This window comes from Asticcacaulis benevestitus DSM 16100 = ATCC BAA-896 (assembly GCF_000376105.1).
GTDB lineage: Bacteria > Pseudomonadota > Alphaproteobacteria > Caulobacterales > Caulobacteraceae > Asticcacaulis > Asticcacaulis benevestitus.
The window spans coordinates 398,427-451,660 of record NZ_AQWM01000002.1 but is presented as its reverse complement, the minus strand read 5'-3'; the positions used below and the strand labels follow the sequence as shown (position 1 = coordinate 451,660).

The following is a 53,234-nucleotide window of genomic DNA, read 5'->3' as shown; positions in this document are numbered from 1 at the left end:
CATGGACAATCTGCCGGCTCACAAGGTTGCAGGGGTCAGGGATATCATAGAGGCAATTGGCGCAAAGGTACTCTATCTTCCCCCTTATTCCCCAGACTTCAATCCTATTGAGCAAGTCTTTGCCAAACTCAAAACCTTGTTGAGAAAAGCTGCCGAAAGAACCGTAGACGGACTGTTTAAGCGGATTGGGGAAATCCTCAAACTTTTCGAGAGCCCGGAATGTACCAACTACCTCAAAAACTCTGGCTACCAGTCAATGTGATCGGAAAATGCTCTAGCGCCCGGACAATGGCCGCGCCACCAGATCAATGCTTTTGAGAAAATCGAACGCTTCTGAACTTGCCATCCGCCCGTTCGCGTCTCATATGACGGACAGCATAAAGGAACACCCCATGAGCCTGCGCGTCGCCGTCCAGATGGACCCCATCGAGAACATCAATATCGGTGGCGACACCACCTTCCTGCTGATGATGGCAGCGCAACGTCGCGGTCACACGCTCTGGGTCTATCAACCCGAACATTTGAGCTACGAGGACGGCAAACCCTTCGCCCGCGCCCGCAAGGTCACTTTGCGCGATGTCAAGGGCGATCACGTTACCCTGGGTGATTATGAAAAGCTTGACCTGGCCGATGATCTCGACGTCATCCTGATGCGCCAGGACCCGCCCTTCGATATCGCCTACATCACCGCCACCTATTTGCTGGAAACCGTCCATCCGCAGACCCTGGTGGTCAATAACCCGACCAGCGTGCGCGATGCGCCGGAGAAGCTGCTGGCGACGCGTTTTCCCGGCCTGCAACCACCAACCCTCATCTCCTCCGATCCGGTGGCGCTGAATGATTTCTTTGCCCGTCATGGCGATTGCATCCTCAAGCCGCTGCATGGCGCTGCCGGCAACGGCATCATCAAGCTCAAGGCCGGTGACCGCAATCTTGACGCCCTGATCGAGATTTTCGGCGGCATAAGCCGCGAGCCGCTCGTCCTGCAAAAGTTCATCCCCGCCGTCAGCGCCGGCGACAAGCGCATCATCCTGATCGATGGCGAGATCATAGGCGGCATCAACCGCGTGCCGGAAGATGGCGCCGTACGTTCCAACCTGCGCGTCGGCGGCACTGCCGAACCGCTGGTGCTCACAAAACGTGATCGCGAGATCTGCGAGATCCTCAAGCCGGTGCTCAAGGAAAAAGGTCTTATGTTTGTGGGTATTGACGTGATCGGTGATTATCTGACCGAAATCAACGTCACCTCGCCCACCGGCGCCGTACAGTTAAAGGCCTTCGAGGGGGTTGATGCCGGTGAGATTTTGTGGGATCGGATAGCCGAGACGCTGCAAAATCGCGCCTGACGGCCGCGCCTGATAACGAGGCCGGTTTTCGTCCAAAAACAGTGAACATACCGCGACTTGATCCGGCTTCTCACATAGAAGCGGCAAATATTTCCTTTTTGTTCCATTTTTGTTCTTGATTTGTATTTATTAACGCCGTAGGCTGTGGATAGATTCAGTATCCCAGTACCAGCTTGCGCGCGAAACAATAACGACGAATGGGGGCAAGGCATATGCCGGCACGGATCACCACCATTGCCTTCGAAGGGGCCGAAGCGCGACGCGTCGAGGCCGAGGTTGTTTTCACCAATGGTCAGGTCGGTTTTCAGCTCGTCGGTCTGGGGGACAAGGCCGTGGCGGAAAGCCGCGAACGGGTGCGTGGTGCCTTCGCCGGCATGGGCCTGAGCCTGCCCGGCAAACGCATTGTGGCGGCGCTTTCTCCCGCCGATCTGCCCAAGGAAGGCTCACATTTCGACCTTCCAATCGCATTGGCCGTCATGACCGCCATGGGCGTTATTCCTGAAGACGCCTTGTCAGGCTATGTCTGCGTCGGTGAATTGCGGCTCGATGGCCGCATCGCCCCGATCAGTGGCGCCCTGCCCGCCGCCATCGCGGCTTCGAGCTACGGCATGGGGCTGATCTGCCCCGCAGATAACGGCGCCGAAGGGCCTGGGCCGGCGATGTCAATATTCTGGCGCCGGCCTCGCTGATCGCCTTGATCAACCATTTCAAGGGCCACAGCGTGCTGTCACCGCCCGTCGCCGGCGAGATGAAGGCCTCAGCCAAACCGCTCGATCTCAATGAGGTCAAGGGGCAGGAAGTGCCCAAGCGCGCCCTGGAGATCGCGGCCGCCGGCGGCCATAACCTGCTGTTCGTTGGCCCGCCGGGTTCGGGCAAGTCGATGCTGGCACAGCGCCTGCCGGGCATATTGCCACCGCTGACCTCGCGCGAACTGTTGGAAACCTCGCAGGTATGGTCAATGGCCGGTCTGATCGCCAAGGGCGAACTGACACGCGAACGGCCTTTCAGAGCACCGCATCACTCGGCCTCTATGGCGGCCCTGACCGGCGGCGGTATTCGCTTCGCGGGCTTCACTCAAAGACAAGTCAGTTTGCTCTATGGTTCTGAGAAGAGCAAACAGGCCGAAACTGCCAACTCCAAGCTGGAGTATGCCCAATACGCCCGCTATAGCAGCCCACAAAACCATGTTTTCTTGCGCATTAAGGTCTTTATCGGCCTTTGTCTTTTGGTCTCTGGAATCTACTACATTGGCCGTGCATTTAATTGCGACCTCGGTACGCAGTTTGAGACAGGACTCAAGTATTTGTCGTTGGGTCTCGCTTTGGGCGTTTTGAGCGCGTTCACTATCGCGTTCTCTTTGTATGGCTAAGTGTGATCCGATGAAATAAGCGAGCAAAACTAGCCCAAAAATCGCAAGTAAACAGAAACACGCCGCTATAGATTTATATTGCTTATCCACGCCTCTGTGATCTGGCGTGACGTGACCGGCGCTGTCGCTGTCCTGAGATAATCCAGTACGAACTTGCCTACAGTGCCTTTCTTTGCTCTGTGCTTCGTCACATAGCGGGTGATGGCTCTTGGCGTCTGTGAGGCGTCAAAAAGGCTTATAGCTGCGTCCAAGTGATCAATGTCACAAGTGAGCTTGTGTATCTCGCTTTCAAGCGCCTTGCGCAGCTTGTGAAGCTCGTCTCGTTTGGCGATTAAACCAGCCACGGTGTTAGGGCGTTCCATGTCTCGAATTTAGCGATAAAAGCCGCAAAAAGCGTGACAAACGTAGGTGTATTTGCTACATAATACCGGAATTTTCACCGCAGGCGCTGGATTCGCTGCGTCAGCCACTCGAAACCAATGACATCATCGTGGCGCGGGCCAATCACCACGTCAAATATCCGGCACGCGTGCAACTGGTCGCCGCCATGAATCCCTGCCGCTGCGGCTATGGCGGCGTTGGCAAGGGCGCGTGTGGCAAGGCGCCGCGCTGCCTGAAGGATTACCAGGGACGGGTTTCCGGGCCGCTGATGGACCGGATCGATCTGCAAATCGACGTGCCGCCGGTGACGGCCATGGACATGTCCCTGCCGGCGCCCGCCGAAGGCTCAAAAGAGGTGGCAGCGCGGGTGCTGGCCGCGCGTGATCTCCAGATCGAACGCGCCAAGCGGCTCGATTTAGCGCACGACAATGGCCTCAACGCGACCGCCTATGGTTCCGGTCTGGAACAGATCTGCGCGCTGGATGACAAGGCCAAGGCCTTGCTGACTCAGGCGGCGCAACAGACAGGCTTGAGCGCGCGCGGCTGGACACGCACCCTGCGACTGGCGCGCACCATCGCCGATCTGGAACAATCCGGCCCCACCTTACGCCGCCATGTCGCCGAGGCGCTGATCTATCGCCGCACCGCCTCCGCCGATGAACAGGTGGAGAAGCGCATGCAAGCACATACCGCATCTTTCGCTGCGTCATCGGGTGATTAAACGCTATATCTGCGCGATCTTTGAGTGAATTTAACCTTTTCAGCTTAAGCTCACCACATCAGAAGATAACTGCGGAAAAATCCGAATGCATATTTCCTTGACCGGCCATGAGTCAGACGATCGGCTAACACCCGAGGAGCGCCTGAAGGCCCGCGAAGATTTTTTCCGCCTGATGAGTCATGAAATCCGCACGCCGCTCAATGGCGTGATGGGCATGTTGTCGCTGCTGACCCGCACGCCTTTGAGCCCTGATCAGGCCTCCTATATCCAGACGGCCCGCGAATCCGGCGACCATCTGTTGACCCTGGTCAATGATCTGCTTGATTATGCCCGCATTGATGCCGGGCGTATTGAACTGGAAACCAGCGAGGTCCATCTCGAACCCCTGTTGCAAGGTGTCGCCGAGCTTTTATCGCCGCGCGCCCACGGCAATGGCATCGAGGTGGTGTGGTCGCTTGATCCGCGCCTTGATTACATCCATGCCGACGAAGGCCGCCTGCGTCAAATCCTGTTCAATCTCGCCGGCAACGCCATCAAGTTCACCACAAAGGGCGGCGTGCTGATCCATGTCGGCTTAAGCGACTCTGGCCTGATCCGTTTCAGCGTCCGCGACACCGGCCCCGGCATCCCCGAAGAAGCGCGGGTGCGCATTTTCGAGGAATATGGTCAGGTCGAAGCCAGCCACGCCACCCGCTATGGCGGCGCAGGTCTGGGCCTCGTTGTGGTCAAGAAGCTGGTCGAGGTTATGCAAGGCACACTGACGCTCGATAGCGAGGTCGGCAAGGGCTCGCTGTTCACCGTCGAATTTCGTGCCCCCTATGGCCTGCGTCATCAGCCCGTTCATGAGCTTTATCCCCATGCCGTCAATTTCGTCAGCGACAATAGCGTCCTGATCGAAGGCGCCACCTGCCATCTGGCGGCCGGCGATTGCCGACTGCGCCCCGCCGCCCGTCTTGATGAGTGCCTTGATGCGCAAGGCATTATCCTGGCTGATCGCGCCATGTTCGCCGAGGGCCCGGTCGCTGCACCTTCACCCAAGAGCCTGATCCTGCTCTCGCCGGAACAGCGCGATGAAATCACCGCCTGGCGCGAAAAGGGCTGGGCCGGCTATCTGATCAAGCCCTTGCGCCGCTCATCTGTGCTGGAACGTGTCGAAGCCCTGCACGATCAGGCCGACACCAAGCCTGCCAGAACCCACAATGACGATGAACGCATCGCCTCGGAATGCGCGCCGGATAAGGCGGTTTTGCTGGTCGAGGACAATCCGGTCAATGCCCTGCTGGCGCAGATCCTGCTCCAGCGCGAAGGCTGCCGCGTCGAACGCGCCGCATCGGGCGAGGAAGCGCTGGACATCCTCAAAGTCCGCCAGTTCGATATCATCTTCATGGACTTGGGCCTGCCCGGTATCGATGGCCTCGGCGCCGTGCGTGAAATACGCAGTATGGGCATCCGCACACCGGTCATCGCCCTGACCGCCAACGCTTACGAAGAAGACCGCCGCGCCAGTTTGAACGCAGGTATGAACGACTTCCTGACCAAACCGATTGAGCTGGTGGCGCTGAAAAACCGCCTGCAAACCTGGACCGGTGAACAGCGGCAAGCCAAAAGCGCTTAGAGCTTATTCCGATCGGATTCCACGGATCGGAACACGCTCTAATGTTCTGCTTTTACGCGCTTTTTGATCCGAAAAGTGCGTCACACTTTTCGGAAAGCGCTTAAACCCCCTTCACAGTTCGGCAAACTGCTTTAGGCTGTCCCGATTGTCCGGAGACCGCCTATGACCACATCACCCGCGCCCGCTGCGCCTGAAAAGAAATCGCTTAAGCAGAGCCTCAAGCCTTTTCTGTCCCGGCCAGCCCTGGTGATGATCCTGCTCGGATTCTCTTCCGGCCTGCCGCTGTCGCTGATCTTCGATACGCTTCAGGTCTGGCTGCGTGACGTCAATCTGTCGCTCACCACCATCGGCTATTTCTCACTGGTCACCTTTGTCTACAGCCTGAAATTCGTCTGGGCGCCGGTGCTTGATCGTGTCGGCCTGCCAGCGCTCACCAAAATGCTTGGGCACCGCCGAAGCTGGATTCTGCTGAGCCAGATCGTCATTATGGCGGGGCTCTTCACGATCTCTGGCCTCAATCCGCAGGCCCATCTCGGCTGGATGGCGCTCGTGGCGGTGATCATCGGGTTTGCCGGTGCGACGCAGGATATCGTCATTGACGCCTGGCGGATCGAAACGGCCGGTGACTCCACCCAGCATCAGGCCGTCATGGCCACCGCCGCAGCCTGGGGCACCCGCATAGCGCCTTTCGTTTCCGGCATCGTGCCGCTGGCCCTGGCTGATACGCTGGGCTGGGGATTTGCCTATGCCCTGATGGCGGCCCTTATGGGCCTCGGCATAATCGGTGTGTTGCTGGTGCCGAAAGAGGCTGTGCACAATGTGCGCCCCATAGATTATGGTGATGCGCCGGCCAAGCCCGCGCTGGAACTGGTGGAGTGGCTGGGCCGGCTTATTCTGATGTTCTTCGCCATCTGCCTGATGGGCGCGGGCCTGACCGCCAATATCGATCTGTTCAAATTCCTGTTCCCGACCGATGCAGCTTTTGAGGCGGTGAAGGCCTTATGGACCAGCAAGAGCTACGGCATCCTGCTGCAATTCCTGTCGGTCATTCCAGTCGGGCTGGGCCTGCTGATGCTGAGCTGTCTGCCGATCCGTAATCTGGTGACGCGTCCCGGCGCCTATCTGCGTCAGACCTTCGTGGTGCCGATCGTCGCCTTTTTCCAGCGTTACGATAATCTCGCCTGGTTGATTTTGGCCACGATATGCCTCTACCGGATTTCGGACTTCGTGCTGAACGTCAACGGCGCCTTTTATCTTGATCTCGGCTTTGATAAGCTGGCCATCGCCGAGGTGCGCAAGATCTTCGGCGTGGTCATGACCATGCTGGGCGTGGGGATGGGCGGCTTTGTCATGACCCGGTTCGGCATGAAGAAGAGCCTGGTCTTTGGCGCGATCGTCTGTGGCTTTTCCAACCTGGCCTATGCGTGGCTGGCGACGCAGGGCAACAGCCTGACCGCATTTTCCATCGCCCTGGCGGCCGATAATATATCCGCGGGCGTGGCCGGCACCGTCCTGATCGCCTATATGTCATCGCTGATTTCAAAGGGCTATGCGGCGCAGCAGTACGCGCTATTCACCTCGCTCTACGCCCTGCCCGGCAAGCTTCTGGCGTCACAATCCGGCCGTTTGATCGAAACCACCGCGAAAAGCGCCGATAGCGGCGGCTGGTCCTCCATTTTCAAAGGATGGTTCGGTAATTTGCCGGCCATATCCTATGAAAAACCGGCGGCTATTCTCAAGGTCAGCCGCGAGGCGCTCGGCACGGGCTATGTCGTCTTCTTCAGTTACACGGCGGCCATCGGCATCGTAGCCATAGTGCTTTGTCTGTGGCTGGTCCGTGTGCAGAAGTTCAAGGACGACGCTGTCGAGTAATGGGGTCGAGGGGGCCGGCCGCCCTCGCCTTACCTTGAAAAGAAAAAGGGCCGCCCCTGAATGAGGCAGCCCTTTTTCTTTATGAGATCAAGCATAAGGGGACACAGGCCCCTTCACCCCAAAACGCAACAGCGTCAGATCTTCGCCGATGCCCGGATATCGTAAGCCGCGAAGGTCGCCATGGTCAGGATCTTCGACACAGAATCCGACAACTGGCAGATCTGCACCGGCTTGGAGAGACCCAGCAGCAGTGGGCCGACCACCGTGGCGCCGCCCAGCGCTTCGATCATCTTGGTCGAGATCGAGGCCGAGTGGATGGCCGGCATGATCAGCACATTGGCTGGCGCGGTCAGGCGTTGGAACGGATAGTTAGCCCAGGTGGCAGAATCGAGCGCCACGTCAGGCGCCATTTCGCCTTCAAATTCAAAGTCGACGCCGCGCTCTTCGAGCAGACGCACCGCTTCCTTGACGCGATCCGAACGTTCGCCCGACGGATTGCCGAAGGTCGAATAGCTCATGAAGGCGACGCGCGGGGTGTGGCCCATGCTGCGCACGGCCATGGCGGCTTCGATGGCGATATCGCCCAGTTCTTCCGGCGTCGGCAGTTCGGCCACAGTGGTATCGGCCACGAAAATTGTCCGCCCCTTGGCCAGCACGATCGACAGGCCCATGATGCGGCCGCCCGGCGCCGGATCGACCACACGCAGCACATCATCAAGCGACTTGTCGAACGAACGCGTCACACCGGTGACCATGCCATCGGCGTGACCGGAAATGACCATGGCGGCGGCAAACGAGTTGCGGTCGAGATTGATCAGGCGATCGACGTCGCGCTTGAGGAAGCCCTGACGCTGCAGACGCGAATAGAGAAGCTGCGAATAGGCGGCGTTGCGATGGCTCAGGCGGGCATTGACGATCTCGATGCCCTCCTCGGCCGGATCGATACCGGCGGCGCGCATATTGGCCTCGACCAGGTTTTCGCGGCCGCACAGGATCGGTGTGCCAAGGCCCTGCAGCTTAAAGGCGTGGGCGGCGCGAATGACCGAAATATCCTCGCCCTCGGCGAAGACGATGCGGCGGCTGGGGCGCGAACGCACCGACGAGGTGATGGTTTGCAGGAAGCCGGCTGAGGGATCGAGGCGTTGTTCGAGCGACTTGCGATAGGCATCCATGTCGGTGATCGGCTTGCGCGCCACACCGGTTTCCATCGCGGCCTGCGCCACGAAGGGCGGCACGTACCAGATCAGGCGCGGATCGAACGGCGACGGGATGATGTAGTCGCGACCGAATTTCAGGTGACGGCCCTGATAGGCGGCGGCCACCTCATCGGGCACGTCCTCGCGCGCCAGCATGGCCAGCGCCTTGGCGGCGGCCAGCTTCATCTCGTGGTTGACGCGGCGGGCGCGGACATCGAGCGCGCCGCGGAAGATGTAGGGGAAACCCAGCACGTTGTTGACTTGGTTCGGATAGTCCGAACGGCCGGTGGCGACAATGGCGTCAGCGCGCACCTTGGCGACGTCTTCCGGTGTGATTTCCGGATCGGGATTGGCCATAGCGAAGATGATCGGGTTGGCGGCCATGGTGGCCACCATATCCGACGTCAGCACGCCCTTGGCGGAGAGACCCAGGAAGATATCAGCGCCGACCAGGGCTTCCGCCAGGGTGCGCTTCTTGGTTTCGGTGGCGTGGACCGATTTCCACTGGTCCATATCGACCGTGCGGCCCTTATAGACGACGCCGTGGATGTCGACGACCGTGGTGTTCTCGTGCTTGACGCCCAGCGCCTTGATCAGCGACAGCGACGACAGGCCGGCGGCGCCCGCGCCGCAAAGCACGACCTTGACGTCTTCCATCTTCTTGCCGGTAATTTCCAGCGCGTTGATCAGGCCGGCGGCGGCGATGATGGCCGTGCCGTGCTGATCATCGTGGAAGACGGGGATATCGGCCAGATCCTGCAGGGCGCTTTCGATGATGAAGCACTCAGGGCTCTTGATGTCTTCGAGATTGATGCCGCCGAAGCTCGCCGTGATGTTCTTCACCACCGTGATGAATTCGTCGGGGTCTTGCGTATTCACCTCGATATCGAACGAGTCGATGTCGCCAAAGCGCTTGAAGAGAACCGCCTTGCCTTCCATGACCGGCTTCGAGGCCAGGGCGCCGAGATTGCCGAGCCCCAAAACCGCCGTGCCGTTCGAGATCACCGCCACCATATTGCCCTTGGCCGTATAGTCGTAGGCCGCGTCGGGGTTTTCAGCGATGCGCAGACACGGCACCGCCACGCCCGGCGAATAGGCCAGCGCCAGATCGCGCTGCGTTGCCATCGGCTTGGTGGGCAGGAGTGCGATCTTGCCCGGCTGCGGATACTGGTGCAGGTGAAGGGCTTCGTCGTCGCTGAAGGTCTGTTTTTCGGTGGGCATATGAAACTCTAAACGTTTGGCAATTGTATTATTATTATTTTCGTTGTGAGACCAACTCATATAACAAGATCAATGGGTTATAAAGGTCGAACTCGGACGTAAGGTCACTTTTCTTTATTGTCTGACAAATAAATCGGCAAGCTGTTGTTTTTATGGGACTGTTTTCAACGCCCGCGCGAACGGTCGGCGGAGATTGTGCACACTTTCCGTGACCTTCCCCCTTCTCATGACTCTTAACAATGGTTAACTTCCCCTCCATGAACGCTACCCCAGCCCTTACCCCGCAAGACGCAAGCCCCAATGTCGAGGGCGCCACGCCCGTCATGGCGCAATATATCCAGATCAAGGCGCAGTATCCTGACGCCATCCTCTTGATGCGCATGGGGGATTTCTACGAGATCTTCTTCGAGGACGCCGTCATCGCCTCGCAGGCCCTGTCACTGGCCCTGACCAAGCGCGGTCAGTTCCAGGGCAAGGATATCCCGCTGGCCGGCGTGCCCGCCCATGCCGCTGACGCCTATATCGCCAAGCTGATCCGGCTGGGCCACCGCGTCGCGGTGTGTGATCAGCTCGAAGACCCGGCCGAGGCCAAGAAACGCGGCTCGAAAGCCATCGTCAAACGCGGCATCACCCGCGTCGTTACCCCCGGCACCCTGACCGAGGACACCCTGCTGGAGGAGCGTGGCGCCAACCGGCTGGTGGCGCTGTCGTCGCGCGGCGGCGTACTAGCTTTAGCGGCGGTCGAACTGTCGACCGGCGATGTCGAAGTGCTGGAGGTTGAGCCGGCGCAACTGGGCGCGCAGCTTTCGGCGCTTCGTCCTTCGGAAAGTCTCGTGGCCGATCGTCTGATGCAGGACGAAACCATCTATCCGCTGCTGAAAATGTACGGCGGAGTTATCCAGCCGCAACCCTCATCCCTGACCGATCCGGCCAGCGGCGAAGCCCGCCTGCTCAAGCTTTACGGCGTCTCGACCCTCGATGGTTTCGGCACATTCAGCCCCGCCGAGATTTCGGCGCTCGGCCTGCTGGCGGCCTATATCGACCTGACCCAGGCCGGCAAAATTCCGGTGCTGAAACCACCGTCGCGCGTCATTTCACAGAACTATCTGAGCATCGATGCCGCCACCCGCAATTCGCTCGAAATCGACCGCACGCAACAGGGCAAGCGCGAGGGCAGCCTGATTGCCGCCATCGACCAGACCGTAACCTCCGGCGGTTCGCGCCTGCTGCTCAGCCGTCTGTCGCGCCCGCTCTATCAACCGGCCGCTATCAATGCCCGCCTCGATACGGTCGAATGGCTGTTGCCGCGCCGCGATCTGCGTGACGCCCTGCGCCACGCGATGCGGTCTTTGAGCGATCAGGCACGCGCCTTGTCGCGGCTGTCGCTTAATCGTGGCGGCGCCCGTGACCTGTGCATCATCGCGCAAGCCCTGCATATCGGCGAAGGCCTCGCCAACGCTCTGAACGATGCACGTTACGAGACCCCCGTCGATCTGGCCGGCAATCCCGTCACCGCGCCGCAGGAGATTGACGGCATCATCGCGGCGCTCGTGCCCTCCCTGCCCCTGAGCCAGTTGCGCGGCAAGCTGGAGCAGGCGCTGGTCGAGGAGCCGCCGCTGAAGCTGAGCGATGGTGGCTTTATCCGTACCGGCTTCAACGCCGATCTCGACGAAGCGCGCTCGCTGCGTGACGACAGCCGTCAGGTTATTCTGGCGCTGGAGCAACGCCTGGCCGCCGAAACCGGCATCGCCATCCGCATCAAGTTCAACAATGTGCTGGGCTATTTCATCGAGCTTAGTCAGAAACTGGCCGAACAACTCCAGGCGCAGGACAGCGAAAAGCAGTTCATCCACCGCCAGAGCCTAGCCAATCAGGTCCGCTTCGTCACCACCGAACTGATCGAACTCGACGGCCGCATCCAGCGTGCTGCCCAGCAGGGTCTGGCGCTGGAAATGGAGCTGTTCGAACAGCTTCGCGACGAGGTGCGCCTTGCCGCCGCCGAAATACAAACCGGTCACGACGCCATCTGCGCGCTTGATGTCTCGGTCGCCAATGCGGTGCTGGCCGAAGACTGGGGCGCGGCGCGTCCCGTCATCGACGATTCAACCCGGCTGGAAATCTGCCGTGGCCGCCATCCGGTCGTGGCCGCGGCCCTGAAAGCGCAAGGCAAGCCGTTTACGCCCAATGATGTCGATCTCGATGCTTCCGGTGCGGAATCGGCCCGCCTGTCGCTGGTCACCGGCCCCAACATGGCTGGTAAATCGACCTACCTGCGCCAGAACGCCCTGCTGATCATCATGGCGCAGGCCGGCATGTTCGTTCCGGCGAAATCCATGCACCTGGGCGTGGTTGACCGCCTGTTCTCGCGCGTCGGCGCCGGTGACGATCTGGCGCAGGGCCGCTCGACCTTCATGATGGAAATGGTCGAAACCGCCGCCATCCTGACGCAGGCTTCCGAACGTTCCTTCATCATCCTCGATGAAATCGGTCGTGGCACCGCCACCTATGATGGCCTCGCCATCGCCTGGGCTTGCGCTGAAAACCTGCACGATGTCATCCACGCCCGCACGCTGTTCGCCACCCACTATCACGAACTGTCGAAGCTCGAAGGCCGGCTGAAATTCGTCAACAATCTCAGCCTGACCGCGCGTGAGCATAATGGTGAACTGATCTTCCTGCACGAGGCCAAGAAGGGCTCGGCCGATCGTTCCTATGGCGTGCAGGTAGCCCGTCTGGCCGGTATGCCGACCGCCGTGGTGGGCCGCGCCCGCGATATCCTGACCCGCCTCGAAGAAGACAACCAGACCCAGCTTCGGCTCGATGACCTGCCACTGTTTTCCGCCACGCGACCGCCAGAACCGGCGACAAAAACGCCCTCAAAGCTGGAAACCACGCTCAAGGGGATAAATCCTGACGATTTAAGCCCTAAAGAAGCCTTGGAAGTTATCTATAATTTACACAAATTGCTTAAAGAGTAAGGCCTTCCGCCTTTATGAGTGAATCGCCTCCCATGCTAACCGTCACGCATCCCCTGGCTCCTGCCTATCGCATCGACGGCGCACAATTGCGGGCGGCGCTGACGGAGGCCTATGAGAACTCAAGCGGCGACACGCTCGACCTGCGCCGCCGCGCCGTGACCATCCTCAAGGAAGCCCTCGACCTTAGCCGCGCCACCGTGCTCGACCGCATGAGTGAGAACAAGGGCGGCTACGCCACCGCCAAGGCGCTGGCCAAATGCACCGACGAGGTCATCTCGGCCCTGTGGGACTTCACCCTCACCCACGTCTATCGCGCCCGCAACCCCACCGAAGGCGAACGCCTCAGCCTGCTGGCCGTGGGCGGCTACGGCCGTGGCGAACTGGCGCCCTATTCCGATCTCGACCTTCTCTTTCTGCGTGCCTGGAAAGAGACCTCGCACTCGGAATCGGTCATCGAATTCATCCTCTACACGCTGTGGGATCTTGGCCTGAAGGTCGGCCACGCGTCGCGCACGGTCGAGGAAACCATCAAATACGCCAAGGGCGACCATACCATCATGACGGCGGTGCTGGAGCATCGCCTGATCGCCGGCGACAAGGACCTGGCGAAGGATCTCGACGAGCGCCTGACCCATGACGGCCTGAAATCGCATGCCTTCGACTTCGTCGCCGCCAAGCTGGAAGAACGCGACGCCCGCCACATCAAGGCCGGCACCACGCGCTTCGTGGTCGAGCCCAACATCAAGGAAGGCAAGGGGGGCTTGCGCGACCTGCACACCCTCTACTGGATCGCCCAATATCTCGCCGGTGGCGCCGGCAAGGATTCGACCGTCCTCAACGCCATCCTGACCGACAAGGAACGCGGCATTTTCATGCGCGCCTTCGATTTCCTGTGGAAGGTCCGCATCCTGATGCACACCGCCGCCGGTCGCGGTGAAGAGCGCCTGTCGTTTGATCTCCAGCCGGAAATCGCCCGCCGCATGGGCTTTATCGACCGTGAGGGCGAGCCCAATGTCGAGCGCTTCATGCGCCGCTATTTCGTGACGGCCAAGGAGGTGGGCGCGCTCACCCGCACCTTCTGCACCAAGCTGGAAACCCAGCAGGCCAAGCCGCTGACCCGCCTGTCGAACCTGATCCAGTCCGGCATCATGAACCTGACCAAGGGCGATCATCCGGGCTTCGTGGTCACCAATGGTCGCCTCAGCGTCAACAGCGCCGACATCTTCCAGAAGTCGCCGGTGGCGATGTTCATGCTGTTCAAGATGGCCGATCGCCTCGATCTCGACCTGCATCCCGACGCCTTCACCGCCGTGGCGCGTAATCTCGATCTGGTGACGCCGACCCTGCGCCGTAACCCGGAAGCCGCCAAGCTGTTCCTCGATCTTCTGGTACGCGGCAAGAACCCCTACCGCACCCTGTCGCTGATGTCGGAAACCGGCTTGCTCGGTCGCTATATCCCTGAATTCGGCCGCATCGTCGCGCAAACCCAGTTCAACATGTATCACGCCTATACGGTCGATGAGCACACCCTGCGCGCCGTCGATATCATCCACGGCATCGATACCGGCCGCTTCAAGGACGAGCATCCGCTATCCAGCGTGATCATGCCGCAGATCACCGACAAGGAAAGCCTCTACCTCGCCATGCTGCTGCACGACACCGGCAAGGGCAACGAACTGGGGCAGGAAATCGGCGGCGAGATCGCGGCGCGCAAGGCCTGCGAACGGCTGGGGCTCGAACAGTGGAAGATCGATCAGGTCGCCTGGCTCGTGCGTCACCATCTCGTGCTGTCGGACTATGCGCAAAAACGCGATGTCTCCGATCCACAGACCGTGGCGTCGTTCGCCCATATCGTCGAGACGCCGGAACGCCTGCGCCTGCTTCTGGTGCTGACCGTAGCTGATATCCGCGCGGTCGGGCCGGGCGTGTGGAACGCCTGGAAAGGCCAGTTGATGCGCGATCTCGTCTCGGCCACCGAGTCGGCCTTCCGGGGCGGACGCGGCGGCGACACTGTGGCGCGCGTCCGTCAGGATCTGGCCGAGCGCGCCGATGAACGCCGTATCGCGCTCAGCGAAAACAATGCCGACATGGCCGCCTGGCTGAAAACCATGGACGAGTCCTATCTGTTTTCCTTCTCGCCGGAAGAGATCAACAACCACGCCGCCCTTGTCCGGAGCGCCACCGATGCCGCGCCGGCGGTGCGGGCGCGTATCGACACCTTGCGCCACGCCACGGCCTTCTCGGTCTCGGCCGAAGACCGCACAGGCCTGTTCGCCGATCTGTCGCGCGCCTTCGCCAATCTTGGCGGCAACGTCGTCGGCGCGCAGGTCTTCACCTCATCGGACGGCAAGGCGCTCGACGTCTTCTATGTGCAGGATTCGACCGGCATGCCATTCGCCCACGATGACGCACCACGCCAGAAACACGCCGAAACCGCCTTGCAGGCTGCCGCGCGCGGTCAGTTGCCCGAAGCCCTGACGTGGAAATCGGCCATGCCGTCGCGCACCGCCGCCTTCGCCATCGCGCCCACCGTGTCCTTCGATGAGGACAGCAACGCCAATGTCACCATTGTCGAGGTGTCGGGACGTGACCGTCCCGGTTTGCTGGCCGATCTCGTCGAGGTCATGGCCAGGGCGCATATCGATATCGCCTCCGCCCACATTGATTGTTACGGCGAGCGCGCGGTCGATGCCTTCTATGTCGCTGACCACTATCGCAAGTCCCAGCTTAGCGGCGGTCTGAAACAGACGCTGAAAAAGCAGTTGCTGACCGTGCTCGATAAACCGTCGCAAGCGCCCAACAAGCGCAATCTGGCGCGGGCCAAGGCGTCTCTGGCGCGCTGACCATAAGCCTCCGTGATCAGAAATCGACGGCGATGCCCTTGCGTTCCCAATCGCCATAGCGCGTGGGCTCAGGGCCGTTGGGGCCGCCCTCCTCGATGGCGCGGGCGATCTCGGCCTCTTCCTGCGCGCGACGCTCTGCGGCCTCAGCCAGGGCGCGCTTGGCGGCGGGCGTCAGCACCTTCTTCGTTTCGAGCGCGCTGAGATCGTTCAGTTTCTCGACCGGGGGCGTTAGTGGGGTCGGGGGCGTTAGTGGGGTCGGGGGCGTTTCAGATGACATTTTCGTAACCGTCTTGCGTGTAAGGGCGCGGATTTCCATATCTTAAGCTCCAATTCGCTTATTCTCAAGGAGCCACACGTAAATGAACCCGTTCAAGACCTATCTTCTGCTGGCCGCGCTGACAGCGCTGTTCGGCGTGATCGGCCTGATGCTCGGCGGCCCCACCGGCATGCTGATCGCGCTTGCGCTCGCCGTGGCGATGAACCTGTTCGCCTACTGGAATTCCGACAAGGCCGTGCTGCGCATGTATGGCGCGCAAGCCGTTGATCCCCGCACCACCAATGGCCTGCTGCGCGCCTATTACGATGACGTGGCGGACTTAAGCCGTCGCGCTGGCCTGCCCACGCCGGCGGTCTATATCATGCAGAGCGACCAGCCGAACGCCTTTGCCACCGGCCGCGATCCGGAGCACGCCGCCGTCGCCGCCACCACCGGCCTGTTGCAGATGCTGGAGCACGATGAGATTCGCGGCGTCATGGCGCACGAACTGGCACACGTCAAAAACCGCGACACCCTGACCATGACGATCACCGCCACGCTGGCCGGCGCCATCTCGTCACTGGCCAATTTCGCCATGTTCTTCGGTGGTTCGCGCGATGACGAGGATGGCCACAACAACATCATCGTCGTGATCCTGATGGCGGTGCTGGCGCCCTTCGCCGCCATGGTGGTGCAGATGGCGATTTCGCGCACCCGTGAATATGCCGCCGATCGCATGGGTGGTGAAATTTCCGGAGACCCGGAAGCTTTGGCGCGGGCGTTGAAAAAGATCGAATCCTATGCGCGCGGCACGGTCAATCACGGTGCCGAACGCAATCCGGCCTCGGCCCATATGTTCATCATCAACCCGTTAAGCGGTCGCGGCATGGACAATCTGTTCTCGACCCACCCGGCGACGGACAACCGCGTCAAGGCGCTGATCGCCCTGGGTATGGATATGAAGCGCCGGAGTACGTCTTACGGCCAGACGAGTGTGCCGACAGTTCGGTAAAGGGTTTTTAAAGATAGTCTGAATTGCTTATCCCGAAAAGGAAGTACCGCTATGACGATAAAGCTATGGCCGTCTTGCGAATAGCCTGATCAATGCAGATAATGGCGAAATGACAAGCCAGCCATATATACATCCCTCTTTTCCGCAGCCTGAAGATTCATCACAAATCATCTGGCGATATATGGACGCGGAAAAATTCCGTTGGTTGTTGGAGCACGAGCGCTTATTCATGCCCACAGCGGACACCTTGGGCGACCCCCTTGAAGGCTCAACACCGCCCGGAGAAATTGATTGGTGGCAACGTGAAGCAGAAAACGCAACGAGCGAAGAAGCACGTGCAACCGTCGCGCATAATCGGGCATTTTTCGCGCATTTTTCTGAGAAATTGCGTAGCCACTACTATGTATCTTGTTGGCATATGAATGCGCATGAGAACTATTCAATGTGGCAGTGTTATACAAAGGTGAATGAAGCTGTAGCAATCAAAACAACGTATGCTGCTTTGAGAGAGGTGCTTCCAAGTCTGGCATTGATGGGGATCATTCGATACATTGACTATGCGTCTGACCGACTCCCTTACGGTAATATGTTTGAACACATCATGCATAAGGACGCCTATTATCGATATGAAGCGGAAGCGCGAGCAATAGTTGTTCCTCCGCCCACTACGGAACTGGGCTTAAATGAATTTTTAGTCGACCACTTCCGTCGGACTGAGGAAGAGAGTTTTCGCGTTTATGCTCCGCGAATTGATATTTGCAAGCTAATCCAAGGTATCGTTTTGCATCCCAAGGTGCCAGATGCTTTTGCGGCGGAAGTACGTGATATCTGCTCAACGAAAGGGTTGCCGGAACCAGAGTTGTCACGAGGAACGAAGAAGGCCGTTTACTAGCTCTGCGTCCCAACATCCTGCAGCATAAATTCAAGGCAGAACTACAAGCGCGAAAAATGTAGGTGGCCATCTGTGGATACCCCTTAACCTTTCAAAGGTTGACGCACACCCCTTCGGAGCCATATAGGACGCAACCTTCCCAAGCATCTTAGAAAGCGCGCCCCTTATGGCCCCGAACAGACCTCCCGCCGGCAAACCCACCTTCCAGCGCAAGCTCGTCAAACGCCCGCCGTCGAAAGGCATGGCCGCCAAGATCGCCGCCAAGCAAGCGCCGATCCAGCATCCCGAACCGACCGTGAATACCGACGACGACGGCGATATCGGCATGAACGCCCGCATCGCCGCCATGAGCCTGATCGATGCGGCCCTGACCAAGCGCTCCGGTTTCGACGAGGCCGTGACGCGCGCCGAATTTCTTTCCTTGAGCGAAGGCGAACGCGCCTTTGCCCGCGCCATGGCCCTGCTGGTGCTGCGCCGTCTGGGTCAGCTCGATCACATCATCGAGAAGAAGACCAAGAAACTGCCGTCCGCCGCCGTCTGCGATCTGTTGCGCGTTGGTCTGGTGCAGATCGGCTTTATGAACGTGCCCGATTTTGCCGCCGTCTCCACCACGGTCAAACTGGCCGAGCGCGCCTCCAACACCCGCCCGTTCAAGGGCCTGATCAATGCCATTCTGCGCGGCGTTATCCGCGAAGGCGGCCTGCCGCCGGTGATCGCGTCGCGTCTGGCGCCCGACTGGCTCTATGCCCGCTGGAAGGCGGCTTACGGCGAGGACAACGCCAACGGCATCGCCTACATGCTGACCGAGGAACCCGCCACCGATCTCAGCTTCAAGACCTCAGAGGATATGGCCGCCCACAAGGACGCGCTCGAAGGCACCGATCTCGGCGGCCTCACCCTGCGCAGCGCCCTGCGCGGCGATGTGCGCGAATGGTCCGGCTATGACGATGGCGTCTGGTGGGTGCAGGATGCCGCCGCGGTGGCCGCCGTCAATATTCTCGGCGACATCAAGGGCAGGACGGCCATTGATCTGTGCGCCGCGCCCGGCGGCAAGACCATGCAGATGCTGAGCCGCGGCGCGTCCGTGGTGGCGCTCGATCGCTCGAAGAACCGCCTCAAGCGCGTCGAGGAAAATCTCGAACGCACGAAGCTTTCCGCCGAAATCCAGATGGCCGACGCCGAAAGCTTCGAGGACAATCGCAAGTTTGACATCGTGCTGCTCGATGCGCCGTGTTCGGCCACCGGCACCCTGCGCCGCCAGCCGGATGTGCTGTGGGGCACCAAGCCGGCCGATATCGCCAAGCTGGCCGATGTGCAGCATCGCCTGCTCGATTCCGCCGCGAAGCGCGTCAAGACCGGCGGCGATCTGGTCTATTGCACCTGTTCGCTGGAACGCGAAGAGGGCGAGACCCAGGTCCTGGCCTTCCTGCGCCGCAATAAAGATTTCGTGCTGAACATGGTTTCGCCGGAAAGTGCTGCTGAACTCGGCATTCCGGCGGACTCGGTACGTGAAGAAGGCTGGCTGCGCCTGTTACCGCACCAGCGCCCCGGTGGTCAGGACGGTTTCTTTATCGCCCGCCTCAGCCGCCAACCCGGCCAATAAGAGTTGACCACCTCCACACAAGCGCTTTAAGCACTGAAGAGCGCTTTTTGGCTCAAAATCCGCGAGTATCCCGATCATGACCACGCCCCTGATTTGCCCGTCCATCCTGGCCTCCGACTTCTCCAAGCTTGGCGAAGAAGTGCGGGCCATCACCGAAGCGGGCGCCGACTGGGTCCATATCGATGTCATGGACGGCCATTTCGTGCCCAATATCACCATCGGGCCGGACGTGGTGAAGGCCCTGCGGCCACACTCGAACCTGCCGTTCGATTGCCACCTGATGATCTCGCCGGTCGATAGTTTCCTTGAGGCCTTCCGCAATGCCGGTGCTGACTATATCAGCCTGCATCCGGAAGCCGGCCCGCACCTGCATCGCTCCTTGAAATATATCCGCCAGTTGGGCGCCAAGGCCGGCGTTGTGCTCAATCCGGCCACGCCGGTTGAGATCCTTGACTGGGTGATGGACGATATCGATCTGGTGCTGGTGATGAGCGTCAATCCGGGTTTCGGTGGCCAGAGCTTTATCGATGGCCAGTTGAAGAAGATCGAGGTCATCCGCAAGAAGCTCGATGCCGTCGGGCACCACGCTATTCTGCAGGTCGATGGCGGCGTCAATGCGGCCAATGCTCACCTCTGCGTCGAGGCCGGCGCCACGGCCATGGTCGCCGGAACCGCGGTCTTCAAGGGCGGGCCTTCGGCTTACGCGGCTAACATCAAGCAGCTTAAAGGACTTTGAGCTCAGATGCAGGCCTATGAGTCGACCCCGCTTGCCGATGTGATCAAAGCCGCGACGCCCTGGCAAAAGGTCGTTGGGGCGTGGTTGCGCAAGCAGGCCGGGGCCGAACTTTTCGGGATGCCGGGCTATCGCCTGACGCTGAAAGGCCGCGTGCCCGATGGTTTTCTGGCCGCGCCGCACGATGGCCGACCCGCCAACGCCCTGGCCGGCAAGGCCATTCTCTCCGGCCGTTTTGCGCTGGCCAATGCGCGCATGAGCGTGCAGGGCTCCGGCGATCCGTGGAACCGTCCGTCACCGACCCGCGCCTTCGCCCTCGAACTGCACCGCTTCTCGTGGCTCTCCGACCTGATGACGCAGGGCGATGACGGCGCACGCGAGGCCATGCGCCTGTTCCTGTTGTGGCAGAGCACCTTCCGGAGCTGGACGCCCTTTACCTGGGGCGAGGAAGTCCTGCCGCGCCGCCTGATCAACCTCGCCATCCATACCCGCCGCATGGCCGCCGTGTCGCGCCCGGAAGAGGTGCATCTCCTGTCGCAATCTCTGGCCGAACAGGGTCGCCACCTGCTGCGCCTGCACCAGAACGCCGCCCATCAGGCCAGCCGCGCCGTGGCGCTGGTGGCAGTCGGCTGCGTATTGTCGGGCGGGGTCGGCGATGCCTTCCGCAAGAAGGGTCTGAAACGCCTGCCGCGCGCCTTGCGCAAGGCCATGCTGAGCGATGGCAGCCATGCCTCACGCAGTCCGCAGCAGGGGCTGGAACTGCTGTACGACCTGCTGCTGCTGATCGATGGCCTGAGCCAGCGCAGCCAGGCGGTGCCCGATTACATCGAGCAGCATATCGACCGCCTTTCGCGTTTTGTCCGCACGCTTAGCCACCCGGATGGCAGTCTGGTCGCTTTCCAGGGTTCGGAATCGCTGCTGGAAGACCAGATCGCGCCGGCCATGATCCAGACCGAAGCCAGCGCCTCCAATTTGCCGACTGTGCTCGAACAGGGCCGCTATCACTGTATGCTCGGCCGGTCTTTAAGCGTCTATGTCGATACCGGCGAGGCCAAGGCCGGCGATTTCGGCTTTGCCGCCTGTGACTATCCGATGAGCTTCGAGGTCTCTGGCGGGCGTGACAAGCTGATCGTGTTGCCCGGCTGGTCACCGGCGCAGTCCGATCGTGAGGCCTTTCGTGTGATTGGCGGGGCCAATACCTTAAGCATCGGCGATGAAGTCATCCTCAAGCCGCTGTCGGGCAAGTTCGGCGAACTGCTGCACTTCACGCTGGAGGGTCTGCGTTACAAGGTGCGCAGCCGCCGCGTCGAGGCCGAGGAATCCGGCACCCTGCTGGAGATGGAGCACGAGGGCTGGCGGCCGAAGTTTGGCGTCAAGCACGAGCGCCGCCTCTATGTCGATGCCCTGCGTGACGAACTGCGCGGCGAAGAACGCCTTACGCCGATCGCCAGCAAGAACAAGAACCTGCCGCTCAACGCCAACTACACGGTGCGCTTCCTGCTCCATCCGGAGGTTCAGGCCTCAATGGCGCGCGACAAGAAAAGCATCCTGCTGCGCGGTCCCGGTGGCCGTGGTTGGTGGCTGCGCCATGACGCCCGTGATGTGACGCTCGATGAGGGCATGGTGTTTGAAAAGGGCACGGCGCGCAAGACCACCCTGATCACCCTGCATGGCGCCGCCCGCTTAGATACGGTGACGCGCCTGCGCTGGAAGCTGTCTCCGGCCGAGGCGTGACGCCACGTCTTTACGGGATGACACTATTCTCCTGACTGCATCCTTATATCGCAAAACGGATACTCGCGTCTAAATCCGCACGCTGCTAGGTGCGTACCTAAGGAGTATTGTCATGTCACGCTTTCTGAAAACTACCGCCGCCGCCCTGGTTACTCTGGGCCTTGTCGCCGGCACCGCCGCGATCCCTTCGGTCTCGCAGGCCTATCCGCAATATCGCTGCAAGTATGAGCAAAAGCAGTCCGGCCAGAAGGGCGCGGTCGTCGGCGCCATCGCAGGCGGCCTGATCGGCAGCCAGATCTCCAAGAATGAGCGCGGCCTCGGCACGGTCGGCGGCGCGGTGGCCGGCGGCCTGATTGGCAACAAGGTCGGCAAGAACAGCGCCAAGAAGCGTTGCGTCGATGAAGAGGCTTATCGCACGCGCACGGTCTACGAGACCGACAAGCATGGTCGCCGCCACAAGGTCGTTTATCGCTACGTTCGCTAAAATAATTTTAGACGACCCTATAGAAAAAGGCCTCGCTGATCTCAGTGGGGCCTTTTTCCGTAAGGATGACAGCCCTGTCTAAGCGCTTCAAAAATAAATGCTTTCCTGAACAGGCATGAACGAAGCCGTCAAATCCCGTTCAGGTTCAGGGGGCTATAACTGTCCTCATGAACGGCACATCGGATCAACCGGTCGCCACAGACACGAAGGACTAAAGTTATGAGCAAGATCATCACATCGACTATGAAAACTTTTGGGGCCGCCATCGTTTCGACCGGCCTGATCATCGGTTCCACCGCGGCTGTCATGGCCCCGACCTCGGCTTCGGCCCGCACCACCTATCAGTGCGAGGTCACCAAGTCGAACAGCGCCAAGACCGGCGCCATCCTCGGCGCTCTGGCCGGCGGTTTGCTGGGCAGCCAGGTGGCCAAGAATGAAAAGGGTCTGGGCGCAGTCGGCGGTGCTGTTGTCGGTGGCCTGCTGGGCAACAAGCTCGGCAAGGACCAGGGCAAGGACACCTGTAACAAGGCCGAAGCCGCCATGGAACGCCAGCGTTATGAGGACCGCAACTACGGTTACCGCAGCCAGCCGGTTCGCTACAACAGCTACAAGCACTACAGCAATGGTGATCGCTACGGGTCTCGCTACTAAATACCCCCGGTAGTTTGAGATCGCGATGACCAGCGAGGCCTCCGCCGTGCTCACCCACGGCGGAGGTTTTGTTATGAGTCTTTGGGCCGCGCTCACCCACGGCGGGGGTTTTGTCATATGTGTTCGCAGCTTGTTATCCCGCTGGCCTAGGCAAATGTGACGGGTTCGTGTACATGCGGGGCAAATTTCCTCCCCCCACATACGGATAGCCCATGCCCGCCGCTCCTCATTTTCCACCCGCCGCCGATCTCGTCACCCCGAAACGCGCCCTGATCTCGCTCTCCGACAAGACCGGCCTGATCGAAGCCGCCCAAGCGCTCGTCGCGGCCGGCGTTGAACTGCTCTCGACCGGCGGCACCAAGGCAGCCCTGCAAAAGGCCAATATCGCCGTCAAGGACGTGGCCGACGTTACCGGCTTTCCGGAAATGATGGATGGTCGCGTCAAGACGCTTCATCCTAAAGTGCACGGCGCGCTACTCGCCTATCGTGATGCCCCCGAACACGCGCAGGCGCTGAAAGACCACGACATCCAGCCGATCGATATCGTCTGGATCGACCTCTATCCGTTCGAGGCCACCATCGCCGCCGGCGGTACGTTTGAAGCCGCTATCGAAAACGTCGACATCGGCGGTCCGGCCATGATCCGCTCATCGGCTAAGAACCACCCCTATGTCAGCGTGTGCGTCGACAAGGCCGGCATGGATGATGTGCTGGCCGCCCTCAAGGACACCGGCACCACGTCGCTGGCCTTGCGCAAATCCCTGGCTGCCCGCGCCTTCGCCCGCACCGCCTCTTACGATGCCGCCGTCTCGACCTGGTTCGCCGGTCAGTTGGGCGACGCCTATCCGGAGCGCAAAACCATCGGCGCCACCCGCCTGCAAACCATGCGCTATGGTGAAAACCCGCACCAGTCCGCCGCCTTCTACAAGACCGGCGAAGATCGCCCCGGCGTCGCCACTGCCAAGCAATTGCAGGGCAAGGAACTGAGCTACAACAATGTCGCCGATACCGATGCCGCCATCGAACTGGCGTCGGAATTCGATCCCGCCGCCTCGGCCGCCTGCGTCATCGTCAAGCACGCCAATCCGTGCGGCGTCGCCACCGGCCCCGATCTTTTAACCGCCTATAAGCGCGCGCTCGAATGCGATCCGGTGTCGGCGTTTGGCGGCATCGTGGCGCTCAACCGCAAGCTCGACAAGGCGACCGCCGAAAAGATCGTCGAGGTCTTCACCGAGGTGGTGGTAGCGCCGGACGTCGATGAAGACGCCATCGCCGTGTTCGCCGCCAAGAAGAACCTGCGCCTCTTGATCACCGGCTCCCTGCCCGATCCGCTGGCCGGCGGTCAGGTGTTCCGTTCGGTGGCCGGCGGCATGCTGGTCCAGTCGCGCGACACCGCCCGCATTACCGCGGCAGATCTGAAAGTGGTCACCAAGCGCCAGCCGACCCCGGCCGAGATTGAGGACATGCTGTTCGCCTTCACCATCGCCAAGCACGTCAAGTCGAACGCCATCGTCTACGCCAAGGATGGCCGCACGGCGGGTATCGGCGCCGGTCAGATGAACCGCCGCGATTCCGCCCGCATCGCCCGCCTGCGCGCTCAGGAAGCCGCGGAAGGTCTGGGCCTGACCGAGTCGCTGGCCAAGGGTTCGGCCTGCGCCTCGGAAGCCTTCTTCCCGTTCCCCGATGGCCTGCTGGAAGCCGCTGCTGCCGGCGCCACCGCCATCATCCAGCCGGGCGGTTCGATGGGCGATCAGGCGGTGATCGACGCCGCCGACGCCGCAGGACTGGCGATGGTCTTCACCGGCGTTAGAGTTTTCAGACACTAATTCAAGTAAGATACCCCACCGCCACGCCTCAAGTGAGGCGCTTCTTGTACCTCCCTGAAAATCTTTGATTTTTGGGGAGGAGGACCATGAGCGTAGCGAAATGGTGGTGGGTTTCTTACTTCAAGCTCAACAAAAAGCCCCCTGAAGTTAAACTTCAGGGGGCTTTCTTATGGGGCGTACCTTAAAGCTTAAACCGGCGCTTTGAGGTCACCGGTGAACTTGCCCTTGAAGGCCATATCCGACAGGGCCTGACGCTGCGAAGGCGCCTCACGCGGCTGAAGGAAATCGGCCAGGGTGCTGACATCGCCCTGATAGCCAATGGCGACAGCGGCCTCGACCTTGAGGTTTTCCGGCAGTTCGAGCACGATCGGCGCCTTGTCATACTCGATGCCCGCCATGCCGTGCGCCACGAGGCCGAGCGCATGGGCTTGCAGGCTCAGCGACATAAAGGCCGAACCGGCGTCAAAGCTGTTGGTGATGTTCTGGCGCTCGCCATCAAAGGTTTTTACCGAGGTGACGAAGATCAGCGCGCCGGCATTCTTCGCCCAGCCTTCGTTGAAGGGGATCAGCAGCGATAGCAAGGTGTCGAATTCCGGCTGACCCTTCACGCCATAAAAGAAACGCCACGGCTGGAGATTGGAGGCCGACGGCGCCCAGCGCGCGGCTTCGAGAACGGTCAAAACCTGCTCTTCGGTCACCGGCTTGTCGGCGAAGGCGCGGGGTGACCAGCGCTCGGTAAACTGCGGCAGGATAGGGTAGTTCGGGGCGCGCGAAGGGGTCGTCATGGGGAAGAACTCGCTGGCTAAATATATTAAACACTGGCTTTTAGGGCCGATTTCTGATTCACCAGAGGCTGATCCTGCGGCGCACCATCAATCCGTAACTATATGTGTGACAGTTCAGGCGTTTTGCAAGGGATAAAGTGATTGCTCGATACAATTCAGCACCGATTTTCCATCCTTGAACCCTACATCACCGCCTACGGCCCCAGCGACAAGACGCCGCGCCCGACCGTTCTGCTTTTTCACGCCTGTAATGGCGTGCGCGACCATATCCACGCCTATGCCCGTCAGGCCGAGGCGCTCGGCTATCGCGCCTATGTCATCGATTCCTTCCTGCCGCGCGGCTGGGATCACCATGCCGCGATGAGTCTGGTCTGCACCGGCCTCGCCCTGCATGGCTACGAACGTTCAGGCGATGTGCTGGCGGCGATCTGGGGCCTTGGCCAGCGTCCGGAGGTCGATGCCGACCAGATCATGCTGGCCGGCTGGAGCCACGGCGGCTGGGCCATTATGGACCTGATGACCGAAAAGCTGACCCGTGACGGCGAAGCGCGCCTGAAAAACCCGACGCCAGAGCCGATGGCGGGCGTCAAGGGCGTGTTCCTCGTCTATCCGTATGTCAATTTTCCGGCGCGTTCCAATACGCATGGCTGGGAATATAATCCCAAGACACTGGCCGTTCTGGCCAAACAGGATTTTCTGACCGCGCACAGCCATGCCGATCATATCTTCAATCATTTGAAAAGCGAGGGCGTGCCGATCGAACGGCTCGATCTTGATTGCACCCATTGCTTCGATGAAGACAGCAGTCTTCATTTTGGTCCGCTAATGGCCTATGATCAGCGCAGCCATGAAAAAACAGTGGCGGCGTTCGAGGGTTTCCTGAAGGATACCTTTATCTAGGATTTCAGCGCTCAAGGGGGTTGAGCTACAAGAATGGGGGACTTACATGGATACGATGGCGCAGCGCTATGCTCTGCTGGAACCGCATATCACGGTGTACGGGCCGCAGGATGAGGTGGTCCGACCGGCGGTCGTTCTGTTTCATGGTTGCGGCGGCATGCGGCCCCACATTCACCTTTATGCGCAGGCCGTGGCCCTGACCGGTGCGCGCGCCTATGTCGTCGATAGTTTCACACCGCGTGGCTGGGATCGCAACTTTGCCGTCTCATTAATCTGCACCGGCGCGGTGTTGCAGGGCTATGAGCGTGCCGGTGATGTGCTGTCGGTGCTGTGGGGGCTTAAGCAAAGCGGCCGCGTCGATATGGATAAGGTGATCCTCACCGGTTTCAGCCATGGCGGCTGGTCGATCATGGACCTGATGACCTCACCGCTCAGCACGTCTGGCAACGTCAAGATCGCCGATCCCGATCCGGCTCTGGTCGCGCGCGTGAAGGGCCTTTTCCTCATCTATGCCTATATCAATTTTCCCGCCCGCACCAATTCGGTGCCCTGGCAGTTCAAACCCAGAACCTTTGCCGTGCTGGCGAAGAAAGATCATCTGACACCGATCAAGCATGCCGAAAAAACCCTCCTGAAATTGCAGGCGCAAGGCGTCGATGTCACCACGCTGCAACTCGACGCCACGCATGCCTTCGATGAGGAAGACAATAAGGGCATGGTGATGAGGTATGACGCCGATATCATGCAGGCCTCGCTCGAAGCCCTTCTGAGTTTCACCACCGGGCTTTTCGACCTGCCGCAAGCTTCCGAACGCGCCGCCGGTTAAAGACCATGGCGCTTGATACGCTGCACCAGCGCTTTGAGAGACTGGCGCCCCATATTCTGACCTATGGCCCGGGCGATGATCTGCCGCGCCCGGCGATTCTCCTGTTTCATGGCTGTGGCGGCATTGCCGAAAACCTGCTGATCTATTGCCAGATGGCGGCGCGAGCCGGCATCCGCGCCTATATCATCGATAGTTTCGCACCCCGCGGGTGGTCGCGCAAACACGCCTCGAACTGGGTGTGCAAGGGGCTGAAACTGCGCGGCTATGAACGTTCCGGCGATGTGCTGGCGGCGCTTTATGGTGTGTCGCAACGGCCAGATGTCGATAGGTCGCGCCTTATGCTGGCCGGCTGGAGCCACGGCGCCTGGGCCATTATGGACCTGATGACCCAAAAGCTCGACAAGCCCGGTGATGCCCGCCTCAGCGATCCGGCGGCGTCATGGCTGGATGGCGTGACGGGGCTGTTCCTCGTCTACCCCTATATCAATATCATGGCGCGCTCGGTGACGCGGCCGTGGGCGCACAAGCCGAAGACGATGGCGGTGCTGACGCTGAAGGATCACCTCGCCAGCTATCGTCATTCGCTGAAACTGGTGCGGAGTTTGCGCAAACAGGGCGTAGCGGTCGAGACCCTGACCTTCAACGCCACCCATGCCTTTGACGAAGAGGGCATCGATAAGACACGGATCATGGCCTATGACCAGGCGGCGCTGGCCTCAACCCTGGAAGCGTTTCAGGACTTCATGGCAGAAACCCTGAAAAGCTGACTTACATCTTCATGTCGCCGTGATCCATGTTACCGGACGTGCCGGTCTTGGCCAGAGGCGTGTTGGAGACGGGCATGGACAGGGTAATCGGGCCGGCCTTTTCAAATACCAGCGTGACATCGACCTTATCGCCTGCCTTGGGGCGTTCCGTCAGGCCTTCCAGCATGATGTGATTGCCGCCGGGGGCCAAGGTCAGGGTGTCGCCGGAAAGAATCTCGAAGCCGTCCTTGGCCTCGGCCATTTCCATCACTGTGCCATTCATTTTCATGGTGTGCAGGGTGCTGGTGGTGGCGCAGGTGCAGGAGGCGGAGAGCAGGCGATCGGCGGTGCTGCCCTTGTTGGCGATGGTGACGTAGGCGGCGGTGTTCGGATTGTTGCCCAGGGCCGCGCGCATGGCGTAGTCGGTCATGTTGAGGCTGGCCTTGACCACCTCGCCGCTGGCATCGCTGGTAGACGAGACCGTGGTGGTCTCCTTAGCTTTGTCGCAAGCGGTGAGTGCGAGGGCCGCGCCCACGAAAACCAATGCCAGTTTCTTCATGTCCGTTCCCTTTATGTAACGGGGTGGAGGGGTCTTGACCCCTGCAACTACCCCCATAATCCGATAATCTTCTTCACGTCCTTCACAACCGGATCGGCCACGGCACTGGCGCGCTCGGCGCCCTTGGCCAGAACGCGGTCGATTTCCGCCGGATCAGCGATCAACTGACGCAACTTGACCGAAATCGGTGACATTTTTTCGACCACGACCTCGGCCAAGGCCGGTTTGAAGGCGCCAAAGCCCTTCCCGCCGAAATCTCTCAGCACGTCGGCAACCGTTACGCCGGCCAGCGCCGCATAGATGCCGACAAGGTTCTTGGCTTCGGGGCGGCTTTCCAGACCTTCGGCGTCTTCCGGCAGCACGTCGGCGTCCGACTTGGCCTTCTTGATCTTGGAGGCAATCGTGTCTGCGTCGTCGGTCAGGTTGATGCGCGAATTATCCGATGGCTCGGATTTGGACATCTTGGCCGTGCCATCACGCAAGGACATGATGCGCGCGCCGGGGCCCTGATAGAGGGTTTCGGGGATCGGGAAATAATCGGTGTCGAAGTCGTGGTTGAACTTCTTGGCGACGTCGCGGGTCAGTTCCAGGTGCTGGCGCTGGTCCTCGCCGACCGGCACATGGGTCGCCTTGTAAACGAGAATGTCAGCGGCCTGCAGCACCGGATAGGTATAGAGGCCCACCGAAGCACGCTCCTTGTCCTTGCCGGCCTTGTCCTTGAACTGGGTCATGCGGTCGAGCCAGCCGAGACGCGCAACGCAGTTCAAAAGCCAGGCCATTTCGCTATGGGCGCGCACGGCCGATTGCGGGAAGATAGTCGACCTGTCGATATCGACGCCGGCGGCCAGATAGCAGGCCGCGATCTCGCGCGTTTGCTGAAGCAGCTTGGCCGGTTCCTGCCAGACGGTGATCGCGTGCAGATCGGCGATCATGTAGAAGCGCTCGGCGTCATCACCTTGCATATCGGCGAACTTCTTCAGCGCGCCCAGATAGTTGCCGAGGTGCAGCGAACCGGAGGCCTGGATGCCGGAGAGGATGCGTTTCCCAGAGGTCGTCGTGGTCATGTCAGTTCCTAGCGACGCTTAAGCATCGCCTTCAGTTCGCGCGGCTTGATCGCGCCCGTTACAAAGAGCAGTCCGATATAAAGGAAGAGGCCGGCGAAACAAACCCCCAGAATGGCGATTTCCTTGACGCCGTGCGGGAAGACGGCGGTAATCTGGCCCTCGATCAGGCTGCGGAACTGATCGCAAACCAAAAGAAACGCCGCCATGCCGACGCCGGCGATCAGCACCTTGGTCAGGCCCGAGGCGCTGCGGGTTGAGAGGTGCCACATCTTGCGACGGATCAGGCTGATCAGCATCAGGATGACATTGGCCCAGGCACCGGCCGAGGTGCCGATGGCGAGACCGGCCACGCCGATATAATGGAACAGGGTCAGTCCAACGACCAGATTGACCGCCACATTGACCATGGCGAACTTCATCGGGCCAAAGGTGTTCTTGCGGGCATAGAAGGCGGGGCTGAGGATGCGTGTCAGCACGAAGGCCGGCACGCCCCAGCCATAATGCAGCAGGGCGCTGGCGGTCTGATGAGCGTCATAGACGTGGAACTCGCCGCGCGTGAACAGGCCGTCGATCAGGAAGAACGGAATGGCGATCAGCGCGGCGGCAGCCGGCAGGGTCAGGGCCATAGAGAAGATGAGGGCGTCGTCCATCGTGTTCTGCGCGCCGTCATGATCCTGCGCCTGCACCGCACGCGACAGCGCCGGCAGAAGAGCCACCCCAATGGCGACACCGACAAGCCCGAGCGGCAGTTGATAAAGGCGGTCGGCATAGTTCAGCCACGAACGCGCGCCGGGCACGGCCGAGGAAAAGGCCTGCGAGATAAAGACGTTGATCTGAGTGGCGGCGGCGGCCAGAGCGCCGGGAATGGCCAGCCACATCAGCTTTTTAATATCGGGCGTCAGGCGCGGCAGGACGAGTACACCGATCTTCGCGCCGACGCGGCGGATACCCCAGAACAGCAGGCCCGCTTGCAGGATACCGGCGGCCAGCACGCCCCATGAGGCCGCATAGGCCGCCTGAATCGGATCGTGCTGCGGAATGACGGCGATCAGCATGACGGCATTGAGCACGGTCGGCACGGCGGCCGAGACGATAAAGCGGCCGCGCGCATTGAGCACGCCGGACATCAGCGCCACCATGGCCATGCACGGCAGGTAAGGCATGGTGATCTGGGTCAGGATGATGGCCAGCTTGAACTTGGCCGGGTCGCTGAAATAGCCGGGATTGATAGCGTGCATCAGCCACGGCATGGTCAGTTGCGAGGCAAGCGTCAGCACCAAGGTGGCGAAGGTCAGGGTGGCCATGGCGTCGCGCGCCAGCTTGTCGGCGGCTTCCGGGCCTTCCTGCACCAGAACCGCCGAATAGGACGGCACAAAGGCGGCGGTGAAGGCGCCCTCGGCAAAGATGCGACGGAACAGGTTGGGGAAGCTGAGCGCGGTGTAATAGGCGTCGGCGGCGATATTACCCGACGCGCCGAGCACCGCCGAAATGACCAGATCGCGCGCCAACCCCATGAAACGGCTGATCAGGGTGAAGAAGCTGTTGATCAGGGAGTTCTTGACCAGGCCGGAGGACTTTTTTTCTGGCTTGCTTTCTGGCGCTTCGGGAGTTTCGATTTCAGCCACGGACATACTCAATTAGGGTGCGCTTCCGCTTTAGGCCTGCCGCGAATTTCATACAAGCGGTTTTGCGTTAACGGCAAGCGGCCACAGGTTCTCACCAGCGGCTTTTTATACCGTCACCTGCGTTCCCAGTTCGACCACACGTCCCGGCGGGATATGGAAGAACTCGGTCGGGTTGGCGGCGTTTTTCATCAGGAAGATGAACAGCTTGTCCTGCCATAGCGGCATACCCGAATTGGCAGACGGCACAACGGAACGTTTGCCGACAAAGAAGCTGGTGGAGAGGATGTCGAACTTCAGGCCACGCTTGCGGCAAATACCCAGGGCCTGCGGAATATTAGGCGTTTCCATAAAGCCGAAGGTCAGGGTGACGACGGTGAAATCGTCGTTGAGCGGCGTGATGGTGACCCGCTGATCGAGATCGACGCGCGGGGTATTGGCGGTTTTGACCGTCAGCACGACGTTCTTTTCATGCAGCATCTTGTTGTGCTTGAGGTTGTGCATCAGGGCCACGGGCGCGGCGTCAGCGTCCGAGGTCAGAAAGATGGCGGTGCCGGCCACGCGGTGCGGCGGGCGCCTTTTCATCATCTCCACCAGATCGCTCAGGGGCAGGCTGTCGCGCGTGGCTTTGGCCGCCAGAATGTGCGAGCCCTTGATCCAGGTAGCCATGATGAAGATCAGGATTCCGCCAAACGCCAGAGGCATCCACGCGCCCGACAAAAGCTTGGTCAGGTTGGAGGCCATGAAAATCGCCTCGATGATGCCAAGCGGCACCAGCAGGGCCAGGGTGCGCAAGCGCGACCACAGCCAGATCTTGCGAATGACGATATAGGCCATGATGGTGCTGATGAACATGGTGCCGGTGACGGCGATGCCATAGGCCGAGGTCAGGGCTTCGGAGCTTTTGAAAACAGCCACCAGGAAGACGACCCCAATCATCAGCAGCGTGTTGATCTGCGGCACGAAGATCTGTCCGGCCTGAGTCTCGGAGGTGCGGCGGATATCCATGCGCGGCAGAAGCCCAAGCTGCACTGCCTGCTGTGTCATGGAAAAAGCGCCGGTGATGACGGCCTGCGAGGCGATGACCGTGGCCAGTCCGGCCAGAATCAGAACCGGCCAGTAAAAGGCTTCCGGCACCATGCGCCAGAACGGGTTGCTTTGCGCAGTCGGGTCAATCAGGGTCAGGGCGCCCTGGCCCAGATAGTTGAGCATCAGCGCCGGGAAAACAATCCAGATCCAGCCCCGGCTGATCGGGTTTTTACCGAAATGGCCCATATCGGCATAGAGCGCCTCGGCGCCGGTCACGACCAGAAATACGCTGCCAAGAATGATAAAGCCGGTGACACCGTTGGCCAACAGAAAGCTCAGGCCGTAGTGCGGGCTGAGCGCCGCCAGGATCGCCGGCTTTTGAATGATATAATAGACGCCCATGCCGGCGATGACGACAAACCACAACAGCATGATCGGGCCGAACAGCCGCGCCACCTTTTCCGTGCCGCGCGACTGAGCCAGAAACAGGGTGATCAGAATGACGAAGGCGATGGGCAGGATATACTGATCGAGACTGTGGCCGATGCCCGGCGCATCCTTGACGCCTTCGACCGCACTCAAAACCGACAGGGCGGGGGTGATGATGCTGTCGCCATAAAAAAGCGCCGCACCACAGACGCCGAGAAAGAACACGGTCGGGGAATAGCGGCCGAGCGCCTTTTGCGCCAGCGCCATCAGGGCCAGGGTGCCGCCCTCGCCGGCATTATCCGCCCGCATCAGGAAGATGACGTATTTGATTGTCACCAGCAGAACCAGCGCCCAGAAGACGAGCGAGATGACACCGTAGGTCGCCAGATGCGGATCCGTGCCGGCACGCGCATGATGCAGCGCTTCCTTCATGGCATAGAGCGGACTGGTGCCGATATCGCCGAACACCACGCCAACCGCGCCGATCATCAGCGCCGTTTGACCAGACTTGCCGTGACCCGGCTCGGTCTGGCCGGTAATGTCGTTCGCCATAAAGTCTTTCCGGCCCTTATACGCTTCATGAAAGCGTGCACATATAGCGTATCGAAGACGCGCCCGCGTGTATAGATTTTGTATAGATTTAAGCCATAGCCCCTTACACCGTCACCTGAGTCCCCAGTTCGACCACACGTCCCGGCGGGATATGGAAGAATTCGGTCGGGTTGGCGGCGTTTTTCATCAGGAAAATGAACAGCTTGTCCTGCCACAGCGGCATACCCGAATTGGCCGACGGAACGACATTGCGTTTGCCGAGGAAGAAGCTGGTGGCCATGATGTCGAACTTGAGGCCGAGCTTGCGGCACAGGCCCAGAGCGCGCGGCAGGTTCGGGCTTTCCATGAAGCCATAGTGCAGCGTCACCTTCTTGAAGTCCTCGTTGATCAGCTCGATGGTGACGCGCTTGTCTTCCGGCACGCGCGGCACGCCGATCGTCCTCACAGTCAGGATGATGTTCTTCTCATGCAAAACCTTGTTGTGCTTGAGATTGTGCATCAGGGCGACGGGCGCGGACTCAGCGTCGGAGGTCAGGAAGATGGCGGTGCCGGCGACGCGGTGCGGCGGGCGCTTTTTCAGCATATCGACCAGATCGAGCAGAGCGACGCTGTCACGGCGCGATTTTTCGGTCAGGGTGCGAGTGCCGGTGGCCCAGGTCAGCATGATCAGGACGAGCATGGCGCCAAGGGTGAGCGGCAGCCAGGCGCCCTGCGGAATCTTGAGCAGGTTGGAGCCGAAGAAGATCAGATCGAGCGCGCCGAGCGGCACCAGCATGGCCCAGGCCTGCCAGCGCTTCCACTTCCAGACATGGCGCAGGAAGACATAGGCCAGCAGCGTATCGACCAGCATGGCGCCGGTGACGGCGATGCCATACATCGAGGTCAGGCGGTCGGTCGAGCGGAAGACGAACAGCAGGACCAGCACGCCGACCATCAGCATGGTGTTGATCTGGGGCACGAAGATCTGGCCGGCCTGCGTTTCCGAGGTACGCTTGATATCGATGCGCGGCAGAAGGCCAAGCTGAACCGCCTGCTGCGTCATTGAAAACGCGCCGGTGATGACGGCCTGGCTGGCGATGACCGTGGCGCAGGTCGCCAGCAGGAAAATCGGCCAGTAGGCGATATCGGGCACCATCCGCCAGAACGGATTTTCGCGCGCCGACGGATCGGCCAGGGTGAGCGCGCCCTGACCGAGATAGTTGAGCGTCAGACAGGGCAGGACGAAGAACAGCCACGCATACTGGATCGGCTTCTTGCCGAAATGGCCCATATCGGCATAGAGCGCCTCGGCGCCGGTGACGGCGAGAAAGACCGAGCCCAGGATGACGAAGCCGGTAAAGCCGTTGGCGATCAGGAACTCGATGCCGTATTGCGGCATCAGGGCCACCATAATGCCTGGCTGATCGAAGATATGATAAAGGCCAAGCCCGCCCAAGGTCAGGAACCATAGCACCGTGATAGGGCCGAAGAATTTCGCCACCTTGGCCGTGCCTTTGGATTGCACCATAAACAGGGCAATCAGGATGACGGCGGAAATCGGCACGATCAGGTGATGGACATTGCTGCCGATTCCCGGCGCGTCCTTCAGGCCTTCGACGGCGCCCAGCACCGAAACGGCCGGGGTGATGATGCCATCGCCATAAAAGAGCGCCGCGCCACAGATGCCGAGAAAGAAGACGGTCGGGGAATATTTGCCAAGCGCTTTTTGCGCCAGCGCCATCAGGGCCAGGGTACCGCCTTCGCCCTTATTATCGGCGCGCATCAGGAACAGCACGTATTTGACGGTCACGATCATGACCAGGGCCCAGAAGACCAGCGAGATCACGCCCTTGATCGCCAGTTCGGCATTGGTGCCTTCGCGGGTGTGGAACAGGGCTTCGCGCATGGCGTAAAGCGGGCTTGTGCCGATGTCGCCGAACACCACGCCGACGGAACCTACGGCCAGCGCCACGAAGCCTTCCTTGCCGTGGCCATGGCTCGACACAGCTTCGGCTTCGGACGCATGCGGGTCCGCAGGGTTAACGTTAGGTGACGATGTGGAGGTGTCTTGAGCCGCGCCACTTTGGGGCGCGCTGGTCGTGTCCGAGCCCGGCGGGGAGGCCGGCGTCTCAGAAGGGGTATCCCCGATCATGCATACTCTCCTGAAGGCGCCAATGGCAGATGACACAAAGTCACTTTGGGAGGCCCTCGCTTGAACTCGGCGCTCTTACGCCCATTTATAGCCATATTCAATCAGGATTCTTGCGGCCTCGTCGGGGTATGGGCGAAACCCCCTATGAAGATGGCCGGAATTGTCGTATCAAAGTAGCGCAAATGTCAGATAGTCAAAGATTTCCCGTGGCCGCCCACACGCTGGCCTACCTCGCCCACCGCAACGCCTATTCTCGTGAACAGGCGGTATCTTCGTCTGTGCTCGCCGCCTCCATCCCCACCAATCCGGTCGTTATCCGCCGCATGACCACGCAACTGGCCAAGGCCGGTCTGCTGGCCACCTGCTCGGGCGTTTCCGGCGGGGCATGGCTGCTGAAAAAGCCCGAACACATCAAGCTCGATGAAATCTTGAAGGCCGTCAATGGCTGCGCGCACCTCGGCTCCGCGCCACTGGGCGCCGAAGGCTGTCCGATCAGCCAGGCCATTCCCAAGGCGGTCAATGAGGCGATGATGGCGGCCAATATCGCTGCAGCCAAGAGCCTTTCCACCTATACCGTGGCCGATCTGCTCAAGCATACGGCTGATCTGCCGGTTGAATACGCGGTTTAGAAAGAATCGTCTGCCGGTTAAGGCTCGCGCTAACGGGCGCGGCGCGTGGTCGCGCTTGCCAAGTCTGAAGACTTGGAATTTACTTGCATTTTCAGCGGCTCTCGTGTTCGCTTCCGCTTGTTTATCTAACTGAGGTAACGACTTGTCCCGCCGTCTTGTCCTGATCACCGGAGCTTCCTCGGGCATTGGCCTGGCCTTCGCCCGCGCCTATGCCTCACACGGGTGGGACGTGGCCCTGACCGCCCGCCGCGCCGATCGTCTGGAAAAACTGGCCGAGGAAATTCGCCTGCGTTTCGGCGTCGAAGCCCATGCCCTGCCCGCCGATCTGGCCGAAGCCAATGCGCCGGAAGACTTGCAAAAGAGCCTTCTGGCGCTTGGCCGCAATGTCGATGGACTGGTCAACAATGCCGGCTACGGCCAGCCGGGTGGCTTCGTCGCTAACAGCCTGGAACAGCACAAGGCCTTCATGCAGGTCATGATGATGGCGCCGATGGAGCTGACGCACCGCTTCCTGCCCGGCATGATCGAGCAGAAATTTGGCCGCATCATCAATGTCGCCTCGCTTGCGGGCTTCCTGCCGGCCTCGCCGGGCGACACGCTTTATGGCCCGATCAAGACGTTCCTGACGCGCTTCTCGCAGAGCCTGCATCTGGAGGTGCGCGATCACGGCGTCCACGTCAGCGCGCTTTGCCCCGGCTGGACCTATTCGGAATTTCACGACGTGGTCGGCACGCGTTCCAAGCTCTCTAAGGCCATTCCCGAATGGTGGTGGATGGGCGCCGACGAGGTGGCGCGTGAGGGCTATGTCGCCGCCGAGGCCAACCGCCCGTGCTGCGTGCCCGGCGCACCAAATAAAGCCGTGGCCGCCCTGCTTAATATCGTGCCCGGCGACTGGACGATGGAACTGGCGTCAGGTCAGTTGCGCAAGATCCATCGGTAATCTGATCTAGCGATGATGCGTGGTGCTCTCATACGGATGGGCGGCGCTCGGCAGGATCAGATTGTGCGTGATCTCGCTCACCGACGAAATGATGATCTGCACCGACAGGGCACACAGGATCAGGCCCAGCACCCGCACCACCACCACCATGCCGACACGGCCGAAAACCCGTGAAATCGTGTTGGAAAACAACAGGGTGACCAGAACCGCGGCGCTCGTGGTGAAGATCGCTGCTACACCGGCGACCGTGCCCCAGATGCCCATCTTGGCCGCCACATCGGCCTGAATGACGGCGGTGGAGATCGTGCCGGGGCCAACCATCAGCGGAAAGGCGAACGGCACCACCAGCTTTTCAAACGATTTCTTGGCGCTCTCGCGGTGACCGAGCGGCTGGACGCCAGTGGCCGCATCCCCCCCGCTCTTGACCTCCTCGGCATGGCTGAAGGTCTCCAGAAAATCGCCGCGCGCCATATCGAGCCCCATCAGGAACAGGATTAGCCCGCCGGCGATACGGAAGGAATCCATCGAAATGCCGAAAAATTTCAGGATGCTGAGGCCGGCGAAGAAGAACAGGGTCAGGATGATCGCCGTGAAGATGGCGATATAGATACTGAGCAACCGGCGCGAGCGCACGCTCTGGCTCTGGGTGGCGGCCGCAAAAATGGGCACATTGCCGATCGGATCGATCAGGGCAAAAAGCGTAATGAAAAAGTTGACGTAGAACTCAATGAGAGTCATTGGCTGGCCCAGAACGTATCAAGCGAATGAAAGCCACCACACAGCAATTCGCCCTTAATCGCAACCCCTTGCAGAGATGTGTAGCATGCTGAAAGCCGATCCCCGCCTGATCGTCGCCCTTGATGAACCCGACCTCGCCTCAGCGCGCGCCCTGGTGACAACCCTTGGCGACAGCGTCAGCTACTACAAGATCGGCCTGACCCTTTTGGCTCAGGGTGGTTTGCGTCTGTGTGAAGAGCTGGCAGCGCAAGGCAAGCAGGTCTTTCAGGACTGGAAACTGCACGATATCGGCGCCCAGGTCGAAGGTGCGGCCAAGGCAGCCTCTTCCGGCGCCTGCGATCTGCTGACGGTGCATGCCGAACCGCAGGTCATGAAGGCCGCGATCAAGGGCCGCTCCAATCCCAACACGAAAATCATCGGCGTCACCGTCATGACCAGCCTGACGCAGGACGATCTCGACGAGATGGGCTATGGCGTGCCGCTGGCCGATCTGGTGCTGCGGCGGGTCGATCAGGCCGTGGCCTGTGGCATGGATGGCGTGGTCGCCTCGCCGCACGAAGCGGCCATGATCCGCGCCCGTGTGCCGGCTGATTTCCTGATCGTGACGCCGGGCGTACGTCCGGTCGGGGCTTCGGTCGATGACCAGCAGCGCATCGCCACGCCGGAAGACGCTTTCCGCAACGGCGCCTCGCATGTGGTGGTGGGCCGTCCGATCACCCGCGTCGCCGATCCGGTCGCCGCCACGCAGGCTATTCTGGCCGCCATTCAGAATATTTAGTCCCAAAATGGCAGGTCATTTTGGCAAGGGCGACCGCCCGCCGCCGCTTTTGCGGCGAGCCATGCGGCAACTGAGCTAAAAAATGACTTACATAAGACTTGCATAGTTCTGGCGTAAACCCTAAAGCGCCCGTAAATTCTAACTTAAGGTCAGCTCACCATGTCCGCTTCGTCTGAAAAGCCCGTCAAGAAAGTCGTCCTCGCCTATTCCGGCGGTCTCGACACCTCGATTATCCTCAAGTGGCTCCAGACCGAGTACAATGCGGAAGTGGTCACCTTCACCGCCGACCTGGGCCAAGGCGGCGAGATCGAACCGGCGCGCGCCAAGGCGCTGGCCGCCGGCGTCAAGCCTGAGAACATCTTCATCGAAGACGTGCGCGAAGAGTTCGTGAAAGACTACGTCTTCCCGATGTTCCGCGCCAACACGGTCTATGAAGGTCAGTACCTGCTTGGCACCTCGATCGCCCGTCCGCTGATCGCCAAGCGCCAGATCGAAATCGCCCGTCAGGTCGGCGCCGATGCCGTCAGCCACGGCGCCACCGGCAAGGGCAATGATCAGGTCCGTTTCGAACTGGGCTACTATGGCCTTGAGCCCGACATCAATGTCATCGCCCCGTGGCGCGAATGGGATTTCAAGAGCCGCGAAGCCCTGCTCGATTTCGCTGAAAAGCACCAGATCCAGATCGCCAAGGACAAGCGCGGCGATGCGCCCTTCTCGGTCGACGCCAACCTGCTGCACTCGTCGTCCGAGGGCAAGGTGCTGGAAGATCCGGCCGTCGAAGCGCCGGAATTCGTTTATCAGCGCACGATTTCGCCCGAAGCTGCGCCCGACACCCCGACCGTCTTCACCATGGATTTCGAGCGTGGCGATCCGGTGGCGATCAATGGCGTGGCCATGTCGCCGGCCACCATCCTGACCAAGCTGAACGAACTGGGCCATGATAATGGCGTCGGTCGTCTCGATCTGGTCGAGAACCGCTTCGTCGGCATGAAGTCGCGCGGCGTCTACGAGACCCCCGGCGGCACCATCCTGCTGGCGGCGCACCGCGGCATCGAGTCGATCACGCTCGATCGCGGCGCCATGCACCTGAAGGACGAGCTGATGCCGAAATATGCCTCGCTGGTCTATAACGGCTTCTGGTTCTCGCCGGAGCGCAACATGCTGCAGGCCGCAATCGACTACAGCCAGGACAAGGTCACCGGCCGCGTCACCATCAAGCTCTACAAGGGCAATGTCACGATCACCGGCCGCGAAAGCCCCTATTCGCTGTACGATCAGGATCTTGTCACGTTCGAAGAAGGCAAGGTGGCTTACGATCACCGCGATGCGGCGGGCTTTATCAAGCTCAACGCCCTGCGCCTGCGCGTGGCGGCGAAGCGCGATCAGCGCAGCAAGTAATGGGGTTTGGGGCCTGCGGCCCCAAGTCTTCTCTCTTTCCAAAGAAAGCCCGGTCTTCTGGACCGGGTTTTTCTTTGGAATAAGGTAAGGTTTGTGGGGTCACAGACCCCACGCCCCATACGTTAATCGGTGACTGACAAAAGCGACCACCAATCCTGCGTCGCATGAAGGACGCGTATAATGGAAACACCATTCTGCGTTGGCAAATAAAAGATCAGCCAGTTTTCAAAATCGCGGACACGCCATCGCCGAATGCCTTGTAGTTCCGGAAGTGATGAAACAACCAACGTCCCGGAATAAGGCTGAAGCGAAAGATCGGTAAATGTCGACTCTGCGCTTTTAAGAAAGCCGTCGGCGGTATCCAAGCCGGCTTCTTCCGCCAGATAAACGAAATGCGCCACCAGATCGCGGCGCGCGGCTTCGCGTTTGCGCACCACGCCCATCAGCTTTTTGCTTGTTTCGCCGCCAGCAAGGACATGGCCTCTTTTCTGATCGATGACCAATCAGAGGCCGTAAGCTCACTCTCTTCCGATTGCAGGCCTTCAAGCAAAAGCGTTTCAAGCCGGGTTTCTGCCTTGCGCTTTTCATCCGCCCGGATCAATTCGCGCATATATTCACTGACGCTGCTGTAGCGGCCTTCCGCCACCTGGCCGTCAACGAATTGTTTCAAAGGATCAGGAAGAGAAATATTCATCGTCTGCATGTCAGGCTCCATTTGAAACCTTATGGCATAAAATGGCAAAAAATGCCATGTGTTGATCTTAGCCATATTGAATCTTTGCACCGCGCTTTGCTCTATAACGGCTCAGATACAAGGAATGCGGCGGCATGACAGATCAAGTGTTCAATATTCTTATCAACGGCAAGTCTGGCACGGTGCTCAATATGGGGCAGCCGGCCATTGAAAGCGCCATCACCCACAGCGGTATCGGTGTCGCGGAACTGTGCTTCTCCGCGCCCGAGGACATGCAGGACAATCTGGCGCGCCTGTCGAAACAGAACACCCCCCTGTTGATCGGCGGCGGCGATGGCACCATTCGGGAAACCGCGAAATATATGTCCAGCCACGGCAAGCCCTTCGGCATACTGCCGTTTGGCACCATGAACCTGCTGGCTCACGATCTCGGTCTCACCACCCTGCAACAGGCGCTTTCGGCCTATGCCGCGGGTGCGCAGCCCAGTGTGATGGATGCCGGCTTCGTCAATGGCGAAATCTTCCTGTGCTGCGCCAGCATCGGCACCATGCCCGAAGCCTCGGTCTATCGTGAGGAAAACCGCCAGCAAAACGATCTCCTGCTCATTCCGCGCATGTTCCTGTTTGTGGTGCAGAACCTTGAAAAGAACCAAAACAAGCGCCTGTCGCTGAAAATCGACGGCCAGAAGATGCACCTGCGCTCACCGGCCCTGGTCGTTTCGATCAACCGCTTTGCCGAAAGCTCGATCTGGACCCAGAGCAATTTTAAGCGCGCCAACCTGACCGGCGGCGAGCTAGCGGTCTATGCGCCGGAAACCCTCACCCACATGTCGCGCCTGCGCTTCCTCACCCGCCTTCTGGTCGGCAACTGGCTGAAAGACCCCGACCTCAACGAGATGACCGGAAAGCGCGTTACGGTAAAAACCAAACAACGCCACGACGTCGTCTCGATCGATGGCGAGGTGATGGAACTGACCGAACCGCTGCGCTTCAGCCTGAAACAGAAGTTCGTCAAGCTCCTGCTTCCGGCAACCCCGGCGCAGAGCTGATCATGCCGACACGCAGGCTACACCCATGGATCGACGCGCGCCTGCGCCGCTTACCGGAACCCTTCTTGCAGGAATGGCGCGCCCTGCTGGTATTCGGCTTCATTCTGATTTTTGCCGCCTGGCTGTTTTTCGAGGTGATCGAGGACATGGTGTGGGGCGACCCTCTGGTATGGGCCGATACCGCCACCTACGCCACCCTGCAAGCCCTGCGCACACCCTGGCTCGATCACCTCATGATCGGGATTACCGAACTTGGTGATACGCCGGTGGTGATCGGCGTGGCCGTGACCGTTGGGCTTTGGCTGGTGCGTGAGCGCGCCTGGCATACCCTGCTCTACTGGGTGATGGCGATAGGCGGCGGCTCGGCGATCAATTCGGCGATCAAGCTGGCGATGAGACGCGCCCGCCCCGGCGATCTGCACTATGATGGCGTCAGCGTTTTCTCCTTCCCCAGCGGTCATTCGACCACCAATGCCGTGCTCTATGGCTTTCTCATCATGATCATCGCCCGCAGCCTGCCGCTCAAGACCCGCCTGCCGATCTTCGCCGGTGCCATTCTCTTCGTCGGGCTGATCGCCTTTTCGCGTCTCTATGTCGGCGCCCACTGGTTGTCCGATGTCGCCGGAGGACTGGCCTTCGGCTCGGCGTGGCTGGCCCTGCTCGGCCTTTTCTACATGTGGCGGCCGGCCGAACCGATCGAACCCTATAAACTTCTCGCCGTCGCAGGCATAACCCTGCTCGTGGTTGGCGGACTGAATATTCTCCTTCACCATGGCGCCGATGTCCTGCGCTATGCCCCGGGAGGCGCCTCATGAAAATCGCCCATATTTCCGACCTGCATTTTGGCGCACACGATCAGACGGTCTGCGATATCCTGTTGGCCCACATCCTCGACGCCGAGGTCGATCTGGTCATCGCCAGCGGTGACATCACCCAGTCCTCGACCGATGCCGAATTCGCCCAGGCGCAGGCCTTCTTTGCGCGCTTCCCCATGCCGGTCTTCATGGTGCCCGGCAACCATGACCTGCCCGGCATGGACCTGACGCGCTTCATCAATCCGTTCGGCCGTTACAAACGTTTCCTGACCGAAGACCTCAATCCGGAACTGGCCACTCCGCTGGTCCATATCAAGGGCATCAATACGGCGCGCCGCATCCTGCCGCACTGGAACTGGGCCAATGGCTCGGTCAGCGCCCGTCAGTGCCGCCAGGTCGAGGAAAGCTTCGCAGTTTCGTCGGCGCCCTGGCGTCTGTTCGTGCTGCACCACCCGCTGATGAGTCCGAAAGAATTCCCGCTCGATATCACCGTGTTCAACTCGGCCGAACTGCTGAAAACGATCGCCGAGACGCAGATCGATATCGTGCTGGCCGGCCACCAGCATCACGCCTATATCGAGACCCGCCAGGAATGTGTCATGGAGGAGGACCACATGACCCTGTTCGTCAGCGCCTCCACCGCCATGTCAACGCGCATCCGCCGCCAGCCGCAGGGTTTCAACATGCTGCATTTCACCGAAACCAGCGTGCGGATCGACATGCTGCGCTACGACAACGGCGCCTTCATGATTTTTGAAGCCCTGACGCACACCAAGGCTGTCGATCCGGCATAATTATGATATGGCCGGCGCATGTCAGCCCTTGTCGACCTCAACAAATACTATGCCTTCCTGGTGGCCATGTTCCTGATGGCGCTGTCGCCGGGGCCAGCCATCATGTTCTGTGTGCGCGTCGGGCTGACGAAATCACATCGCCGCGTTCTGCTCGGTGTCCTCGGTCTGAACCTGGCCACACTGATCTGGTTTATCGCTGCGGCCTTCGGATTGCAGGTGGTGATGCTGGCCGCCCCCCTACTCTTCCGCCTCATCGCCAGCGCCGGCGGGCTGTACCTGGGCTGGATCAGCGTGAAATCGCTGATCTCGGCCCTCGATATCCGCAACGAAACGGTCAACTTCTCCCTCAGCAAGCCAGCCGATGCCAACAGCCCCATCTGGCATGCGTTTCGCGACGGCTTCATGGTGCAACTGCTCAACCCGAAAGTCACCCTGTTTTTCAGCGCCGTGCTGCCGCCGTTCATCGATATGGACCGGCCGATGCCGCCGCAGATGATGGTCCTCGCAGCCACAGCGATCAGCATGGATGTCATCGCCATGATCAGCTACGGCCTGGGCGCCGTCACCCTGTCGCACCTTTTGAGCGAGCCGAAAAACAAGCAGCGTTTCGATATCGCTGTAAGCCTTGTCCTGCTGGGAATCGCCACGGTCATCGTCTGGCATTCGGTAAGCGATCTGCTGCATATGTAATGCCCTTGATATGCCACATTGACGGCTCACTCTTGCGGGTTAATACTGTTTGCAAAGTCTGACATATGTGGGGAGTCCCGATCATGAACCTGAAACTTGCCTTGGTGGCCGCGGTCGCGCTGACGGCCCTGTCGGCCTGCTCGACGCCAACCCCCTATCAACCCGCGCTGGCCACAGCAGCGCCCAGCGCCCAGCGCGGCTATTCCGAGACCCGCCTTGAGCAGGATCGTTACCGCCTGAGCTTCGCCGGCAACGATATGACGCGCCGCGAGACGGTGGAGGATTATCTGCTGTTCCGCGCCTCCGAACTGACGCTTGACGCCGGCTACGACTGGTTCGAGATCGTCAACCGCAGCACCGACGAAAAGACACGCACCGCCACCTATGGCGATCCCTTCATGGATAGCTTCTCCTGGCGTTATTACAGCCGCAACCGCTGGAGTCGCTGGGGTGCCTGGGGCGCTGACTGGGGCACGGATACGGTTGAATATAACCGTTACGAGGCCACCGCCGAAATCCTGCTGCACAAGGGTCCGAAGCCCGAAGGCAATCCAAAGGCCTATGACGCGCGTTCCATCCAGTCCAGCCTGGGCCCGCGCATTGTCCGCCCGGCAGCGCGCCAGTAACCGGCACGCTTTGACTATAAAAAAGCCCTCCCTGATTGTCGGGGAGGGCTTTTTGTTACCTGCTGGTCATTTTTGATTTCATAAGCTTCGGCGCCTTCAGCCGGCGGCGATTGATATGGTCCTCGACCTTCTCGACCACCTGGCCGGTCGGGTCCGGCTTCTCGCCCTTGAAGTAAAACTTCTGCCAGGCTTCTTTCACCGCATCCGGATCACGGCGCACGAGGCTTTCGTTGAACTCATTGCGCTGCTTGGCCCAGGCATCGAACTGGTTCTTGAAATCGGGATCGCTTTCCAGCGACTTGATCACTGGCTGGATGTTGTCCTGCTTCTTGTGCTCAACCACCTGAATGAAACAGAAGGGCTCCCCCTTTTTGAAGCTGATCATGCCGGGACGGGTCATAAGCCAGTTCATCGTGAACGGGAACGGAAGCCAGTCGGTCTCGACCAGCCCTGTCAGGGGCGCGATGCCATCCTTGACGTGATTAGGCGCGCCCGACGCCAGCACCGCGAAGCCCGGCGGTGTGCGGAACATATAACCGGTGTGGAAGGTCAGCACACCGTGGGTAAAGTGTGACGACACCAGATGTTCGAGATTATAGTCCGGATCGGCATCGCAACTGATAACCAGATCGTTCTTGCCGACGCCGCCGTTCCAGATGACGGTGAAATCGGTCGGGCACAGGATTTCCCAGCCGGTGGTGTTGGCCATGGTCAGCGGCAGGCAGCGATAGGGGAAGCGCGCCTGAAACGCGTCCATCCAGTCGCGATCGGGCCTGCCTGGCACGATTTCCGGCGGATAGGTGGTCATGACAAAGCACTCAAGTTCCATCTGGCAGTTCCATCGTAAAAAAGTTTGCGCTAAAGCCTTTCCTATGACCGAAAGCCTCTGCACACCTGAAAAACTGCTCGAAGCCTTAAATGATTTGGGCCTGAAAACAAGCACCCTGCATCATGAGGCCGTCTTTCGCGTTGGCGAGGGCGATGACATCAAGGCAGGCTTACCCGGCGCACACACCAAGAATCTATTCCTCAAGGACGACAAGGGCCAGCTCTGGCTGATCTCGGCTGAACAATCGACGACGATCAACCTGAAAACCCTGCCAAAGGTGATCGGATCGGGCCGCTTGAGCTTCGGTTCGGAAGAGCGCCTTTATAACGCGCTGGGCGTCCGGCCGGGCTCGGTGACGGCGCTTGGCCTGATCAATGATCCCGAGAAAGACGTGCGCTTTATCCTCGATAAGGCCCTGGCCGATGCCGATATCGTCAACTTCCACCCCCTGACCAATACGGCGACGACTTCGCTTAGCCAAACGGATTTCCGCAGGTTTATCGCCTCGCTGGACCGTGATCTGGTGATCGTGGATTTTGCAGTATTGAAGTAAGAAGGTTCACACACGAATCGCCGTTATCTCTGCGCCAGGTAACCTACATATCCCGGAACCTCGCGGGCGATAGAGTAAAGATCGCGGGCTTCGAAATAGTCGGGATGGGCAGAGCCAACGCCTGTCAGACCTTCCTGCGCGAAGGCCAGTTTCGTCCGCGAGATATGAAAATACTGACTGACCACGATGGCGCTGTGCAGATTATGAGCGCGCATCAAGACGGCTGTATTGCGGGCTGTGGCCCGGGTGTCGACGCCCTGGTCATCCACAATGATGGCGGTTTCCGGGACGCCTTGAGAGACCAGCCAGCGCTTCATCGCCGTGCCCTCAGGCACGCCTTCCACGCCCGTGCCGCCGCTGACCAGGATACGGGGCGTCCAGCCGTTTTTATAGAGTTCCAACGCCCGGCCAAGCCGAGCCTGGAGGCGAGGCGAAGGCGTTCCGTTCGGGTTGACCTTCGATCCCAGTACCACCGCAACGTCGCTACGGTGAATATCATCGGTCAGACCATCTGCGACGATCAAGCTCGCGCACAGCACAATTACACCGACTACTATGCTAACAATCCATCGCATCCATTGCTTCATGACGGCCCCCAACGACGTATTCGCCTCAAGTAAGCACGAAAAACACGAAAAGACACGAAATCTATGGGTCAACCTTTCCTTGACTCGATTGAACCAGCGCCCCATCTGGGTTAAGCCAGACGCACGAAAAAGACAGGTACACCCATGCCCAGCACCGACCCCAATATCACCGACGGTTCCGAAGCGACCTTCATGGCCGACGTTATCGAAGCCTCGATGACCCATCCGGTCATCGTCGATTTCTGGGCACCGTGGTGCGGCCCCTGCCGTCAGCTCACACCGGCGCTGGAGAAGGTGATCGGCGAGAAAAAGGGCGCGGTGAAACTGGTCAAGATCGATGTCGACCAGAACCAGGCCATCGCCGCGCAACTGCGCATCCAGTCCATCCCCACCGTCTATGCCTTTGTCGGCGGCCGTCCGGTCGATGCCTTCATGGGCGCCAAGTCGGAAACCGACCTGCGCGCCTTTATCGACAAGCTGGGCGGCGGTGAGGCCGGTGCGCCGACCATCGACGAGACTCTGGCGCTGGCCGCGCAATCCGTGGCCGATGGCGATATGCCGAGCGCCATGGAGGCCTACGCCTTCATCCTTGAGCAAGACCCGGAAAGCGTAAAAGCCATTGCCGGTATGGCGCGGATCTACCTGAAACTGCAACAGCCCGATCATGCCAAGGCCATCCTCGATCAGGCCTATGCTGATACCAAAGACGCCGATATCCTGTCCTTACGCGCCGCCCTCGAACTGACCGAAGGCGCCCCCACCGACCTTGCCGGCCTGCGCGCCAGGGTCGCCGCCAATGGCCGTGATTTCGACGCGCTCTATGATCTCGGCCGTGCGCTGGCCGCGCAGGGCGAAACCGCCGAAGCCATCAACACCCTGCTCGAAATCGTCAAGTACGAGCCGGAGTGGAACGAGCAGGCCGCCCGCACCTATCTTTTCAAGATCTTCACGGCGCTGGGATCGGCCTCCGAACTAACCAAGGCCGGCCGCCGCCGCCTGTCCTCTTTGCTTTTTTCTTGAGCTCAAACGCCGCATGGCTTACGCGCAAACGTGCACGGCGGGCAGTCGCCCTTGCCAAGTCTCATGAAAATCATGAGACTTTGGAATAGGAGTTAAAAATGACCGATATCGAAACCTACGCGAAAAATGAGCTTGAGGTTGATCCGCGCCTGCTGGAAGCGCTGGTCTGTCCGGTGACACGCCGCCCCCTGACCTATGACAAGGCCGCGCAGGAACTGATCAGCCCCACCGCCGGTCTTGCCTATCCGGTTCGCTCCGGCGTACCGATCATGCTGGTCGATCAGGCGCGCAAGTTCGAGCCGACGAAGGGGTAAAGCGGCGTAAGACAAGGGGTCAGTGACCCTTGACCCCCAAACCTATTCTTTGAAAATAAAAGACATGTTACGGGATCAAAGGGCCTGTGGCCCTTTGTCTTAAACCAACTCGCCCCGCAGCAACTTCGGCAAATCACCGGTCGCCGCACCAGCGTCTTCCATCACGAACTTGCGCAGAGCCGGCACGCGGTTGAACAGGCCGATGCCGACGCCACGCACCGCGCGCAGCAACGGATTGCCGTTGGAAAACAGCCGCACGAAACCATCCATCACCACCGATGTGCTGACATTATCGAAGCGTCGCCACTTGGCATAACGCTCCAGCACCAGATCGGTGCCGATATCCTCACCCAGACGCGCCGCCTCGATCAGAACTTCGGCCAGCGCCGCCACATCCTTGAGGCCGAGATTAAGCCCCTGTCCGGCGATCGGGTGGATGCCATGAGCGGAATCGCCCAGCAGAGCCAGGCGCCCCTTGTGCATCTCTTCGGCCAGACCAAGGCCCAGCGGATAGATGAATTTGCCGCCGACCAGACTGATATCACCGAGGAATTCGCCAAAACGCGCCAGCAGATGATCGAAGAACAGGGCGTCATCGACCTGCATCAGCGCCTTGGCTTTGGCATGGGTTTCCGACCACACGATGCAGGCCCTGTTATCATTCAGCGGCAGGATGGCGAATGGCCCGGTCGGCAGGAAATGCTCGTAGGCGACGTGGTTGTGCGGGCGATCCATCTGCACCGTGCAGACGACGGCGCTCTGCTCGTAATCCCAGTTGATGTATTTGATGCCGGCCTTTTCGCGCAAAGACGATTTACGACCCTCGGCGGAAACGATCAGCGAAGCTTTCAGAGTTTCGCCCGTGCTCAGGTCGATCTCGGCGAAGACACCATCTTCCCGATGATCCACCAGGGAGACGGGCGTGATCAGGCGAATACCACGGGCCTGAATCGCCTCGTAGAGCGCTTTGCGCATCTGACGGTTCTCCACCATGTAGCCCAGCGGTTCATCGTCCGAACGGTCGGAGATTTCACCGGCGGCGAAATGCAGGAAAAACGGCAGGGGCGTTGGTGCGGCTGCGCCCGGCAGATGGCCGTCGGTGACGAAAATCTCGTCCATGCGGCACGATAACGGCTCCAGCACATCGCCAACGCCAAGCGCTTTCCACTGGCGGAAACAGGCATAGGCAATCGCCGAGGCGCGGCCATCGAACGACACATCGAGCATGTCGTTGAACGGCTGTTTTTCCACCAGCGCGACCTCAAGACCGCCCGATGTCAGGGCCAGGGCCAGGGTCATGCCGGCCATGCCAGCGCCAACGATTATCACATCATAGGTTTTCATGCCGCCATCATAGCGGGGCGCGCTTAAAGCGCAATGCGGTCAGGTGACGCGGTTGGGCAAGAAAGCAAGAAACCCCACCACCAACGCGCAAGGGCGCGTCGGTCCCCCTCCCCGACAAGTCGGGGAGGTACAAAAAGCACTTTCTTATACCTCCCTGAAAATCTTTGATTTTTGGGATCGGGACGATGAGCGCAGCGAAACGAAGTTCGCGGAGAAAATGGTGGTGGGGTTTCTTGCTTTTTTCGCACCCCGCCAAAACATCGTAAACAGCTCTTAACCCTTTTCATGGCATTTAGCAGGGCTACGCGAAACCTTACGAGACCTGATCTAAGTACCCATGTCCAGCCTGACCATGACCCTTTGGACCGCCTTCGACAGCCACATGCGCGCCATCTGGCAGTCGCCGCTGATGGCCCGGCTGCGCGGCGCATTTGTGACGCTGACCGGCTTTGCCGGCTTCATAGCGCTGGCGACCTATCATCCAGAAGACCCTAGCTTCAATACGGTCAGCCATGGCGAAATCCATAATGCGCTGGGCTCCTTCGGCGCGGTCATGGCCGATATCGGCAGTCAGTCTCTGGGCCTCGCCGCCTGGCCCGCGGCGGCCTTGATGATCTATTTCGGCCTGTTGCGCACCTTCCATCCCGATCCCGACCAGACGCGCGTCAAGTTGCGCCTCCATGCCCTGTGGGCCATACTGTTTGTGCTGTCCCTGAGCGCCGCCATCGCGCCGATCATGACCTCGGAAGACAAGGTTCTGGCGCAGAGCTTTGGCGGTTTCTGGGGTTCCGGCGTCCACAACATGCTGAAATCCGTGTTCGATTTCATGCGCCTGCCCGGCTCTGACATCATTTCCAGCCTGATCTTTGCCGGCCTCGCCCTGCTCGGCTTCAACAAGGCGCTCAGCCTCAATATGGGCCACTATCTGCACCTCTCCAGCCTGCTAGGTCACCTCACCCACAAGGCCGTGGCCTCCGTCGGCGCCAGCCGCGTCGCCACCGGCGTCAGCGAAGTCGTGGTCAGCAAGGTCAAGGAAAAGCGCGCCCCGAAGCTGAAAACCTTTGTCGATGAAGATGCCTTCGACGAACAGCCGGAACCGATGACGCCCGCCATCGGTTCGGGTCCGCGCATTTCGCCCAATACCGCCCGCACCGGCGCCCTGCCCCCGCTCGAAGACGAGATGGGCCCCTACGAAGACCCCGATTTCGCCGATATGATCGAAACCCCGGTTTCCGATATAAAACCTATAAAGCCTTCCGCCCGCGCCGAAGCCGAAAGACAGCCGGTGTTCGAATTCCTGCGTCCGAGCAATTTCCGCCTGCCCGAACTGTCGATCCTGGCCAAGCCCAAGCCGCGCAACCACAGCTTCGATGAAGATAGCTTGCGCCAAAACGCCCGTATGCTGGAAAGCGTACTGGCCGAATTCGGCGTGCGCGGCGTGATCGACCAGATCCGCCCCGGCCCCGTCGTCACCCTCTACGAACTGGCCCCGGCCGCCGGCGTCAAGGGCGCGCGGGTCGTCGCCCTGGCCGACGACATCGCCCGTAACATGTCCGCCCGCTCCTGCCGCGTCTCGATCGTGCAGGGCCGCAACGCCATCGGTATCGAACTGCCCAACCAGGTGCGCGAAACCGTTTATCTGCGCGACATGCTGGCCTCGGCCGAATTTGAAAAGGCTGGTCACTCCCTGCCCATGGTACTGGGCGAAACCATCGGCGGCGATCCTTACGTTACCGATCTGGCCAAGATGCCACACCTGCTCATCGCCGGCACCACCGGTTCGGGTAAGTCGGTCGGCGTCAACGCCATGATCCTGTCGATCCTGTATCGCCTCGATCCGGAACAGTGCAAGTTCATCATGATCGACCCGAAGATGCTGGAACTTTCCGTTTATGACGGCATTCCGCACCTGCTGGCGCCGGTCGTCACCGATCCGAAAAAGGCCGTGGTGGCGCTCAAGTGGACCGTCAAGGAGATGGAAGACCGCTATCGCCGCATGTCCAAGGTCGGCGTGCGTAACATCAGCAATTTCAACGAACGCGCCCGCGCCACCGCCGCCGAGGGCAAGAATTTCGTCCGCAAGGTCCAAACCGGCTTCGATGAAACCGGCCAGCCGATCTACGAGTTCGACGAAATGGTGCCCGAGCCCATGCCCTATATCGTCGTCATCATCGACGAAGTGGCCGATCTGATGATGGTGGCCGGCAAGGATATCGAAGGCGCCGTGCAGCGTCTGGCCCAGATGGCCCGCGCCGCCGGCATCCACCTGATCATGGCCACTCAGCGTCCTTCGGTGGATGTCATCACCGGCACGATCAAGGCCAACTTCCCGACCCGTATTTCCTTCCAGGTCACCTCAAAGATCGACTCGCGCACCATCCTGGGTGAGCAGGGTGCCGAACAACTCCTCGGTCAGGGCGATATGCTCTATATGGCCGGCGGTGGCCGCATCACCCGGCTGCACGGTCCGTTCGTCTCGGACGAAGAGGTCGAAGCCGTGGCACAATATCTGCGCGATCAGGGCAGTCCGCAATATCTCGAAGACGTCACCTATGGTGGCGATGAAGAGAGCGGCTCCGAAGGCGGCGCAGGGGAAGGCGGCGGCTCCGGCGACGACCTCTACGACAAGGCCGTCTATTTCGTCACCTTCGATCGCAAGGCCTCCACCTCCTACATTCAGCGCAAGCTGCAGATCGGCTATAACCGCGCCGCCTCGCTGATGGAAAAGATGGAAATGGAAGGCGTGGTCGGCCCCGCCAACCATGTCGGCAAGCGCGATATCCTCGTCGGCCCGCCCCCCGGCCACTAGCAGGGTCGCGGACCCTGCACCCGGAATCGTTACAGCGTGCGTTGGCGCATCTGTTCCTCCCCTGCAAAGCGGGGGAGGTGGCAGCGCGAAGCCCGAAGGGCTGGTGTCGCTGACGGAGGGGGCAAAACCATTTCAAAGCAGTGCAGACCCATGACCCCACCGACTTATCACCCCTATCCCTTCGATGCCGCCTTTTCCGAGGCGGTCATTCTGGATGGCCTGATCTATCTGTCCGGTCATATCGGCGACGATGACGATGGCCATCTGGCGCAAGGGTTCGATGCCGAGGTCCATCAGATGATGACCAACGTCACGGCGTCACTGGCGCGTTTCGACCGTCCGTTAAGCGCGCTCGTTTCGGTCAAGGTCATTCTGACCGACATGAATATGCGTGAGCGTTTCGACACCCTGTTCGCCACCTATTTCGACGGCAGCCCCCTGCCGGCCTGCACCACCTTCGGCGCGGCCGCTCTGGCGCTGGAGGCCACCGTCGAAATCGAGTGTATCGCTAAACTTTAAGCGTCACCTTGCTAGACGCTAGGCCTTCCGAACGCGCGGTGATGGTCACCGTGCCCGAGCCACCGCGCTTCATCTGCACGATCGCCTGCGCTAAGCCATTGAAGGTCTTGCGGTAAAGCGCCTTGTCCGGTTCGTGGCTGGTCGGGTTACCGTTGCCAACCCCAATGACCTCAGCCGGGCCTTCAACATCGAAGAAGATCAGGTTATCGGCCTTCGGCACGGCCACGCCGTCCTTGTCGAACACCTCCGCCTTCAGCATGACGATATCCTGCACACGCTCAGAGGTCAGGACCACACGCGCCGGCGCGCCAGCCGTCTTGCGTTCGGCCTTCATGACCACCTTACCGCCCTTATAGCCATAGGCCGTGATCTTGCCGGGCTGATACGGCACCGTCCATTCCAGGTGCAGATCCTTCACCACATCCTTGCGGCCGACCGACTTGCCATTGACGAACAGCTCGACCGCCTCGCAATTCGAGTGGACCCAGACCGCGACATCCTTACCCGACTCCCAGTTCCAGTGCGGGAAGAGGTGCAGCACCGGCTTATCCGACCACCAGGCCTGATAGTACCAGAAATTGTCTTTCGGGAAGCCGCACAGGTCCATGATGCCGAAATGCGAGGTCACCGACGGCCACCAGTTGAACGGTGTCGGTTCCCCGCGATAATCAAACCCGGTCCAGACAAAGCCACCCAGCAGGTTGGGCGTGGCATTATAGAGCGGCCACCAGT

General features: G+C 60.3%; 47 protein-coding genes and 2 pseudogenes (1 of these 49 only partly in view). 34 read left to right on the top strand and 15 right to left on the bottom strand.

The window, feature by feature from the left end; all coding sequences use genetic code 11:
• The 6 genes and pseudogenes from B060_RS0105545 to B060_RS0105510 form a co-directional block, all read left to right on the top strand.
• A partial coding sequence (locus B060_RS0105545) for a transposase (RefSeq protein ID WP_018080771.1) occupies positions 1 to 262 on the top strand: 262 nt, incomplete at its 5' end.
• 130 nt (positions 263 to 392) lie between these two features.
• Positions 393 to 1,346, top strand: coding sequence for a glutathione synthase (gene gshB, locus B060_RS0105540; RefSeq protein ID WP_018080770.1), 954 nt, complete (start codon positions 393 to 395; stop codon positions 1,344 to 1,346).
• A 212-nt stretch (positions 1,347 to 1,558) separates the two neighbouring features.
• A pseudogene (locus B060_RS23900) lies at positions 1,559 to 2,406 on the top strand (YifB family Mg chelatase-like AAA ATPase); the annotation flags it as partial.
• A 733-nt stretch (positions 2,407 to 3,139) separates the two neighbouring features.
• Positions 3,140 to 3,817: pseudogene (locus B060_RS0105520) on the top strand (ATP-binding protein); the annotation flags it as partial.
• An 85-nt stretch (positions 3,818 to 3,902) separates the two neighbouring features.
• Positions 3,903 to 5,432: a response regulator gene (locus B060_RS0105515; protein ID WP_018080768.1), complete on the top strand. Its 1,530-nt coding sequence runs from the start codon at positions 3,903 to 3,905 to the stop codon at positions 5,430 to 5,432.
• 162 nt (positions 5,433 to 5,594) lie between these two features.
• Positions 5,595 to 7,304 (top strand): AmpG family muropeptide MFS transporter, encoded by a 1,710-nt coding sequence (locus B060_RS0105510; protein WP_018080767.1) that lies wholly within the window; start codon positions 5,595 to 5,597, stop codon positions 7,302 to 7,304.
• A 134-nt stretch (positions 7,305 to 7,438) separates the two neighbouring features.
• On the opposite strand, the gene B060_RS0105505 is transcribed toward B060_RS0105510, so the two are convergent.
• Positions 7,439 to 9,721, bottom strand: a complete 2,283-nt coding sequence (locus tag B060_RS0105505) for an NADP-dependent malic enzyme (protein WP_018080766.1) — start codon at positions 9,719 to 9,721, stop codon at positions 7,439 to 7,441.
• A 257-nt stretch (positions 9,722 to 9,978) separates the two neighbouring features.
• Here B060_RS0105505 and mutS point away from each other — a divergent pair, with 257 nt between their 5' ends.
• Both mutS and B060_RS0105495 read left to right on the top strand, forming a co-directional pair.
• Positions 9,979 to 12,699 (top strand): DNA mismatch repair protein MutS, encoded by a 2,721-nt coding sequence (mutS, locus tag B060_RS0105500; RefSeq protein WP_026172622.1) that lies wholly within the window; start codon positions 9,979 to 9,981, stop codon positions 12,697 to 12,699.
• A 14-nt stretch (positions 12,700 to 12,713) separates the two neighbouring features.
• On the top strand, positions 12,714 to 15,542 hold the full coding sequence (locus tag B060_RS0105495; protein WP_018080763.1) for a [protein-PII] uridylyltransferase: 2,829 nt from the start codon (positions 12,714 to 12,716) through the stop codon (positions 15,540 to 15,542).
• 16 nt (positions 15,543 to 15,558) lie between these two features.
• On the opposite strand, the gene B060_RS0105490 is transcribed toward B060_RS0105495, so the two are convergent.
• On the bottom strand, positions 15,559 to 15,819 hold the full coding sequence (locus B060_RS0105490) for a DUF1674 domain-containing protein (protein WP_081606797.1): 261 nt from the start codon (positions 15,817 to 15,819) through the stop codon (positions 15,559 to 15,561).
• Between the two features lie 82 nt (positions 15,820 to 15,901).
• On the opposite strand from B060_RS0105490, the gene htpX reads away from it, so the two are divergent.
• The 8 genes from htpX (at position 15,902) to purH (ending at position 24,733) form a co-directional block, all read left to right on the top strand.
• Positions 15,902 to 16,810, top strand: coding sequence for a zinc metalloprotease HtpX (gene htpX / locus B060_RS0105485; protein ID WP_018080761.1), 909 nt, complete (start codon positions 15,902 to 15,904; stop codon positions 16,808 to 16,810).
• A 109-nt stretch (positions 16,811 to 16,919) separates the two neighbouring features.
• Complete coding sequence (locus B060_RS0105480) at positions 16,920 to 17,702, top strand: hypothetical protein (protein ID WP_035423198.1); 783 nt, start codon at positions 16,920 to 16,922, stop codon at positions 17,700 to 17,702.
• 166 nt (positions 17,703 to 17,868) lie between these two features.
• A complete protein-coding gene (locus B060_RS0105475) occupies positions 17,869 to 19,305 on the top strand; it encodes an RsmB/NOP family class I SAM-dependent RNA methyltransferase (RefSeq protein ID WP_018080759.1) in 1,437 nt (478 codons plus the stop codon).
• A 76-nt stretch (positions 19,306 to 19,381) separates the two neighbouring features.
• A complete protein-coding gene (gene rpe / locus B060_RS0105470; RefSeq protein ID WP_018080758.1) occupies positions 19,382 to 20,041 on the top strand; it encodes a ribulose-phosphate 3-epimerase in 660 nt (219 codons plus the stop codon).
• A 6-nt stretch (positions 20,042 to 20,047) separates the two neighbouring features.
• Complete coding sequence (locus B060_RS0105465; RefSeq protein WP_018080757.1) at positions 20,048 to 21,772, top strand: heparinase II/III family protein; 1,725 nt, start codon at positions 20,048 to 20,050, stop codon at positions 21,770 to 21,772.
• 112 nt (positions 21,773 to 21,884) lie between these two features.
• Positions 21,885 to 22,256 (top strand): glycine zipper 2TM domain-containing protein, encoded by a 372-nt coding sequence (locus B060_RS0105460; protein ID WP_018080756.1) that lies wholly within the window; start codon positions 21,885 to 21,887, stop codon positions 22,254 to 22,256.
• Between the two features lie 219 nt (positions 22,257 to 22,475).
• Complete coding sequence (locus tag B060_RS23890; RefSeq protein WP_018080755.1) at positions 22,476 to 22,907, top strand: glycine zipper 2TM domain-containing protein; 432 nt, start codon at positions 22,476 to 22,478, stop codon at positions 22,905 to 22,907.
• Positions 22,908 to 23,119: 212 nt separating this feature from the next.
• A complete protein-coding gene (gene purH, locus B060_RS0105450) occupies positions 23,120 to 24,733 on the top strand; it encodes a bifunctional phosphoribosylaminoimidazolecarboxamide formyltransferase/IMP cyclohydrolase (protein WP_018080754.1) in 1,614 nt (537 codons plus the stop codon).
• Positions 24,734 to 24,921: 188 nt separating this feature from the next.
• On the opposite strand, the gene B060_RS0105445 is transcribed toward purH, so the two are convergent.
• Positions 24,922 to 25,518: a nitroreductase family protein gene (locus B060_RS0105445; RefSeq protein ID WP_018080753.1), complete on the bottom strand. Its 597-nt coding sequence runs from the start codon at positions 25,516 to 25,518 to the stop codon at positions 24,922 to 24,924.
• Positions 25,519 to 25,659: 141 nt separating this feature from the next.
• Here B060_RS0105445 and B060_RS0105440 point away from each other — a divergent pair, with 141 nt between their 5' ends.
• The 3 genes from B060_RS0105440 to B060_RS0105430 are packed head-to-tail and all read left to right on the top strand — an operon-like array spanning position 25,660 to position 28,011.
• Positions 25,660 to 26,418 carry a dienelactone hydrolase family protein gene (locus B060_RS0105440; protein WP_018080752.1) on the top strand — a complete coding sequence of 253 codons (759 nt, stop codon included), beginning with the start codon at positions 25,660 to 25,662 and terminating at the stop codon, positions 26,416 to 26,418.
• A 46-nt stretch (positions 26,419 to 26,464) separates the two neighbouring features.
• Positions 26,465 to 27,244: a dienelactone hydrolase family protein gene (locus tag B060_RS0105435; protein ID WP_018080751.1), complete on the top strand. Its 780-nt coding sequence runs from the start codon at positions 26,465 to 26,467 to the stop codon at positions 27,242 to 27,244.
• Positions 27,245 to 27,249: 5 nt separating this feature from the next.
• The gene (locus B060_RS0105430) at positions 27,250 to 28,011 is read left to right on the top strand and encodes a dienelactone hydrolase family protein (RefSeq protein ID WP_018080750.1); all 762 of its coding nucleotides are present in this window, start codon (positions 27,250 to 27,252) and stop codon (positions 28,009 to 28,011) included.
• 1 nt (position 28,012) lies between these two features.
• Here the strand turns inward: B060_RS0105430 and B060_RS0105425 are convergent, their stop codons facing one another.
• From B060_RS0105425 to B060_RS0105405, 5 genes are all read right to left on the bottom strand, one after another.
• Positions 28,013 to 28,549: a copper chaperone PCu(A)C gene (locus tag B060_RS0105425; protein WP_018080749.1), complete on the bottom strand. Its 537-nt coding sequence runs from the start codon at positions 28,547 to 28,549 to the stop codon at positions 28,013 to 28,015.
• Between the two features lie 47 nt (positions 28,550 to 28,596).
• Positions 28,597 to 29,613 (bottom strand): tryptophan--tRNA ligase, encoded by a 1,017-nt coding sequence (gene trpS / locus B060_RS0105420; RefSeq protein WP_018080748.1) that lies wholly within the window; start codon positions 29,611 to 29,613, stop codon positions 28,597 to 28,599.
• A gap of 8 nt (positions 29,614 to 29,621) precedes the next feature.
• Entirely contained in the window at positions 29,622 to 31,244 is a 1,623-nt protein-coding gene (gene murJ / locus B060_RS0105415; RefSeq protein ID WP_018080747.1) for a murein biosynthesis integral membrane protein MurJ, read from the bottom strand.
• Between the two features lie 99 nt (positions 31,245 to 31,343).
• Positions 31,344 to 33,245: a potassium transporter Kup gene (locus tag B060_RS0105410; RefSeq protein WP_018080746.1), complete on the bottom strand. Its 1,902-nt coding sequence runs from the start codon at positions 33,243 to 33,245 to the stop codon at positions 31,344 to 31,346.
• Between the two features lie 103 nt (positions 33,246 to 33,348).
• Complete coding sequence (locus B060_RS0105405; protein WP_018080745.1) at positions 33,349 to 35,376, bottom strand: potassium transporter Kup; 2,028 nt, start codon at positions 35,374 to 35,376, stop codon at positions 33,349 to 33,351.
• A gap of 182 nt (positions 35,377 to 35,558) precedes the next feature.
• Between B060_RS0105405 and B060_RS0105400 the strand changes: the two genes are divergently transcribed.
• Together B060_RS0105400 and B060_RS0105395 are read left to right on the top strand one after the other, a co-directional pair.
• Positions 35,559 to 36,005, top strand: coding sequence for an Rrf2 family transcriptional regulator (locus B060_RS0105400; protein WP_026172618.1), 447 nt, complete (start codon positions 35,559 to 35,561; stop codon positions 36,003 to 36,005).
• 142 nt (positions 36,006 to 36,147) lie between these two features.
• Entirely contained in the window at positions 36,148 to 36,945 is a 798-nt protein-coding gene (locus B060_RS0105395; RefSeq protein ID WP_018080743.1) for an SDR family NAD(P)-dependent oxidoreductase, read from the top strand.
• A gap of 6 nt (positions 36,946 to 36,951) precedes the next feature.
• Here B060_RS0105395 and B060_RS0105390 read toward each other — a convergent pair whose 3' ends face one another.
• Positions 36,952 to 37,683 (bottom strand): MarC family protein, encoded by a 732-nt coding sequence (locus tag B060_RS0105390; RefSeq protein WP_018080742.1) that lies wholly within the window; start codon positions 37,681 to 37,683, stop codon positions 36,952 to 36,954.
• Between the two features lie 88 nt (positions 37,684 to 37,771).
• On the opposite strand from B060_RS0105390, the gene pyrF reads away from it, so the two are divergent.
• Together pyrF and B060_RS0105380 are read left to right on the top strand one after the other, a co-directional pair.
• On the top strand, positions 37,772 to 38,461 hold the full coding sequence (pyrF, locus tag B060_RS0105385; RefSeq protein ID WP_035423212.1) for an orotidine-5'-phosphate decarboxylase: 690 nt from the start codon (positions 37,772 to 37,774) through the stop codon (positions 38,459 to 38,461).
• A 159-nt stretch (positions 38,462 to 38,620) separates the two neighbouring features.
• The gene (locus B060_RS0105380) at positions 38,621 to 39,859 is read left to right on the top strand and encodes an argininosuccinate synthase (RefSeq protein WP_018080740.1); all 1,239 of its coding nucleotides are present in this window, start codon (positions 38,621 to 38,623) and stop codon (positions 39,857 to 39,859) included.
• A 122-nt stretch (positions 39,860 to 39,981) separates the two neighbouring features.
• Here the strand turns inward: B060_RS0105380 and B060_RS0105375 are convergent, their stop codons facing one another.
• Positions 39,982 to 40,362: a type II toxin-antitoxin system RelE/ParE family toxin gene (locus B060_RS0105375; protein ID WP_201768094.1), complete on the bottom strand. Its 381-nt coding sequence runs from the start codon at positions 40,360 to 40,362 to the stop codon at positions 39,982 to 39,984.
• Complete coding sequence (locus B060_RS0105370) at positions 40,302 to 40,628, bottom strand: type II toxin-antitoxin system ParD family antitoxin (protein WP_018080738.1); 327 nt, start codon at positions 40,626 to 40,628, stop codon at positions 40,302 to 40,304. Before B060_RS0105370 ends, B060_RS0105375 begins: the two co-directional genes overlap by 61 nt.
• Positions 40,629 to 40,687: 59 nt before the next feature.
• On the opposite strand from B060_RS0105370, the gene B060_RS0105365 reads away from it, so the two are divergent.
• From B060_RS0105365 to B060_RS0105345, 5 genes are all read left to right on the top strand, one after another.
• Positions 40,688 to 41,602, top strand: coding sequence for a diacylglycerol/lipid kinase family protein (locus tag B060_RS0105365; protein ID WP_018080737.1), 915 nt, complete (start codon positions 40,688 to 40,690; stop codon positions 41,600 to 41,602).
• A 2-nt stretch (positions 41,603 to 41,604) separates the two neighbouring features.
• Entirely contained in the window at positions 41,605 to 42,417 is an 813-nt protein-coding gene (locus B060_RS0105360) for a phosphatase PAP2 family protein (protein ID WP_018080736.1), read from the top strand.
• Positions 42,414 to 43,211, top strand: coding sequence for a metallophosphoesterase family protein (locus B060_RS0105355; RefSeq protein ID WP_018080735.1), 798 nt, complete (start codon positions 42,414 to 42,416; stop codon positions 43,209 to 43,211). The genes B060_RS0105360 and B060_RS0105355 overlap by 4 nt, the downstream gene beginning before the upstream one ends.
• 18 nt (positions 43,212 to 43,229) lie before the next feature.
• Positions 43,230 to 43,901, top strand: a complete 672-nt coding sequence (locus tag B060_RS0105350) for a LysE family translocator (protein WP_018080734.1) — start codon at positions 43,230 to 43,232, stop codon at positions 43,899 to 43,901.
• An 83-nt stretch (positions 43,902 to 43,984) separates the two neighbouring features.
• Positions 43,985 to 44,527, top strand: coding sequence for a CC0125/CC1285 family lipoprotein (locus B060_RS0105345; RefSeq protein ID WP_018080733.1), 543 nt, complete (start codon positions 43,985 to 43,987; stop codon positions 44,525 to 44,527).
• Positions 44,528 to 44,582: 55 nt separating this feature from the next.
• On the opposite strand, the gene B060_RS0105340 is transcribed toward B060_RS0105345, so the two are convergent.
• Positions 44,583 to 45,356, bottom strand: coding sequence for a DUF6065 family protein (locus tag B060_RS0105340; protein WP_018080732.1), 774 nt, complete (start codon positions 45,354 to 45,356; stop codon positions 44,583 to 44,585).
• Between the two features lie 43 nt (positions 45,357 to 45,399).
• Between B060_RS0105340 and B060_RS0105335 the strand changes: the two genes are divergently transcribed.
• The gene (locus B060_RS0105335) at positions 45,400 to 45,909 is read left to right on the top strand and encodes a prolyl-tRNA synthetase associated domain-containing protein (RefSeq protein WP_018080731.1); all 510 of its coding nucleotides are present in this window, start codon (positions 45,400 to 45,402) and stop codon (positions 45,907 to 45,909) included.
• A 23-nt stretch (positions 45,910 to 45,932) separates the two neighbouring features.
• Here the strand turns inward: B060_RS0105335 and B060_RS0105330 are convergent, their stop codons facing one another.
• Positions 45,933 to 46,433 carry a YdcF family protein gene (locus tag B060_RS0105330; RefSeq protein ID WP_018080730.1) on the bottom strand — a complete coding sequence of 167 codons (501 nt, stop codon included), beginning with the start codon at positions 46,431 to 46,433 and terminating at the stop codon, positions 45,933 to 45,935.
• 207 nt (positions 46,434 to 46,640) lie between these two features.
• Between B060_RS0105330 and trxA the strand changes: the two genes are divergently transcribed.
• A complete protein-coding gene (gene trxA / locus B060_RS0105325; protein ID WP_018080729.1) occupies positions 46,641 to 47,516 on the top strand; it encodes a thioredoxin in 876 nt (291 codons plus the stop codon).
• A 98-nt stretch (positions 47,517 to 47,614) separates the two neighbouring features.
• Positions 47,615 to 47,830 carry a Trm112 family protein gene (locus B060_RS0105320; protein ID WP_018080728.1) on the top strand — a complete coding sequence of 72 codons (216 nt, stop codon included), beginning with the start codon at positions 47,615 to 47,617 and terminating at the stop codon, positions 47,828 to 47,830.
• A gap of 99 nt (positions 47,831 to 47,929) precedes the next feature.
• On the opposite strand, the gene B060_RS0105315 is transcribed toward B060_RS0105320, so the two are convergent.
• On the bottom strand, positions 47,930 to 49,174 hold the full coding sequence (locus tag B060_RS0105315; RefSeq protein ID WP_018080727.1) for a UbiH/UbiF/VisC/COQ6 family ubiquinone biosynthesis hydroxylase: 1,245 nt from the start codon (positions 49,172 to 49,174) through the stop codon (positions 47,930 to 47,932).
• Between the two features lie 52 nt (positions 49,175 to 49,226).
• On the opposite strand from B060_RS0105315, the gene B060_RS0105310 reads away from it, so the two are divergent.
• The 3 genes from B060_RS0105310 (at position 49,227) to B060_RS0105300 (ending at position 52,502) form a co-directional block, all read left to right on the top strand.
• Complete coding sequence (locus B060_RS0105310; protein ID WP_018080726.1) at positions 49,227 to 49,451, top strand: hypothetical protein; 225 nt, start codon at positions 49,227 to 49,229, stop codon at positions 49,449 to 49,451.
• Positions 49,452 to 49,511: 60 nt separating this feature from the next.
• Entirely contained in the window at positions 49,512 to 51,983 is a 2,472-nt protein-coding gene (locus tag B060_RS0105305) for a DNA translocase FtsK (protein WP_018080725.1), read from the top strand.
• A 150-nt stretch (positions 51,984 to 52,133) separates the two neighbouring features.
• On the top strand, positions 52,134 to 52,502 hold the full coding sequence (locus B060_RS0105300; protein ID WP_018080724.1) for a RidA family protein: 369 nt from the start codon (positions 52,134 to 52,136) through the stop codon (positions 52,500 to 52,502).
• On the opposite strand, the gene galA is transcribed toward B060_RS0105300, so the two are convergent.
• Positions 52,492 to 53,234: the 3' portion of a beta-galactosidase GalA gene (gene galA, locus B060_RS0105295; protein ID WP_018080723.1), read on the bottom strand. The gene runs 1,711 nt beyond the window's last position; 743 of the gene's 2,454 nt are visible here — the last part of the coding sequence; its start codon lies beyond the right edge, outside the window; it ends in the stop codon at positions 52,492 to 52,494. The two genes, B060_RS0105300 and galA, sit on opposite strands and share 11 nt — an antisense overlap.

Bases quoted from the DNA above. Each gene is read 5' to 3' on its own strand.
- gshB (WP_018080770.1), top strand. From the start codon at position 393: ATGAGCCTGCGCGTCGCCGTCCAGATGGACCCCATCGAGAACATCAAT.
- B060_RS0105515 (WP_018080768.1), top strand. From the start codon at position 3,903: ATGCATATTTCCTTGACCGGCCATGAGTCAGACGATCGGCTAACACCC.
- B060_RS0105510 (WP_018080767.1), top strand. From the start codon at position 5,595: ATGACCACATCACCCGCGCCCGCTGCGCCTGAAAAGAAATCGCTTAAG.
- B060_RS0105505 (WP_018080766.1), bottom strand. From the start codon at position 9,721: ATGCCCACCGAAAAACAGACCTTCAGCGACGACGAAGCCCTTCACCTG.
- mutS (WP_026172622.1), top strand. From the start codon at position 9,979: ATGAACGCTACCCCAGCCCTTACCCCGCAAGACGCAAGCCCCAATGTC.
- B060_RS0105495 (WP_018080763.1), top strand. From the start codon at position 12,714: ATGAGTGAATCGCCTCCCATGCTAACCGTCACGCATCCCCTGGCTCCT.
- B060_RS0105490 (WP_081606797.1), bottom strand. From the start codon at position 15,819: ATGTCATCTGAAACGCCCCCGACCCCACTAACGCCCCCGACCCCACTA.
- htpX (WP_018080761.1), top strand. From the start codon at position 15,902: ATGAACCCGTTCAAGACCTATCTTCTGCTGGCCGCGCTGACAGCGCTG.
- B060_RS0105480 (WP_035423198.1), top strand. From the start codon at position 16,920: ATGACAAGCCAGCCATATATACATCCCTCTTTTCCGCAGCCTGAAGAT.
- B060_RS0105475 (WP_018080759.1), top strand. From the start codon at position 17,869: ATGGCCCCGAACAGACCTCCCGCCGGCAAACCCACCTTCCAGCGCAAG.
- rpe (WP_018080758.1), top strand. From the start codon at position 19,382: ATGACCACGCCCCTGATTTGCCCGTCCATCCTGGCCTCCGACTTCTCC.
- B060_RS0105465 (WP_018080757.1), top strand. From the start codon at position 20,048: ATGCAGGCCTATGAGTCGACCCCGCTTGCCGATGTGATCAAAGCCGCG.
- B060_RS0105460 (WP_018080756.1), top strand. From the start codon at position 21,885: ATGTCACGCTTTCTGAAAACTACCGCCGCCGCCCTGGTTACTCTGGGC.
- B060_RS23890 (WP_018080755.1), top strand. From the start codon at position 22,476: ATGAGCAAGATCATCACATCGACTATGAAAACTTTTGGGGCCGCCATC.
- purH (WP_018080754.1), top strand. From the start codon at position 23,120: ATGCCCGCCGCTCCTCATTTTCCACCCGCCGCCGATCTCGTCACCCCG.
- B060_RS0105445 (WP_018080753.1), bottom strand. From the start codon at position 25,518: ATGACGACCCCTTCGCGCGCCCCGAACTACCCTATCCTGCCGCAGTTT.
- B060_RS0105435 (WP_018080751.1), top strand. From the start codon at position 26,465: ATGGATACGATGGCGCAGCGCTATGCTCTGCTGGAACCGCATATCACG.
- B060_RS0105430 (WP_018080750.1), top strand. From the start codon at position 27,250: ATGGCGCTTGATACGCTGCACCAGCGCTTTGAGAGACTGGCGCCCCAT.
- B060_RS0105425 (WP_018080749.1), bottom strand. From the start codon at position 28,549: ATGAAGAAACTGGCATTGGTTTTCGTGGGCGCGGCCCTCGCACTCACC.
- trpS (WP_018080748.1), bottom strand. From the start codon at position 29,613: ATGACCACGACGACCTCTGGGAAACGCATCCTCTCCGGCATCCAGGCC.
- murJ (WP_018080747.1), bottom strand. From the start codon at position 31,244: ATGTCCGTGGCTGAAATCGAAACTCCCGAAGCGCCAGAAAGCAAGCCA.
- B060_RS0105410 (WP_018080746.1), bottom strand. From the start codon at position 33,245: ATGGCGAACGACATTACCGGCCAGACCGAGCCGGGTCACGGCAAGTCT.
- B060_RS0105405 (WP_018080745.1), bottom strand. From the start codon at position 35,376: ATGATCGGGGATACCCCTTCTGAGACGCCGGCCTCCCCGCCGGGCTCG.
- B060_RS0105400 (WP_026172618.1), top strand. From the start codon at position 35,559: ATGTCAGATAGTCAAAGATTTCCCGTGGCCGCCCACACGCTGGCCTAC.
- B060_RS0105390 (WP_018080742.1), bottom strand. From the start codon at position 37,683: ATGACTCTCATTGAGTTCTACGTCAACTTTTTCATTACGCTTTTTGCC.
- B060_RS0105380 (WP_018080740.1), top strand. From the start codon at position 38,621: ATGTCCGCTTCGTCTGAAAAGCCCGTCAAGAAAGTCGTCCTCGCCTAT.
- B060_RS0105370 (WP_018080738.1), bottom strand. From the start codon at position 40,628: ATGGCTAAGATCAACACATGGCATTTTTTGCCATTTTATGCCATAAGG.
- B060_RS0105365 (WP_018080737.1), top strand. From the start codon at position 40,688: ATGACAGATCAAGTGTTCAATATTCTTATCAACGGCAAGTCTGGCACG.
- B060_RS0105360 (WP_018080736.1), top strand. From the start codon at position 41,605: ATGCCGACACGCAGGCTACACCCATGGATCGACGCGCGCCTGCGCCGC.
- B060_RS0105355 (WP_018080735.1), top strand. From the start codon at position 42,414: ATGAAAATCGCCCATATTTCCGACCTGCATTTTGGCGCACACGATCAG.
- B060_RS0105350 (WP_018080734.1), top strand. From the start codon at position 43,230: ATGTCAGCCCTTGTCGACCTCAACAAATACTATGCCTTCCTGGTGGCC.
- B060_RS0105345 (WP_018080733.1), top strand. From the start codon at position 43,985: ATGAACCTGAAACTTGCCTTGGTGGCCGCGGTCGCGCTGACGGCCCTG.
- B060_RS0105340 (WP_018080732.1), bottom strand. From the start codon at position 45,356: ATGGAACTTGAGTGCTTTGTCATGACCACCTATCCGCCGGAAATCGTG.
- B060_RS0105335 (WP_018080731.1), top strand. From the start codon at position 45,400: ATGACCGAAAGCCTCTGCACACCTGAAAAACTGCTCGAAGCCTTAAAT.
- trxA (WP_018080729.1), top strand. From the start codon at position 46,641: ATGCCCAGCACCGACCCCAATATCACCGACGGTTCCGAAGCGACCTTC.
- B060_RS0105320 (WP_018080728.1), top strand. From the start codon at position 47,615: ATGACCGATATCGAAACCTACGCGAAAAATGAGCTTGAGGTTGATCCG.
- B060_RS0105315 (WP_018080727.1), bottom strand. From the start codon at position 49,174: ATGAAAACCTATGATGTGATAATCGTTGGCGCTGGCATGGCCGGCATG.
- B060_RS0105305 (WP_018080725.1), top strand. From the start codon at position 49,512: ATGTCCAGCCTGACCATGACCCTTTGGACCGCCTTCGACAGCCACATG.
- B060_RS0105300 (WP_018080724.1), top strand. From the start codon at position 52,134: ATGACCCCACCGACTTATCACCCCTATCCCTTCGATGCCGCCTTTTCC.